Annotated in this window: 47 protein-coding genes, 1 tRNA gene and 1 other RNA gene (1 of these 49 running past the window's edge); 25 read left to right on the forward strand and 24 right to left on the reverse strand. The window is 48.6% G+C overall.

Features of this window, described 5'->3' with window-relative positions:
* Positions 1-84 precede the first annotated feature (84 nt).
* Positions 85-888, forward strand: coding sequence for a hypothetical protein (locus tag NG795_RS02815; RefSeq protein ID WP_367287156.1), 804 nt, complete (start codon positions 85-87; stop codon positions 886-888).
* A gap of 545 nt (positions 889-1,433) precedes the next feature.
* Here the strand turns inward: NG795_RS02815 and NG795_RS02820 are convergent.
* Entirely contained in the window at positions 1,434-1,796 is a 363-nt protein-coding gene (locus NG795_RS02820) for a response regulator transcription factor (RefSeq protein ID WP_367287157.1), read from the reverse strand.
* A gap of 407 nt (positions 1,797-2,203) precedes the next feature.
* On the opposite strand from NG795_RS02820, the gene NG795_RS02825 reads away from it, so the two are divergent.
* From NG795_RS02825 to NG795_RS02840, 4 genes are all read left to right on the forward strand, one after another.
* Complete coding sequence (locus tag NG795_RS02825; protein WP_367287158.1) at positions 2,204-2,344, forward strand: hypothetical protein; 141 nt, start codon at positions 2,204-2,206, stop codon at positions 2,342-2,344.
* Between the two features lie 584 nt (positions 2,345-2,928).
* A complete protein-coding gene (gene pds / locus NG795_RS02830; protein WP_367287159.1) occupies positions 2,929-4,311 on the forward strand; it encodes a 15-cis-phytoene desaturase in 1,383 nt (460 codons plus the stop codon).
* Between the two features lie 100 nt (positions 4,312-4,411).
* Positions 4,412-5,338, forward strand: a complete 927-nt coding sequence (gene crtB, locus NG795_RS02835; protein ID WP_367287160.1) for a 15-cis-phytoene synthase CrtB — start codon at positions 4,412-4,414, stop codon at positions 5,336-5,338.
* Positions 5,339-5,807: 469 nt separating this feature from the next.
* Positions 5,808-6,875 (forward strand): EAL domain-containing protein, encoded by a 1,068-nt coding sequence (locus NG795_RS02840; RefSeq protein ID WP_367287161.1) that lies wholly within the window; start codon positions 5,808-5,810, stop codon positions 6,873-6,875.
* Between the two features lie 255 nt (positions 6,876-7,130).
* Here the strand turns inward: NG795_RS02840 and NG795_RS02845 are convergent, their stop codons facing one another.
* Positions 7,131-7,670: an RNA recognition motif domain-containing protein gene (locus tag NG795_RS02845; RefSeq protein ID WP_367287162.1), complete on the reverse strand. Its 540-nt coding sequence runs from the start codon at positions 7,668-7,670 to the stop codon at positions 7,131-7,133.
* 873 nt (positions 7,671-8,543) lie between these two features.
* Positions 8,544-11,114 (reverse strand): M48 family metalloprotease, encoded by a 2,571-nt coding sequence (locus NG795_RS02850; protein ID WP_367287163.1) that lies wholly within the window; start codon positions 11,112-11,114, stop codon positions 8,544-8,546.
* A 420-nt stretch (positions 11,115-11,534) separates the two neighbouring features.
* Here NG795_RS02850 and NG795_RS02855 point away from each other — a divergent pair, with 420 nt between their 5' ends.
* Together NG795_RS02855 and NG795_RS02860 are read left to right on the forward strand one after the other, a co-directional pair.
* Positions 11,535-11,879 carry a DUF4870 domain-containing protein gene (locus NG795_RS02855; RefSeq protein WP_367287164.1) on the forward strand — a complete coding sequence of 115 codons (345 nt, stop codon included), beginning with the start codon at positions 11,535-11,537 and terminating at the stop codon, positions 11,877-11,879.
* A gap of 39 nt (positions 11,880-11,918) precedes the next feature.
* Complete coding sequence (locus NG795_RS02860; RefSeq protein WP_367287165.1) at positions 11,919-12,254, forward strand: DUF4870 domain-containing protein; 336 nt, start codon at positions 11,919-11,921, stop codon at positions 12,252-12,254.
* Positions 12,255-12,466: 212 nt separating this feature from the next.
* Here the strand turns inward: NG795_RS02860 and NG795_RS02865 are convergent, their stop codons facing one another.
* From NG795_RS02865 to NG795_RS02875, 3 genes are all read right to left on the reverse strand, one after another.
* Positions 12,467-13,408 (reverse strand): bestrophin family protein, encoded by a 942-nt coding sequence (locus tag NG795_RS02865; protein ID WP_367287166.1) that lies wholly within the window; start codon positions 13,406-13,408, stop codon positions 12,467-12,469.
* Positions 13,409-13,474: 66 nt separating this feature from the next.
* On the reverse strand, positions 13,475-15,607 hold the full coding sequence (locus tag NG795_RS02870; RefSeq protein ID WP_367287167.1) for a protein kinase domain-containing protein: 2,133 nt from the start codon (positions 15,605-15,607) through the stop codon (positions 13,475-13,477).
* A 650-nt stretch (positions 15,608-16,257) separates the two neighbouring features.
* Positions 16,258-16,449 carry a hypothetical protein gene (locus NG795_RS02875; RefSeq protein WP_367287168.1) on the reverse strand — a complete coding sequence of 64 codons (192 nt, stop codon included), beginning with the start codon at positions 16,447-16,449 and terminating at the stop codon, positions 16,258-16,260.
* A gap of 1,650 nt (positions 16,450-18,099) precedes the next feature.
* Here NG795_RS02875 and cpcB point away from each other — a divergent pair.
* The 6 genes from cpcB to cpcF all read left to right on the forward strand — a co-directional run bounded on the left by cpcB (position 18,100) and on the right by cpcF (position 22,544).
* Positions 18,100-18,618, forward strand: a complete 519-nt coding sequence (gene cpcB, locus NG795_RS02880) for a C-phycocyanin subunit beta (protein WP_367287169.1) — start codon at positions 18,100-18,102, stop codon at positions 18,616-18,618.
* 128 nt (positions 18,619-18,746) lie between these two features.
* Positions 18,747-19,235: a C-phycocyanin subunit alpha gene (gene cpcA / locus NG795_RS02885; RefSeq protein WP_367287170.1), complete on the forward strand. Its 489-nt coding sequence runs from the start codon at positions 18,747-18,749 to the stop codon at positions 19,233-19,235.
* A 239-nt stretch (positions 19,236-19,474) separates the two neighbouring features.
* Positions 19,475-20,335, forward strand: a complete 861-nt coding sequence (locus tag NG795_RS02890; RefSeq protein ID WP_367287171.1) for a phycobilisome rod-core linker polypeptide — start codon at positions 19,475-19,477, stop codon at positions 20,333-20,335.
* A 186-nt stretch (positions 20,336-20,521) separates the two neighbouring features.
* Entirely contained in the window at positions 20,522-20,776 is a 255-nt protein-coding gene (gene cpcD / locus NG795_RS02895) for a rod-capping linker protein CpcD (RefSeq protein ID WP_367287172.1), read from the forward strand.
* A 42-nt stretch (positions 20,777-20,818) separates the two neighbouring features.
* A complete protein-coding gene (cpcE, locus tag NG795_RS02900) occupies positions 20,819-21,664 on the forward strand; it encodes a C-phycocyanin alpha-cysteine-84 phycocyanobilin lyase subunit CpcE (protein WP_367287173.1) in 846 nt (281 codons plus the stop codon).
* Between the two features lie 226 nt (positions 21,665-21,890).
* Positions 21,891-22,544 carry a C-phycocyanin alpha-cysteine-84 phycocyanobilin lyase subunit CpcF gene (cpcF, locus tag NG795_RS02905; protein WP_367287174.1) on the forward strand — a complete coding sequence of 218 codons (654 nt, stop codon included), beginning with the start codon at positions 21,891-21,893 and terminating at the stop codon, positions 22,542-22,544.
* A gap of 7 nt (positions 22,545-22,551) precedes the next feature.
* On the opposite strand, the gene NG795_RS02910 is transcribed toward cpcF, so the two are convergent.
* Positions 22,552-22,737, reverse strand: coding sequence for a hypothetical protein (locus NG795_RS02910; RefSeq protein WP_367287175.1), 186 nt, complete (start codon positions 22,735-22,737; stop codon positions 22,552-22,554).
* Between the two features lie 110 nt (positions 22,738-22,847).
* Positions 22,848-23,561, reverse strand: coding sequence for a class I SAM-dependent methyltransferase (locus NG795_RS02915; RefSeq protein ID WP_367287176.1), 714 nt, complete (start codon positions 23,559-23,561; stop codon positions 22,848-22,850).
* Between the two features lie 259 nt (positions 23,562-23,820).
* On the opposite strand from NG795_RS02915, the gene NG795_RS02920 reads away from it, so the two are divergent.
* Positions 23,821-23,893 (forward strand) — tRNA-Thr (locus tag NG795_RS02920).
* Between the two features lie 79 nt (positions 23,894-23,972).
* Here NG795_RS02920 and NG795_RS02925 read toward each other — a convergent pair.
* From NG795_RS02925 to NG795_RS02935, 3 genes are all read right to left on the reverse strand, one after another.
* On the reverse strand, positions 23,973-25,400 hold the full coding sequence (locus tag NG795_RS02925) for an NADP-dependent isocitrate dehydrogenase (RefSeq protein WP_367287177.1): 1,428 nt from the start codon (positions 25,398-25,400) through the stop codon (positions 23,973-23,975).
* A 286-nt stretch (positions 25,401-25,686) separates the two neighbouring features.
* Positions 25,687-26,673 (reverse strand): PEP-CTERM sorting domain-containing protein, encoded by a 987-nt coding sequence (locus NG795_RS02930; RefSeq protein WP_367287178.1) that lies wholly within the window; start codon positions 26,671-26,673, stop codon positions 25,687-25,689.
* A 927-nt stretch (positions 26,674-27,600) separates the two neighbouring features.
* Entirely contained in the window at positions 27,601-28,437 is an 837-nt protein-coding gene (locus tag NG795_RS02935; protein ID WP_367287179.1) for a PEP-CTERM sorting domain-containing protein, read from the reverse strand.
* Positions 28,438-29,201: 764 nt separating this feature from the next.
* Here NG795_RS02935 and NG795_RS02940 point away from each other — a divergent pair.
* A complete protein-coding gene (locus tag NG795_RS02940; protein ID WP_367287180.1) occupies positions 29,202-29,825 on the forward strand; it encodes a 4Fe-4S single cluster domain-containing protein in 624 nt (207 codons plus the stop codon).
* A 207-nt stretch (positions 29,826-30,032) separates the two neighbouring features.
* Positions 30,033-31,172, forward strand: coding sequence for a PP2C family protein-serine/threonine phosphatase (locus tag NG795_RS02945; protein WP_367287181.1), 1,140 nt, complete (start codon positions 30,033-30,035; stop codon positions 31,170-31,172).
* A 31-nt stretch (positions 31,173-31,203) separates the two neighbouring features.
* Here the strand turns inward: NG795_RS02945 and NG795_RS02950 are convergent, their stop codons facing one another.
* From NG795_RS02950 to NG795_RS02965, 4 genes are all read right to left on the reverse strand, one after another.
* The gene (locus NG795_RS02950) at positions 31,204-31,566 is read right to left on the reverse strand and encodes an STAS domain-containing protein (RefSeq protein ID WP_436836027.1); all 363 of its coding nucleotides are present in this window, start codon (positions 31,564-31,566) and stop codon (positions 31,204-31,206) included.
* 139 nt (positions 31,567-31,705) lie between these two features.
* Positions 31,706-33,496, reverse strand: coding sequence for an aspartate--tRNA ligase (aspS, locus tag NG795_RS02955; protein ID WP_367287182.1), 1,791 nt, complete (start codon positions 33,494-33,496; stop codon positions 31,706-31,708).
* Positions 33,497-33,765: 269 nt separating this feature from the next.
* Positions 33,766-34,179 (reverse strand): hypothetical protein, encoded by a 414-nt coding sequence (locus tag NG795_RS02960; protein ID WP_367287183.1) that lies wholly within the window; start codon positions 34,177-34,179, stop codon positions 33,766-33,768.
* Between the two features lie 267 nt (positions 34,180-34,446).
* On the reverse strand, positions 34,447-35,283 hold the full coding sequence (locus tag NG795_RS02965) for a M48 family metalloprotease (RefSeq protein ID WP_367287184.1): 837 nt from the start codon (positions 35,281-35,283) through the stop codon (positions 34,447-34,449).
* Between the two features lie 248 nt (positions 35,284-35,531).
* On the opposite strand from NG795_RS02965, the gene NG795_RS02970 reads away from it, so the two are divergent.
* From NG795_RS02970 to NG795_RS03005, 8 genes are all read left to right on the forward strand, one after another.
* Complete coding sequence (locus NG795_RS02970; RefSeq protein WP_367287185.1) at positions 35,532-37,337, forward strand: PAS domain-containing sensor histidine kinase; 1,806 nt, start codon at positions 35,532-35,534, stop codon at positions 37,335-37,337.
* 350 nt (positions 37,338-37,687) lie between these two features.
* Positions 37,688-38,878 carry a magnesium/cobalt transporter CorA gene (gene corA, locus NG795_RS02975; protein ID WP_436836028.1) on the forward strand — a complete coding sequence of 397 codons (1,191 nt, stop codon included), beginning with the start codon at positions 37,688-37,690 and terminating at the stop codon, positions 38,876-38,878.
* Positions 38,879-39,070: 192 nt separating this feature from the next.
* Positions 39,071-39,697 carry a TenA family protein gene (locus tag NG795_RS02980; RefSeq protein WP_367287187.1) on the forward strand — a complete coding sequence of 209 codons (627 nt, stop codon included), beginning with the start codon at positions 39,071-39,073 and terminating at the stop codon, positions 39,695-39,697.
* Positions 39,698-39,803: 106 nt separating this feature from the next.
* Complete coding sequence (locus NG795_RS02985) at positions 39,804-40,106, forward strand: DUF6464 family protein (protein ID WP_367287188.1); 303 nt, start codon at positions 39,804-39,806, stop codon at positions 40,104-40,106.
* A 120-nt stretch (positions 40,107-40,226) separates the two neighbouring features.
* Positions 40,227-40,862, forward strand: a complete 636-nt coding sequence (locus NG795_RS02990; protein ID WP_367287189.1) for a hypothetical protein — start codon at positions 40,227-40,229, stop codon at positions 40,860-40,862.
* Positions 40,863-41,068: 206 nt separating this feature from the next.
* Positions 41,069-41,459, forward strand: an RNA gene (gene rnpB, locus NG795_RS02995) — RNase P RNA component class A.
* A 135-nt stretch (positions 41,460-41,594) separates the two neighbouring features.
* Positions 41,595-42,317 (forward strand): ribonuclease III, encoded by a 723-nt coding sequence (rnc, locus tag NG795_RS03000; RefSeq protein WP_367287190.1) that lies wholly within the window; start codon positions 41,595-41,597, stop codon positions 42,315-42,317.
* 37 nt (positions 42,318-42,354) lie between these two features.
* Positions 42,355-43,398 (forward strand): Gfo/Idh/MocA family protein, encoded by a 1,044-nt coding sequence (locus NG795_RS03005; protein WP_367287191.1) that lies wholly within the window; start codon positions 42,355-42,357, stop codon positions 43,396-43,398.
* Between the two features lie 194 nt (positions 43,399-43,592).
* Here the strand turns inward: NG795_RS03005 and NG795_RS03010 are convergent, their stop codons facing one another.
* The 8 genes from NG795_RS03010 to NG795_RS03045 all read right to left on the reverse strand — a co-directional run bounded on the left by NG795_RS03010 (position 43,593) and on the right by NG795_RS03045 (position 54,808).
* Entirely contained in the window at positions 43,593-45,629 is a 2,037-nt protein-coding gene (locus tag NG795_RS03010; RefSeq protein ID WP_367287192.1) for a sensor histidine kinase, read from the reverse strand.
* A 498-nt stretch (positions 45,630-46,127) separates the two neighbouring features.
* Positions 46,128-47,522: an IctB family putative bicarbonate transporter gene (locus NG795_RS03015; RefSeq protein ID WP_367287193.1), complete on the reverse strand. Its 1,395-nt coding sequence runs from the start codon at positions 47,520-47,522 to the stop codon at positions 46,128-46,130.
* Between the two features lie 358 nt (positions 47,523-47,880).
* Positions 47,881-48,600, reverse strand: a complete 720-nt coding sequence (locus NG795_RS03020) for a GUN4 N-terminal ARM-like repeat domain-containing protein (RefSeq protein WP_367287194.1) — start codon at positions 48,598-48,600, stop codon at positions 47,881-47,883.
* Positions 48,601-48,817: 217 nt separating this feature from the next.
* Positions 48,818-49,306, reverse strand: coding sequence for an adenylyltransferase/cytidyltransferase family protein (locus NG795_RS03025; protein WP_367287195.1), 489 nt, complete (start codon positions 49,304-49,306; stop codon positions 48,818-48,820).
* Positions 49,307-49,363: 57 nt separating this feature from the next.
* The gene (locus NG795_RS03030; protein ID WP_367287196.1) at positions 49,364-50,113 is read right to left on the reverse strand and encodes a response regulator transcription factor; all 750 of its coding nucleotides are present in this window, start codon (positions 50,111-50,113) and stop codon (positions 49,364-49,366) included.
* Positions 50,114-50,889: 776 nt separating this feature from the next.
* On the reverse strand, positions 50,890-52,632 hold the full coding sequence (locus tag NG795_RS03035; protein WP_367287197.1) for a hypothetical protein: 1,743 nt from the start codon (positions 52,630-52,632) through the stop codon (positions 50,890-50,892).
* A gap of 512 nt (positions 52,633-53,144) precedes the next feature.
* On the reverse strand, positions 53,145-53,693 hold the full coding sequence (locus NG795_RS03040; RefSeq protein WP_367287198.1) for a late competence development ComFB family protein: 549 nt from the start codon (positions 53,691-53,693) through the stop codon (positions 53,145-53,147).
* 206 nt (positions 53,694-53,899) lie between these two features.
* Entirely contained in the window at positions 53,900-54,808 is a 909-nt protein-coding gene (locus NG795_RS03045; RefSeq protein ID WP_436836030.1) for a M23 family metallopeptidase, read from the reverse strand.
* Between the two features lie 426 nt (positions 54,809-55,234).
* Between NG795_RS03045 and NG795_RS03050 the strand changes: the two genes are divergently transcribed.
* Complete coding sequence (locus NG795_RS03050) at positions 55,235-57,571, forward strand: cation:proton antiporter domain-containing protein (protein WP_367287200.1); 2,337 nt, start codon at positions 55,235-55,237, stop codon at positions 57,569-57,571.
* A gap of 46 nt (positions 57,572-57,617) precedes the next feature.
* On the opposite strand, the gene NG795_RS03055 is transcribed toward NG795_RS03050, so the two are convergent.
* Positions 57,618-57,671 carry the final stretch of an Hfq-related RNA-binding protein gene (locus tag NG795_RS03055; RefSeq protein ID WP_015147641.1) on the reverse strand. It continues 159 nt past the right edge of the window, so 54 of the gene's 213 nt are visible here — the last part of the coding sequence; its start codon lies off the right edge, out of view — the gene reads right to left on this strand; it ends in the stop codon at positions 57,618-57,620.

Here is a 57,671-nt window from a genome sequence, read left to right on the forward strand (position 1 = left end):
TGACCTCTTTTTCTTATACTACAAATGGCCCAAACCGACAAGGGGTAAGCCTTTTGGCCTTCTTGTCACCCCTTCAGCCCGGGAGTGACTCCGATCGCTGTAGATCAAGACAAAAATGGTGTCATTGATGGCGATCTCAACGGTGATAGTATTCTGGATATTGGCGAAACCTGGGTCTACAAGGCCAGCGGAACTGCGATCAAGGGTGCTTACGAAAACATCGGTACAGTCACAGGTTCCTTCACTGATGACTTAGGCACGACTGCGATCGAAACTGACCTTGATGGGAGTTCCTATCATGGTGTCCCCATTGCCGGAGCACGGACCCCGGGCTTCTGGAAAAATTGGAAGCAAGCGTGGGACGGCAATGCCAGCAACGATCATACTTTCGTAGGCCGAGAAAACTTTGCCGGGGGTGATGTGTTGCTCGCTCCTTATACAAAAGCTACTACCGATCCCGTCACTGGACAAACAACCACCGGTCTTCTCATCGGCGACTATAACCGCAATGGCAAAACCGATAACGGTGAAAACACCCTCTTCTACTCCTTAGAAGAAGCTCATAAACTGGTCGATGCCAGCAAAAAAGATGATCAGGACGTTCGCTTTATCCTCGGTCGCTCGATGGTTGCCTCTTGGCTGAACTTCTTGGCAGTTAACCCCGCTCCGATCGGCGATATGAACGATGCCATTAAGTGGATGCAATCTTACACTGCCGATGAAAGTGGCGATCTCAAGGGAGACGGAAACGTATTTAACGGTGGAGCTATCCATGCCAAATCTGACGCCTGGTCTGGCGATATTGCGGGAGTACGCAATGGCAATGAAATTAACGCGGCTCTCGATTACTATAACAACACCGGCACCTTTGGTACTCAAGGGATTTAATTCAGGTGTAAAGGATGTCTAAATCCTGATTGTTTGTAATCTTTTCTTAGGGGTGCATTTACTGCACCCCTATTTTTGTGGCTATTAGTATATGATATTTATATATAATACGGAATTCGGTATTTAAAGGTCTATAACAACTTATAGTAGGGGCTTCGATGTGCAGGCCCCGTGGGGCCTGCACATCGAAGCCCCTACAAATACAGATTGACGCCGCTGGTTTTTATAGACTTATCAGTACCGTATGGAGTATAAAGAGTACAATCTTCCTGATATTTTTAGGATGAACGGAAAAGACGATCGCGGGAGTTGTGTCAAAAAGTGCGATCGCTCTTTTGAGAGTTGATATATATCACCCGCCCTCCTCGGGAGACTCGGGCTCCGTCACCGGATTTAAGGCCCCTCTCTTCCCGCCCGGGAGAGAACCGTTCCCGGAAGGGACCCTACGGGTGGGTCACGGGACAAAAAAATAGGGTCCTGCCCTCGATTGTTCGAGGGCAGTGGTTTGCTGATGACGACTCCACCCCCGCGACCCCAGGGTAGTCTCAACGCAAGAGTTGTTTAATCGTTTGAATCAGTTCTGCTGGACGAAAAGGTTTCGTGATGTAGGCATCCGCCCCTTGTTTCATCCCCCAATACCGATCAAACTCTTGACTTTTGCTCGTACACATGATCACGGGAATATTCTGGGCTTTTGGATCGTTTTTTAACCATCGACAAAGTTCATAACCGTTCATTCTGGGCATGACAATATCCGTGACTACTAAATCGGGAGGCTTGGCCTGAATTTGTTCTTTGGCTTCTACTCCGTCGGATGCTTCAACCACTTCCAATCCGCTTTTTTTCAGAAACTCTGATACCATTTCGCGGACTGTACCGCTATCATCCACAATTAGAATTATACTCATCGCTCCCTCCGTAATTTTTGGTTTTAAAGGTTTGGCGTATAATTCATCGTTCTTTTAATGCCAAAATGTTGTTGGCAAGGTGACTGAATTATTAAAAGTAAACCCATAAAACTTAACAAGTTGATAATAATGGTTATTCTCTAGGGTCATAAATGGTCATCTCATGAGATTGTCCTGATCGCTACTCCTTGATATTGCTCTGATCTATCCAAACCTGACGGGTCGATTGAGAGGATGCACCACTTCGTGAACGGTTGATCGGACAGGGAATTTGCCCTGGGGAGGGCATCCCTACCGGAGAGAGTGCTGGTACTGGATCAGCCTCAGTTCTGACTGGATTGCTTGTGACAACTGGGCTAGAGGGTGACTAGACCGTTGGGGTGGGAATCGCCAAGGCTAGAACTGGCATGAGCAACCCTCTGCCTATTTGCGATCGCTTCCCTACATTATGGTTCGTCAACACCTATAAGGATCTCTATCATCGCACGGGCCAAGCTCAGTGCGATCGCCAAATTCTGTTGAATACAGAGTCAAGACTACTCTTCTGAGGGGTTCATAGAATCGGGCGTGAAAAATGCCTCGACTGCTTAAACCCGAGTTGTCTGGACCTATTCCCCTTGATTGGGTCAGATTTCCGGCTCATGACATCCGTAAACAGAATCAATCGCCGATTATATCATTGATTTTAGGGCCATCAACCACCGGGCGATCGGAATTTAAGCCGTTCTTAAGCCAGGAATTCTGCAAATGTTGGGAGTCTGGGCGAGATCTAGACTGGGCCTGATATGTGCAGCTCTGACTCTGATCTTCTGACTGTGATCTCGGGAGATGGGTTGGCCCTTTTCAATAACATTTAAACAAGATAGAATTGTCAATCTGTGATTTGATCCGATATAACCCAGGGTGGTGTTCTTGGGGAAAAGAGTGTTGATCCTCAATTAACAAGAAGTTATCTCCTTTGCCCGAGGGGATTAGAGGGTGCGATCGGCGATCGCCCAGGGTCGGGTGGAATTTTATTTTCCAGAAACGAGGGTAAAAAAAGAAAATGTAACAGTTTGCAAAGGTATAATGAGAGGCAACTCAAAAAACTTAACACTATCTTAAAGAATCTCAACGAGGGGATTATTAACAAATGCGCGTGGCGATCGCAGGAGCGGGTTTAGCAGGACTTTCCTGCGCGAAATATCTGAGCGACATGGGTCATACCCCCATAGTCCTGGAACGCCGGGACGTCCTTGGGGGGAAAGTAGCAGCATGGAAAGATGCAGACGGGGACTGGTACGAAACCGGACTGCACATTTTTTTTGGTGCCTATCCCAATATGTTGCAACTCTTTGGAGAATTAGGCATCGAAGACCGGCTGCAATGGAAAGAACATACCATGATCTTCAACCAGCCGGAGGCCCCAGGAACCTACTCCCGGTTTGACTTCCCGGATCTGCCCGCCCCTCTCAATGGGGTGATGGCAATCTTGCGGAATAACGATATGCTAACCTGGCCGGAGAAAATTCAGTTTGGCATCGGCCTGATCCCAGCAATGGTGCAGGGGCAGAAATATGTCGAAGAGATGGATAAATATTCCTTCTCCGAATGGCTGAAGCGAAAAAATATCCCACCTCGGGTCGAAAAAGAAGTCTTCATCGCCATGTCTAAGGCGCTCAACTTCATCAACCCCGATGAAATTTCTGCAACAATCCTGCTGACAGCACTGAATCGGTTTTTGCAAGAGAAAAACGGCTCAAAAATGGCGTTTTTAGATGGATCCCCGACAGAACGGCTCTGTCAACCCATCGTGGACCACATTACCGATCGCGGGGGTGAGGTCCGGTTAAACGCGCCCATTAAAGAGTTTTTGCTCGACGAACAAGGTGCAGTCCGGGGATTTGAGGTCCGAGGTTTGGAGGGAAAACCGGATGAAGTCTTGACCGCAGATATTTACGTCTCGGCGATGCCCGTGGACCCTCTAAAAGTGATGTTACCGCCATCCTGGTGGGAAATGGAATATTTCCAGCAACTCAAGGAGTTAGAAGGGGTGCCGGTGATTAACGTGCATCTGTGGTTTGACTGTAAACTTACGGATATCGATCACTTGCTGTTTTCGCGATCGCCCTTACTGAGCGTCTATGCGGACATGAGCAACACCTGCCGGGAATATGCCAATCCCGATCGCTCCATGTTGGAATTAGTCCTGGCCCCGGCGAAGGACTGGATTTCCAAAACCGATGAAGAAATTGTCACCGCTACCCTGAAAGAACTGGAAAATCTATTTCCCGAGCGCTTTTGTGGTAACAAACCGGCTAAATTATTAAAATATCACGTCGTCAAGACGCCGCGATCGGTGTACAAAGCAACTCCCGGACGCCAAAATTACCGTCCCTCCCAAATCACACCGATTCCCAATTTCTATCTGACGGGCGATTACACCATGCAACGTTATCTTGCCAGTATGGAAGGAGCCGTACTTTCTGGTAAGCTGACAGCGCAGGCCATTGCGAGCCGTCAGTCCCAGAATTAATAATTTTAGAATTTAGATATTAGTAGTGGCCTACAACTCAAAATCCCTGAATTCCCAACCCAGAATTCTGGCATCTAAAGACGCTCCCCGCTTGCAACCAATGCTGCAACTGTCCGAACAACCACGCATGAAAACGCTGGCTTCCTTAGACGACGCTTATGAGCTCTGTCGCCAAATTACAGCGAAATATGCCCGCACCTTTTATCTGGGTACGCTGTTGATGCCAGAAGCGAAACGGCGGGCTATTTGGGCGATCTACGCTTGGTGCCGTCGCACAGATGAATTGGTGGATGGACCTGGGGCAAGGTTTACCACCCCAGAAACCTTAGATCTGTGGGAGGGTTACCTCGAATCGATCTTTGCTGGAGAGGCGATCGAAGATACTGATGTGGCGATGGTCGATACCGTGGAACGCTTTTCCCTGGATATTCAGCCCTTTCGGGATATGATTTCCGGCCAGCGCATGGATCTGTACCGCAGTCGCTATCAAACCTTTGAGGACCTTGAACTGTACTGCTACCGCGTAGCCGGGACCGTGGGCTTAATGTCCTTGCCGGTGATGGGAATTGCGCCCGTGGTCCGGTCCTCTCCTTGGGAGACTGAGGAACCTTCGGATCCATCAGAGGAGGCAGTCGCCCTCGGCATTGCCAATCAACTGACCAATATCCTGCGGGATGTGGGGGAAGATGCGCGTCGAGGTCGGATTTATCTGCCTCTGGATGAACTGGCTTTGTTTGACTACACTGAAGAGGACCTCTTGAACGGGGTCGTCGATGAGCGATGGCAGCAACTGATGCGCTTTCAAATTCAACGCGCCCGCAAGTTCTATGTCAAGGCAGAAAAGGGCATTCTCGCCCTGAATCCCGATGCTCGTTGGCCCGTCTGGTCCGCGACGATGCTTTACAGTCAAATTCTCGATGCGATCGAGCGCAACGAATACGATGTATTTCGTCAGCGGGCGGTCGTCCCCCGTTATCGCAAGATGATCTCTTTGCCTTTAGCATGGCTGAGGGCGCAAGTTCTGTAAGGAAACCTGGTTTAGATAGAGATTTTCGGCGATCGCATTCCGAAGCGATCGCAACCCCGCCATCAATTGACCGCAAAAATGGAAGTTTCGCCTCAGTCGGCAAACTTCCATTTTTTGTGGCGACATTTTGGAAAGAACATTTGACTATCCTTTCGGATCAGCCTCATTCGTTCCCACAATCGAGGCATAGCCCGGTTTCCTTCATTTACCTCTGGAGGGAGATGACAAAAGCCGGAAAATCGGTTGATATCAAGAGAATAGGGACTGAACATCTTTTTATCCGATCTCCACTCAATTCTTGATCCTTCGTTCAGCGCGAACCGATTGATTTCCCTCGCCTGAACCCCTGTTTAAGGATTAGCCTAAACGGAACCCTAAAGTCAGGTTACGAGATTTTCCAGCGGATAGGCATTATCATAGATTCCAAGAAATATAAATTTCTTAACAAATATTAAAGATTTAAAAAACTATGTGCTCTATGACTCTCTTAAGCGAAAGGCCCAAACTGCTGATTCAGCCCAATGACCCGGACACTCGAACCTGTCTAACTAACCTTGGATTTCAGCCGGTTCCGGCAGTCCCTCTGCTGCTTTATCGCACCGTCACCAAGAGCCAACTGAAGGAAATATTCTGGCAATTGAGCAACCAGCTTGCAGAGATGGCTCAAAGCGCCTCTCGGTTCTGTGTCACCCAAATATCCTTAGACTCAACCCATCTCCTTTTGGAATTTCTGAAAGCACAGCCGTTGATTTCAGTGACCAGTTCCATCAAATATGCGTGGTTTTTGAGACTGCTGCTCCAACAAGGGCTATTTTTTAAATATCAACCCATTTTTTGTCTGAAATCGGGTCAGATTACCGCTTATGAATGTCTGGCTCGCGCCCTGGGGGATTCTGGACAGTGCTACAGTGGGGGAATGTTAATTGAAGCGGCGATCGCCACGGATTTATCGAAAGAATTTGATGAACTGGCGCGGACAACTTGCATCGAATCCATTGCCGAGGTTAAGAGCGATCGCCAGTTTTTTGTGAACCTGTTACCCAATGCCATTATTCAAAATCCGGAATCCCTATCCCAGAATTTACAACAAATTATCGACTTAGGATTACGTCCGGAACAAATCATTTTTGAGTTAACCGAAGTAGAAGTTTTGGCACAAACTGAAAAACTCCCCCAGCTAATTGAACGGATGCGCGCCTGGGGATTTGGAATTGCTGTGGATGATCTGTGTGGTTGTGTCTCTGTGGATCACTATGCAATGGAACTCAAACCCGATATTGTTAAATTAGACCGCCGTTTGGTCCAAGGCTGTAGCCAGTTTACCCTCAAACAGACTTTAATCAAGAGTTTGCTTTCTTCGGCTCATTCCGAGGGAATTCTGGTTTTAGCAGAAGGCTTAGAAACTCTTCAGGATATCCAATTTTGCCAGGAGTTGGGGGTAGATTTTGGCCAAGGATTTGGTTTAGCTCGTCCGGAGGCGCACCTCCAGCAACAGCCCTTTGCGCGATGGGATTTAATGATGTCTAAAGCCTCTTAGGGAAGCAGCGATCGCTTCTTTTTTTATGGATGACCCGGATTATACAGGATAAAAACCCGTTTGCTGTTGTTGTGACAAAATTTCCTAGGGTAATTGGATTGAGAGAATTCCCGGGCATGACTTCTACAAATTGAAAAAAGAACCGCGATCGCCTCTTCTGCGATCGCGGAAATATTTGAAGAAAAACAATCCATTGGATTTTTTCCCCCTCTAACCCGTCACCGGAATGCCGATTTAGTGGGAAATTCCATTGAGTTAGGAGTTGCTGGCTTGAGCCGCCAACATTTGTTTGAGCTTTTCTAATTCCCCAGCCCAACGGGGATCCGGTTGTACCGAATCCGAATCTTGGCTGCCACTGCTGCTGCTGCTGCTGCTGCTGCCCGTTGAGCGTTTCGACTTGTTACCGCGAGCACCGCCTCCACCGCCTCCGGTGGTGGGTTTAGCCACCTTAGCTGCGACGGGTGTGGGAGTTGGAGTGGGGGTTGCAGTTGCCTCCCCAGTTTCCGAAGTGGGTGCGCCTTCTTGTTCCTCGTCACCTTTCCCTTTCTTGCGAGGCAATGCCTTTTCAATCTTCAAAGGGGTATCTTGGAACATATAACCGTTGAATTTTTCGATAAATTCGTCGGCTTGCTCGTCATTCTTTACTGTGACGAATCCGAACCCCCGACACTTGCCCGTCTTGCGATCGGTAATGACTTTAGTGGTCACAGAATCACCGGCTTCAGCAAAGACGTCTTGCAGTTCTTTGCGATCGACTTCTTTTGGCAGATTACCTATATAAAGACGAATCGACATTTGAGATACCTCCTATCTTTTGGAAAATCAATTAAATACAAAACCTTCTTTTTTGACTCGCTCCGTTTGTTGGGGGCTTCGTCGTTAACCACTTAAAGCGAGAGCTTTCCTGTCCTCTCATTACCCTTTGATCGCACAAGGGTAAAAGTAACGGCTTGGCTTTTATCAATTGGTTCACTGTTGCTCACCCAACCCCAGGCATACCCTATCGAAAAAAATACGCGCCAATACATTGCCTCGAACGCTTGTAACAATTTGGTGAAATTTTAGGGAGGGCATTGGATCTTTCAGGATTCCTTTCTTCTGCTTTTGATAAAAATCTGCTTTAGGAAACATATCCTCTATCCGGGGCTTCCAAACCACCGATGAGCATACTACCGTTCTCCTTAATACCACCTATGTAAACTTCAAACGGCTCAAGTGTAAAGTTGATGCGTTTCTCAATATGGGCGCTCTCTTACTCACTCTAACAGAAATGGGTGATTATCTCCCATCCCATTACTTTTTTTTGGCCTTAATCGAGCCAATCTTAAAAATATCACAGCTTATGCAGGTGAGCTAGTAGTTGGCTCAAATTTTTTTGATTTCCCGACTATAAATTTTACCATTAGCGGATCACTGTCAAATATTTTCCCCATGAACCGCCCATTTTATTGCCTGTTTTAACTTTTTCTCAATCCCCAGGGAAAACCCGCCCTTCTGTTGGACCGGGTCCTGTTTCCCGGGATGGGAAGGCGTCAACCCTGACCTGCACCAGAGCCTTGATCCACGGTGAAACGAGTATTTTTTCCAGATGAGTGCCAGGATGGACGGGTTTCATTAAGAATTGTAACAAATTCCGGACCGATTCTGAGACCGGGCTTTAACTTGGTCCTAGCTCCCCCCCTGAGACATCCAGTAAACGCCTAAAAGTAAGGCCACTCCGGCCAAAATCGTAGACCAGATTGGATGAGCACTGGCGTGAGTTTTGCCGTTTGCGGTGGTAAATCGGTCCAGATCAATCCAGGGAGTCGCACCCCGACGGAACCAGCCGACTGCCGAAATTGCCTGTCCCACGAAATCGCTAGGACGCTTTATTAATAGCCAGAGATACCCAAAAACCCCTAGAGTCGAGGCGCAGTGCAGCTTCACCAATCCAGTGGGGGAGTGCAAAATTAAATCCTGCGCTAGCCAATTGCTAATTCCACGCCGTCCGAGGAGTTGTCCCTCCAAACCAATGGGTAAACTATCCACAGGAATGGCATCGGGATCCGTGAGGAGATCGGGCAATGTGGGATTCGTGCGGATATTTTTAGAGGTAATGTCTGGGAAAAAGGCATTGATCCGCAGAACAATACCCAGACTTACTCCTATTAATAAAGAACCCTGGAGAATCGAGCGATCGCCCCAAACCCAATCCAAGGCCACAAAACCCAAGTTCACCGCCACTGCGCCAAATGCCCACAGCATCAACCCGGCGAGTAACCCTAGGGGAAGACCAAAATAGGGTGCACCTTGTAATAACAGGCGTTTGAGCATCAAACGGGGAGGTTTTGCCGGGGCCACTGCGCCATCCCTGGCAAAATCCAACTCCGCATCCAGCTTCCAAAACCGCGCATATAAATCCAACAGGGTGAGGCGATCGCCTAAAGGCGGATGAGATTGGGGAACCGTCAACCATTTTTTGTAGGCATTGTGGCGGTCCCACTGTAGGAGATTTTCCCAAGAATGATATGCAGAACAACTTCCCAAAGTCATCCCTTGCACATAGCCGACTGGCGAGAGTAAATCGAATCCTTCCAGGACAAAACTGGTGTGACCCTGTTTCTCCACATCCTGGGCAATCCCAATTGCCATTTTTAGTAAAGCGCGAGTTAGACCATTGGGATTACCCGTTAAAGAGGCAGAGGCGCGATCGCTGTAATAAAACCGCAAGCGCGACAGCCATAAAACCGGCCAACGCAGCACCCAGTAAAACCCATAGGCGATCGCGGAAATTACCCCTGCGGTCCCTAACATTACCTTGCCAAACCACTCCTGAGAGTCCAACCACTTATCCCCATCCCGGGACACCTGCCAATAGACCACATAAGGAAGTTGACAGAGTAACACCGTCAACGACATCAGGGGAAAATCCCAATTTTCTAAATGTCCTAACTCACCGGCATAAATTGCGGCAATTTCATCATCCTCTAATTGCTCTAACAACCCTTGACTGACCACAATTCTGGCAAACCGAGGAGCAAAACCATAGGTCATGGCGATCGGTGCAGGGGTGGGAATGACCCCCAGGGAGAGGGGTGGTTGCTTGCGCTCCAAACTAAACCGGGATAGCAATTTACGGGCCTCTGGACTGTAGTTACCCAGTTTCGGCGGCGGGAGTTTTTCCATGCCATAAGCGAAGCGCAGCAGTAAATCCAGCAACCAGGGCGAGGCAACGAGCAACAGGACGAGGATGCCTACCAAGGTCCAAGTTTGGTCCCGATAAAAACTTTGGATCGGCCACAACAGGGGGAGTCGATGGAAGAGGTCATTCGTGGCTGCCATTCCCCAATTCATGACAATCCACAGCACCCAAAACAGGGCGATCGCACTGCCAAGTTGGGCAAACCATAGATAGGTCGGTTTGACGGGTTTAAGTTTTCTCCAGTTTTGCGCCCGTCCCGCCTGACGCCATTGCCGAGGTTGTGGAGTCGGGGAGGGTTGTCCCTCCTGCAATGCCTTTGCCGAAGGGGAATCAGCCTTGTTTGTGGATGGAGTTAAATAATCTATCCCATCGCTATCGGCTTCTAAGGGGAGGACTTCTGGAGAATCCCCCCGGGGAAGCGGGGGTCTGGGGGGCATCGGTGGTGCCGGTGGCGATGAGGCTGGAGTTAAGGGACTGACTCCTGTCCGAGGGGTGGCCCCGCTCGGGGGTCTGGGTGGCATCGGTGGCGGCAGGGGTGGTGGATTGCCCAGGGACCGGGGCGCAGGTTTAGTTTGGGACGGTTCTAGGGGGACAAATCCCGTGGAATTTCCTGGGGACAGGGGGGAAATGATCTCTGGGGAGTTTGGACGAGTGAGGGGAGCGGATTGAGCCGGTTCTGAAGATGATGGCTCTAAGGGCACAAATCCGGTGGGATCTCCTCCGAGGGGGGCGGGTGGACTGCCGGGGCGATTGACCGTTTTCGGGGTTTGGGGTTGGGACCCGGGTGAGGAGGGCGAAGATTGATTCAACTGAGCCAGGGTCCGCACTGCCCAGTCTTTGACCTTGGGACTGTCTGATGCGGTCAAGGTTTGACATAAGGCAACGGCTTTAGAGTGAGTGCGGTTCCCTTTGTAGGCCATTACCAACCCCATCGTAGCCCGCTCAACGGTGGGTTGATGGAGTTCTTGCGCGCACACCCGTTCTAAAATGGCGATCGCCATTTTATAGTTCTTTTTTTTGAGTGCTGCCAACCCTGTTTGGAGATCCGAGTGTTCCATAGCCATCGATTCGCAATTGGTAGATGAACCCAGAGGTTCAACGAGAACTAGACAGTCAGAATCGAGAAGGTGGGGGATTGTTCAGTCTCGATTCTTAAATGCTCTATAGCCAGTCTAAATCATTCGCACCCCGGATCTGTGGGGGATAGCCTAGGGTCCCAGGGTCCGAGAGTTTTTGGCACCCGGGAGTTTTCCCGAGGTCGATCTCAGTCAGATGCGATACCTTGCTCGGTTTGTCAACTGTCTTGAGGGGTGTGGACATCATCAATAGAATAGGGGGAAGATTCCCCCCCTCGGATCAATGGGGCTGTTGCAAAATTAAGATAGATTAAGAAGCAAACTCATCCGGGATAGGTGGCGATCGCATATTATCCCTAGGGATTTTTCACAGAAGTTTAATCATAATAAGGAGTTGAAGTCATGTACGATGCAGACAAACGGAAGCTTTTATCCCTGCTGTCTCATGGGGCAATTTTTTTGAGCACAACCTTGGTGTCTATTGGTATCCCTCTGGCGATTTTATTTGTATCCGATGACCCGGTGGTGAAAGATAATGCCAAAGAATCTATCAATTTTCATCTGAATGTCTGGGCTTGGGGTTCGGTGATTTTGGCCCTAAGTTTTCTGACCTTTGGCTTGTTGGGATTTATTCTGGCTCCAGCCGGGTTTATTCTCCATTGGGGATTGACGGGGGTTGCGTTGTTGAAGGTGTTCGGAAATCCAGACCGACCCTTCCAGTATCCTTTTATTTTCCGCGTGTTATAACTTGAGAAGCAGGCGATCGGCAACAGTGGAGGAATTTTTATGTACGATTCAGATAAACGGAAGTTATTATCGGTTTTGTCTCATGGTGCCATTTTTTTGAGTGCTACACTTCTTTCCGTCGGATTGCCGATCGCCATTTTGTTTCTGTCTGAGGATCCGGTGGTTAAAGGCAATGCCCGAGAATCTATCAATTTTCATCTGAATATTTATCTCTATAGCCTCATCTTTGGCCTCTTGAGTTTTGTGCTGATTGGGTTTCCCCTCCTGTTTATTTTATTAGCAGCCAGTTTTATTCTGCCGATTGTGGCGATCGTGAAGGTTCTCTCAGACCCAACTTTGATTTACCGCTATCCCTTCATTTTCCGGCTTGTTTAGTGGGCATTTGAGGGCAATATAATCTCCCATCATTAAGCCTTCACCCCATCGGTCGGGGTAATCGTGAATTGCCCCGACCGATGGGGTGAAGGCTTAATCGTGCAAAGGTGAGGAGATTATGTCTGTCTTTTCTAAAATCAATTGAACAAGAAATAACTTAAGAAATAACTGATATCTTAGGAAAAAAAGAAAACCATTTTTTTAATAAAAGCTTAATAGTCTTCTTTGACTTGATAACGGTCGGGGAATAGGGGCAAATTTTCCGAATTTTGAGGGGTTACAGATAAAGAGATTAAATCTTCTATATTGACCCGCATGGTGGCGCAAATGGTATCGAGGGGCAAATCATTAGAATCATATCCAAAGGGATTTTCGATTTCAATGCCGATTTTTTCTATGCCTAATAAAGTAAAACTAATTAAAGCAGCAAAGGGTCCGGTCCATAAATCTAAGTGACTGACAATTTGAAAGGGCAGCGCCAGACAATAGATGAGTAGAAGCTGTTTCAAATGGATAGCATAAGCTACAGGCATCGGGGTTTTTAAAATCCGTTCCGTTGAACCCAAGGTATCCACCATTGTATCTAAAAGATTTAGCATGGTGGTGAGTTGATAAATATTGAGTTTATTAAGACGATATTGTTTTTGTAGGTAATCTCCAAGCCAAAAGGCAATTTCCAGAGGAGGGTGATTCATCCGGGTGAGCTTGTCATACTGTTCTGGAGAGACTAACCCTTTTAATTCGTCATTGATGCGTTCATTCCTTAAGTGTAATTTGGTAGCAACCGCAAAGGCAACTAACAACCGCAAATGATTAGCTTTTTCGGTGGCATCTGCGGGATGATTTTCGCAAATTTCCACCAAAATGTGCCGAGAAAAGTTGCGAACAGAGTTAACAAGGTTTCCCCAGGCTTTTCGGCCTTCCCAAAAGCGATCATAAGCGGTATTGGTTCTAAAGACTAACAATAAACCAAGGACAATGGTGGGAACCACTCCCTCTAAGACGGGCCAAGAGACGGGATAACCCAAGCGATATAAAATAGAGACAATTAAGCCAAATAAACCACTACATAGAACCGGAGGTAAAATGGTGGGAATGACCGAGCCTTTGAGTTGAAAAATCAGATGCAAGCCTTTTTTATTTTCTAGTTTCATAGGGTTGGGCGATCGCAAAAAAATGAGGAAGACTCTGGTTTGGGATGCCCTGACAGGAGTTGCCTTTTAAGGTTGACTCACCGATGGCATACGCCAAATTTTAATCGTTTCATCTGGAGAACCACTCAAGAGGGTTTTACCATCGGGGGTTATCGCAATTCCACTGACATAACTAGAATGACCCGTAAGCTGATGTCGCCGGGTTCCGGTGGCTAAATTCCAAATTTCAATGGAGCCACCACTACTTGCCAAAAGGTTGCCATCGGGACCGATCGCCACGGATCTCACCCAACTGGAATCTCCCCTGAGTTGATCACGTCTTTCTCCGGTTCTGAGATCCCAAACTGCAATGGTATTGTCCCGACTGCCACTGACGAGGGTGTTACCATCGGGACTAATAGCCAGCGAAAGAACGGGATGAGCATGACCTCGCAGGGTTAACAATCTCGCGCCGGTGGCTAAATCCCAAATTTTTACCGTATTGTCATTGGCAGCACTAATAATTCGGCGGCCATCGGGAGTAAAGACGATCGCATTCACCGCAGATCCTGTCTGAATCGTGCGAAGGCGAGTTCCGCTTCTGATATCCCAAATCTTAATCGTATTATCATCGGATCCACTGGCTAACCGCTGACCATCGGGAGTAAAAGCCAGGGTATTCACGGGACCCCAATGCGCCCCGGGTCCAGCAATGGTGAGCATTCGGGACCCATTATTCATGTTCCATAATCGAATAGTCTTGTCAGCGGAACCACTGGCGAGGGTTTGACCATTGGGACTCACGGCGAGGGTCCTGACCCAGTCCTTATGAGCAGCAATGGTGTGCAGCAAGTCGCCACTGTTGAGATTCCAGATGCGGATCGTGCCAAAACTTCCGCTGGCAAGGGTTCCCCCTTGGGATTGACTGGCCGCGCCGGGAACCTGACTCATGGCGATGGACTGAACTTGACCCACTTCCCGGATACTTCTTCTTAAAAATAGACTGCTCGGGATATTTACCAGGAGTCCGACGGGATTGGCGGGAAATAATCCATATCGCCAATAGCCATAGACTTGAGAGGTCGCCAGGAGGACGAATAAGATGGCGATCGCCGAAATCCAGGGTTTTTTGCCCGGTTTTTTGACATATTGGCTTTTACCGCTATCTTTCGCCGGGTAAACGGGTTTATATTGCGATCGCAGCTTTCTCGATTCTGTAGAGGTTGATTTCGAGTTTAAATGGGAAGCTGTATTATAATTTCCCCGAGTCCTAGAAGTTCCAATTGCAGTGTTGGCCTCCCCAACTTCACCGTTGGGCGGCGTTAAGTCCACCTCTGCCAGACATTGCAAAATAGCCTGAGCACTTTGAGGCCGCTTTCCCGGAAAAGGGGCCATTAAGTAATCAATCACATCCCCAAAAGACTTGGAAATCTGCGGTGCACTATTGCGCCAGACCAGTTTTCCCGTCCGAGGATTTTCCGAGAAGGCAGTAGGCGGTTTCGCGGTTAGTAAAAAGACTAGGGTCCGCCCTAAAGCATAAAAATCCGATTGCGGTACCGCCTTCCCATTGGCTTGTTCCGGTGGCGTATAGCCCGGAGATACAATCCCGGTAATGTTTTGACCCTGCCCCACTTTCGCAAAGTAGGTATTCGTGACTTCCCGGGCGGCCCCAAAGTCAATCAACACCACTTGTCCATTCAAGCGAATCATGATGTTGAGGGGCTTGATATCTCGATGGAAAAAGTTTTGTTGGTGGACGCGATCGAGAATCTCCACCATTTGTTTTAACCAATCAATGGCTTGGCTTTGGGTGACGGGCCGATTTCCCCGCTTTTTCATCCAATCCCGCAGGTTCAACCCACTGATTTTTTCCATAATTAAGCAGTGGATCGGTTCCTCCTCCCCCGGAGGCGTGATAAAAAAGTAAGCATCGGGCTCTACTTTAGGAATCCCCGGATGGTTGATCCGTTTGAGTACATCAGCTTCTTGTTGAAAAAGCTCTACCGCCTTTTCGTGGTTTTGAAGCAATACTTTCAGGACCTTGATGGTGCCTTGGTCATCCACTTCAAAAGTTTTACCAAAACCTCCCCCGCCAAGGGGTTTGATGATCCGATACCGTCCTTGCAGGAGTATATCGCAGCCACAGTGAACGCATTTGACCTGGTTCGCATTGGCTGGGTCATTAGGATGGGGACATTTGGGATTCAGGCAATAACTCACAGAAGCTACATTACCCTATATTCTGACTGCAGGTCTCAACAACACTATAACTTGCAGTTATCATTCCTAACTGTAGGGTCTTGCCAACTTATTGGCAATTTCCTCGGTTACTTGACCCTCTAGCTGCAGTAGTAGCGGAACCCATCGAGGTGGCCTGATTTTTGCCTTGCTATTCTTTGCCGATGGGTTAACCCAGTTGGCTTGTGGGAAAGGTCATCCGTCGAAGCCACTTCTTACACCTCCATTAAAGATTAGCAATGATCCGGTATCAAAATGATTCGGTTTCAATTTTTAAGCCGGTTGCCGGTTGTGCCACCCCTCTTTTGAACCGTCTGCCGCTTTATCCCTAGGGGTTGACTCCTTTTTCTCCTCAGCCGACTCCTGGCCCCTATGTTCACATTCCCCTGGACGGGTTACTCTGTGCTTTTGAACCGATTCCTGGCGTTGAGGCTGGCGACTGACTGGATCTGACCCCAAATTCCCTTGGGTTCTCCCCCAGGATAAAACCCCCGTGGCGATCGCATTCCCTCCAGGCTAATAAATTGTAGTTAAATTCTGCCCTGATGTTCAGTTGGCACAGACTCGTCCCCATTAGCGGTTCCCAGTTGAATCTTTCCTCAAGACTTCTTCAGATTTAGGTCGAGTCGTCTTCAAGTGCGATCGCCCCGTTCAAATCGATGCTGATATCGCAGCAAAGCATCTTTCACTTCCGCTTCGCTCAGAATTAAAGACTGGGCAATATCTGGAAAGCTTTTCCCCACTATCCACATTTTTCCCACTACATCTTCTATCGTATTCTCCGTAATTTCCCGTAATTTTGCCAGCTCTTTTTCTCGCTTCATTATTTGATTACCTTCTTCTGGAGTTTTAGTTAAAATCAATTCATGCTATTTTGGAGTTCCATTTGGTGGATGATTATCAATTTATAAAACCCCCTTTAGTTAGTTGCTAGGAAAAGCCCTCTAAAATTAATTACCTAAAATCCGCAAAGTGCCAATTGCCCAATCTTAACATCATCCCCGAACCCTTGAAAAGCTTTTGCCTATCTAGTGTAATTCCAACAAAAATGAATTAAAACTTGAGAAAAAATCAAAATTTATTCAAATTTAATTGTAAAAAATTTCATGAATTAGAACTGATATTAAGTCGTCAAGCTCTTTTCTGGGTTCAATCTTGTCCATTAATCATTAAATAGTCCCAGGGAAACAATTCACCCTAAATCAATTTGGCAAGTGGACAAGAGGGATAATTTAGAGTCAAGTCAATAAACAACTCTTTTGTGTATGTATTCCCAAGGAGATTCTCAGATCGGGAAAATTTTCCGGCTTATATTAGAAATAATTTTATCTTTTGAAAATTAATATTGGATTGAGGTTTGAATTAAAGCCTCCCTGTTTGGAAAACAGTAGCCCCCAGAAAAAATGCTCAAGGTAACTTAACCCCCGCCTACTTTACTCAACGTAAAACTTTCTCTAAGAGGGAAGGAATTTCAACCGGCGATCGCAGACGGGTGACGGGTGACTTTCAAAACCTTGTTAACCGAGATTAAGACCGATTATCGGGTTTCAATTCATGACTTCCCTTGAAGGGGATTTGTTCTCGGTTCACCCTAAACCCATACACCCATCAATGGTGACCCCGAGCCCTAATTGATGGCCCTTAATCCTCGTCGGATCAACCCCATTAATCACCCTCGGGAGGAAAATGGTTTGCATAATTTGTCAGATTGAACGTTAAATGTAGAGGCATCAGGAGCTAATCACCTCTACATTTAGCGTTTTCCGTCCCCAAATGCGGAAGTCCTGACCAAGTTTCACAAGAGGGTGCCGATGCTTGAGAAAGGCGATCGCCCTAGGCCCTACCTCTGGGGGCGCTCCTCTACCTAAAGAAAGGCACAAATATCCCATCCCCCTTGGCACTGGTAAAGTTTCATTCCGCGCATCTATCAATTGGTATAGATGTTCCTTAGAATCTGAAGGGGGTGATTTTTACCACCCGGGGGCAATTGCTGCTTCCTATGCCATAAACCCCTGCTGGCAAAGGTTTTAGAAGTTATGCTAACTTCGGATAGCCCCGGAATTTCCAAGTATTTGAGAGACTCAGACGGCTTAAATCGTTGAGTATATTTGCTCAATTTGGACAAAAATAAAAAAACTTAACATTTCGTAATGATTTTGGTGACAAAGGCAGTGTATAAAGGTAACCTGAAGGGGTTGAGAAACGAAAAAAGTTAACCTGAATATTGATTAAAGACGGTTTTCAAGTTTCTCATACTTCTGCTAATATTTTCTAAGATTTCTCGAAAGCGGGTGACGAAGCCCCAGTAGGGGCCAGCCACAAACTTCGAGTCCAGCTTTAACAGAAACAAACGAAATTGTTGTAGTGTTGTAGCTGGGGTTAGTTCGGAACCTAACAAGCTTTTTAGCTTGAACGGGGTCAACTAAACTGGATTGAAGCCCAAAGCAAGCCAATAAATAAAGGAGATTGAGTACATGCTAGACGCATTTGCAAAAGTTGTTTCGCAAGCAGACGCACGTGGCGAATTCCTGAGCACCGCCCAATTAGATGCTCTGACCAACATGGTCAAAGAAGGTAACAAACGCTTGGATACCGTTAACCGGATCACCAGCAACGCTTCTCAAATCGTTTCTGAAGCCGCTCGTTCTCTGTTTTCTGAGCAACCCCAGCTGATCCAACCCGGTGGAAATGCTTACACCAACCGCCGTATGGCAGCTTGCTTACGCGACATGGAAATCATCCTGCGCTACGTCACCTACGCAGTCATCGCCGGTGATGCCAGCGTGTTAGACGATCGCTGCTTGAATGGTCTTCGTGAAACTTACCAAGCCCTGGGTGTTCCCGGTGGTTCCGTTGCCACTGGCGTTCAAAAAATGAAAGATGCCGCTATCCGCATTGCCAACGATCCCGCAGGTATCACTCCTGGTGATTGCAGCGCTTTGATGTCTGAAATCGCTGGCTACTTCGATCGCGCAGCTTCTGCGGTTTCCTAGTCTGATATATTCCGACTAAAAACCCAAACTACTTTATTTTTTTAAGGATCTAGCCATTGCGCCGAGTCCTTAAAACCTAAAAACCAAAGAACGAAAAATTAGTACAACCCTAGGGAGATACTGCAACGATGAAAACCCCAATTACTGAAGCAATTTCTTCTGCTGACGCTCAAGGCCGTTTCCTGGGCAACTCCGAACTGCAAGCTGTTGATGGTCGCTTCAAACGCGCTCAAGCCAGCATGGAAGCAGCTCGTGCTTTAACCAGCAACGCCCAACGCTTGACCGAAGGCGCTGCACAAGCTGTCTACAACAAGTTCCCCTACACCCAAACCATGCAGGGCCCGAACTATGCTTCCACCGAAACTGGTAAGCAAAAGTGCTCTCGTGATATCAGCTACTACCTCCGCATGGTCACCTACTGCTTAGTTGCAGGTGGCACCGGCCCGATGGATGAGTATCTGATTGCTGGTTTGGATGAAATCAACAGCACCTTTGATTTGTCCCCCAGCTGGTACGTTGAAGCCCTCAAGTACATCAAGAGCAATCATGGCCTCAGCGGACAAGCTGCTGTTGAAGCTAACACCTACATCGACTACGCAATCAATGCCCTGAGCTAATTGATGCAGTTTTCTCGCATCTGTCTGATTGCTTAGAACGGTAAAAGGTGAGATGTCCGGGGAGGTAGGCGGGTGCTGGCAGCAGGCTAGTCTCTGTTTACCTGTCCGGGCATCTTTGTATTTATTGAAGGGGAAAAACCCCTTAATTACCGATCGCAGCACCAAGATTTTGGATGGTCTAAAGATAAAGCACATCTAAAATCACAACAGTAAAAACTTTTTTTTGGGAGATAGTTTAGATGGCAATTACAACAGCAGCATCCCGTTTGGGAACGACCCCCTATGAAGATACAGGCCGGGTAGAACTGCGTCAAAATAGCAGTGAAGAAGATATCGAAGCAGTGATTCGCAGCGTTTACCGCCAGGTACTCGGTAACGATTATGTGATGAAATCCCAGCGCCTGAACAGTGCCGAATCGCTGCTGAAAAATGGCAAAATGACCGTGCGGGATTTCGTCCGCGCTGTTGCTAAATCAGAACTGTACAAAGAAAAGTTTCTTTACCCCAATTTCCAAACCCGCGTCATCGAACTCAATTATAAACATCTGTTGGGACGCGCTCCTTATGATGAAACTGAGGTGATTTATCACCTGGATCTGTATGAAACCCAAGGGTTTGATGCAGAAATCGATTCTTACATCGATTCTCCGGAATATGAAACCAACTTTGGGGACAATATCGTACCCTACTATCGGGGATTTGCGACCCAAAATGGTCAAAAAACCGTTGGGTTTAACCGGATGTTCCGCCTTTATCGCGGTTACGCCAACAGCGATCGCGCCCAACTCGAAGGTAGCAAATCTCGGTTGATTCGCGAACTGGGCAAAAATCAAACCAATACGATTGTTGCTCCCTCGGGTAGTTCTGATGGCTGGTCCTACCGTCCTTCTCTCGATTCCGCTCCCGCAACCTGCCTCGGTGGTGCGTTTGTTGGATTTGGAAAAGATGGCGAAGTGTTTCGCATCGAAGTCACCGGACTGCGCCAAACCGGCGTCCGTCGTAGTTGCCAAACCTACATCGTTCCTTTCGAGAGCTTATCCACGAAAATTCAGCAAATCGTGAAGCAAGGCGGAAAAATCGCCAGCATCACGACTGCCTAATTTAGGATAAACTCTCAGACGACAGCCCACAGGCGACAAATTGCTATGAGCGCTACCGGATTAATCCTTGAGAAATATTTCCCAGGGCACGGGTGAAATATTCCAGATTAAATCTTGGATCAGCTTCAAGGCGATCGCCTGTGGGTTAACCCAGTTAATATACACCAAAGGAGCTAGTTAAATCAAATGTTAGGACAAGTTGCCGGGTTCAATCAATCCAATACCAGCGCAGGCAATCGTTTCTTTCGGTATGAAGTGACCGGATTGCGTCAAAACGAAGAAAGCGATCAGAGCAACTACTCGATCCGCAAGAGTGGCAGTGTATTTATCACGGTTCCCTACAACCGCATGAACGAAGAAATGCAGCGGATTACCCGTCTGGGTGGAAAAATTGTCAGCATTCACCCCCTGAACGTTCACATGGAAGGAGAGGGTGAATAGGTTAGAAATTCTTACCTGTTAGCCCAACCCGGTTTGTAACTAATGTGGGACAATCTTGACTCAGGCTCACCGTCCCCTCCAGCAGGGGACGGTGAGACTTTAACTGTAGAAGTGGCGATCGCCAATTTGCGCCACGAAGACTTGAGCTTGCGCTACTACGCCGCTTGGTGGATTGGCCGATTTGGAGTGCGCGAACCAGCGGCGATCGATGCTTTGCTGGATTTGCTATCCGAGGATCGGGATAAAACCGAGGCGGGTGGTTTCCCCCTGCGACGCAATGCTGCCCGCGCCTTGGGAAAAGTCGGGGACGATCGCGCCGTTCCTGCCCTAATTGACTGCTTAGATTGCTCTGATTATTATGTCCGGGAAGCGGCAGCAGAGAGTTTGGAACGACTTGGCGATCGCAGCGCCATTCCTGCCCTGATGCAATTACTCGCCGGGGGCCTCACCGCAGCGGTCCAGGTGCCGGGAAAACCCCACCTCACCCAACCCTACGATACGATTTTAGAAGCCTTGGGAACCCTGCAAGCCACAGAAGCGATTCCCCTGATTCAACCCTTTCTCGATCATTCGTTTCCTCGGGTGCAATATTCTGCCGCCCGGGCGATGTATCAACTGACTGGGGAAGGGCGGTATGCAGAACGCTTAATCCAAGCCTTGCAGGGAAAAGATTTGCAACTGCGGCGATCGGCCTTATTAGATTTGGGGGCGATCGCCTATTTACCCGCCGCCAAAGCCATTTCTCAAACCTTGGCGGAAAATAGCATCAAATTGATTGCCCTCAAAGGACTCATTGAGCATCATCTGACCCTGCCCGAACCTGATGCTGCCCCAGATTTATCCCCAGAGTTGATTGAGGTGATGAATCTGATGGATAGTCTGTTGTAGGCGATGGCCCCAGAGGGACCCCACCCTAACCCTCCCCAAGACACAGGGGAGGGGACCGGACAGCAATTGTAGGCCCTTCGACTCTTCGACGCCCTTCGACAAGCTCAGGACAGGCTTCGACAAACTCAGCGCTCAGAGCTCAGGAGGCAATGCCCACCCTACTCCTTTAACTTTTGTACCGATTAAAATTAACCCTTTTTAATAAAACAGCAATCCCACAGTGCTCATGACTGAAAATGCCGAAATCACCCCACTGATTAAAGCCGTTGAAGAGGCAGACTCCGCAGAACGTTTAACAATAGCCTTATGGAAATTAGCCCAAGCGCGATCGCCCGAAGCCATTCCCACCTTAATCGAAGCCCTCGGTTTCAATAACCCCGGTGCCGCCGTTGCCGGAGTAGAGGGACTGATTGCTCTCGGGGAACTTGCCGTGGTCCCCCTCTTGAAACAACTGGATGGGTTCAATTATGGCGCGAGAGCCTGGGCCCTACGCGCTTTAGCCAAAATTGGTGACCCCCGGGGATTAGAGTTACTCTTAGATACTGCCGCCCATGACTTTGCTCTGAGCGTGCGTCGTGCCGCCGCAAGCGGCTTAGGAAATATCCTCTGGGACAACATGGAGCCCGAGGACCGAGCGACGGCCCAAGAGAAAGTGTATCAAACCCTGCTGGAAGTGCTGCAAGATCCAGAATGGGTAGTGCGCTATGCCGGAGTTGTGGGAATGCAAGGACTGGCCACCGCAGCGGGGTCCCATGCGCCGAGTTGGTTGGAGCCATTATTGACCCAGTTACGCGATCGAGCCAAATCCGATGAAGAGTTAGTGGTCCGTGCTCGGGCTCAACTGGCTTATCAGCAATTACAAATCTCCACCCCTGCTTAAAACCCCCTTACTTTCCCGAAGAACCCGGATTCTCAGAAGGGTCCCTCAAAAATGCCTGAAATAGACTCCACAGGGTCCAGAGCAAGCCTGTCCCTAGCACAACTAGCATCAAAGCCGATAATGCACCAAAGGGAGAAAGGACGGCAATGAGTAACAGGCCAAATAATAATAGAGTAATGATGGGCTGATTCATGGGATGGGGTTCCTCCGATTCTGACTCTACCCTCTGAGTCTATCGAGTCCGATCCCCAGGTGACCTCTTTCCCCGTACTGAGATTTTATCTGCCGTCGGGTTTTTCTCCATTATGCGGGGGTTACCCTCTTGCGGCATAAATAGGTTCCCATCACCCCATCCTCATTACTTTGATGCTGGATACTAAAACCATTGCGGGATAACAATCCCTCAAAAATCCAGTCATAAGTGGAATATTCATCCTGGAAATGTCCTTCGGCATCTTCTCGCAGAAAATCGCCCCCGGCTGCGGCCTGTTTTTCAATAAAAGCGGCGATATTATCAAGGGAATGATGCTCATGGATAATCACATCATGAATATAAAACTGCCCCCCCGGTTTGAGCATCCGATTCATCCGCCCTAAAGCAATTCCTTTCCAAAAGTCAGGCAGATGATGGAATGCAAAAGTTGTTGTAATCGCATCTACTGATTCATCGGGATGGTCGTAGGACAGAAATCCCCCATGACAAAAGGTAATATTTGAGACCCCCGCTTTAGCCGCTTTGGTTTTCGCATATTCCAACATGGTCGGGGAAATATCCACCGCATAAACCTGAACCCCCCGAATAGCCGCTTGAATCGCAAAAGTGCCGGTCCCTGCCCCAAAATCGATGACTACATCGTTCGTCTTTAGAGCAAGTAAATCAAGGACGGCATTGCTTTCTTTCTCAATATCTCGGAAGTCCGCATGACTGGAGTCATACACCTCCACTTCCGTGGGAATACCATAGTCTTTGCCGACCTGTTGGAACTCATTGTATTGCCAGGATAAGGGAAATTTCATGGTGATTATGATATTTACAGAATGTCCCGGAGCAGTTAAATCCACGAACAGGGACTAGAACAGAGACTGCTGTCCCCGAGGGTTACAGCTTAAGCGGCTGTTGAATAGAGCCGTGGGTTAGGCCTCTTAACTGTTCGCATCATGTCCCCGAGTCTGTGGAGAGATATGGGGATTATAACCGAACTGTTTTATCCCTTTTAAAAAATTCCCGTAGAGGGGTTGCAAAACTGCTCGGAACTTTGGTAAAGTAAAAACTCATGCTGGTGTAGCTCAGTTGGTAGAGCAACGCACTTGTAATGCGTGGGTCGCGGGTTCGACTCCTGTCACCAGCTTTCACTCAAAAATTTCTGGTTTTATCCGAAGAGATTCCCCCCTGAAAATCAGGGGGGATTTTTAGCGGGGGTCCGAGGTCTAATCGTCGAAATGTTTAATAATCGCCTCGGCAAACTCGGAACACTTGAGGGGTTTTTCCACCGGGGGTTCCATTAAGCGGGCTAAGTCGTAGGTGACCTCGCGGTTAGAAATAGCGCCCCCAATGCCTTTTTTAATCAAGTCAGCGGCTTCTTGCCATCCCATATATTCCAACATCATGACGCCAGAGAGGATGACGGAACCGGGATTGATGCGATCGAGCCCGGCGTGTTTGGGTGCGGTGCCGTGGGTGGCCTCAAAAATAGCACATTGGTCGCCAATATTGGCCCCGGGTCCCATGCCTAATCCACCCACGATCGCCGCTGCCGCATCGGAGAGATAGTCGCCGTTTAAATTCATCGTCGCCAGAATGGAATACTCATCCGGTCGAGTTTGGATTTGCTGGAAGATACTGTCGGCAATTCGGTCATTGACCATAATTTTCTCTTTCCACTTGCGATCGCCGTGAGTCTCCCAAATGCTATCAAGCACCTGCTTCACTTCCTCGCAAACCACCGCCCGTTTTTCTTCCGTCAGCGCATCATAACCCGGGTCAATCTGACGAGCATTCTCTTCAATACTCAGGTCCGGATTTTTCTCCTTATTGCTCAAAATCCAGGATTCCCGTTCCGTGACGCACTCATTGCGAAACTCCGTAGTTGCCAGTTCATAACCCCAGTCCCGGAAGGCCCCTTCGGTGTACTTCATAATATTGCCCTTATGGACCAAAGTCACCATCTGCTTGGCTTTGGGCAAGCGTAAGGCGTGTTTAATCGCACGGCGAACCAGACGCTGGGAGTTGGTTTTGCTAATGGGTTTAATGCCGATGCCGGAATCCATGCGAATTTGTTTTTTCCCATGTTCTGGGGTTTGGGGAATCAATTGAGTATTGAGAATATCAATTAATTTCTCGCACATTTCCGTACCCGCACGCCACTCAATTCCCAGATAAATATCTTCGGTATTTTCCCGATAGACAATCACATCCAGTTGTTCGGGGTGTTTGTGAGGGGAGGGGGTTCCGGGATAATATTTGCAGGGTCGGACGCAGGCATAGAGGTCGTGAATTTGGCGCAGGGCCACATTCAGGGAACGGATGCCGCCACCGATCGGGGTGGTTAAGGGGCCTTTGATGGCGATGCCATATTCTGCGATCGCCTTGTTGGTATCCTCGGGCAAATATTGATAAGTGCCGTACTTTTCGCAGGCTTCATCACCGGCGTAGATTTTGAACCAGCTAATTTTACGTTTGCCCCCGTAAGCCGCTTCTACCGCAGCATCGATCGCTTTTTGAGAAGCGGGCCAAATATCAACTCCCGTCCCATCGCCGCGAATGAAGGGGATAATCGGGTTATCGGGAACAATGGGTTCACCATTTTCAAAAGTGACGCGATCGCCAGTCGTCGGGGGAGTCAGTTTCTCGTACATAATCCATTTACGGTTAACTTAGTTTAAAGCTGAACCTTCAGCCTTTGAGTAGCGTATCAGAAGCCCTGGGATAAGCCGGTAATCAGTTTATCTTTTTCCTCCTCTATTCCCCCGGTTTGCTCGTGCAGACTTCCAGAGAATTCACGACTTGATGACTTATGGGAGCATTTGCCAAAAAAAATTCGGTCAGGCCCCATTTAAGACGACTGACCGAACTGATGAATTAGCTCTCCATTAATCGGACAAGGGTTCCTGAAACTTGTTCTTGTCGCGATCGCCTCGGAGATTAACCATTTTTGTTCAGTTTCCGACGACATACAGTCAGGAAACCACTGCCAACCACCAGCAAACCCCCAACTGTCATGGGTTCAGGCACAGAAACGGGATCCGAGAAGTTGTTGTCATTCGTGGGAGGATTCATTACAACCGGAGGAGTTGCCTCAACTAGGGGAGTTGCCTCAACCGGAGGAGTGGCCTCAACTGGGGGAGTTGCCTCAACTGGGGGAGTTGCCTCAACCGGAGGAGTTGCCTCAACCGGAGGAGTTGCCTCAACCGGGGGAGTTGCCTCAACCGGAGGAGTTGACTCAACTGGAGGAGTTGCCTCAACTGGGGGAGTTGCCTCAACCGGGGGAGTTGCCTCAACCGGCGGAGTTGTCACTGGCGGATTCGTTACAACTATCGTCGAGGGAGCCGTACCAAGGGTCTTGCTGCTCAAATCTCGATTGCCGGTCGGAGTGCCCACACTCGTCAGGCGAGTACCGAAGCTGCTGGAGGTAAAGGAACTCAGACTCAAACCCGTTCCTGAGATAGTAAAGGTGGCCGTTTGGTAGTCATCCTTAGCAATTCCTGATGTGCCAATTTCTACGCCCGCGTTAAAACCAATGTGACTACCCTGCACCTCGGCATTCTTACTGAAGTTACTGAAGTCTCCGGTACTGGTTTGTTTGGTGATGATGGCATTATCTCCAGAAATCGTGGCGCTCACACCCGAGGGAAGATTAAAGTAAACACCCCGTAAGTCTCCAATAAATCCAGTCGGACCCTTGATAACGTTGACTGTAGCTTGGATGGGTCCACCCACAACAGTTTGGGACAGGGTAATCTGAACGGTGGGATAGTTTTGAGTGTTGGTATTTGTCGCGTCCTTGAGGTCAATCGTTAACGTATTTGCCTGTGCTGGTGCGGCAAGGAACGCGGCAGAGGCTAAGACGAAACCGGCAGAAGTTAGAATAGTTTGGGTCAGAAAGGACGTAAAAGTTAAATTAGTAATCATTGTTTGAGACCTAGTAGTTCAGGGTGAAGTAGGAGTGCCTTGGCACGAGAGAACTTGGGTGATTAGAGGTCTCTTGTGCGGATATCTCTGATTATTACTTGACCCTTCGCTATCGTCGAAGTAAAAGGGTGATACTTTATCAAAAAAAGACAATAAGTGAGCAATTTTTAAAGATTGCGCTTATTTCATAACTCCAAGCCACTGTAGGTTATAGATAAACCTGTAGCCTTGGACTAGAGAATTATAGGGGATCGGGTTGTGATCCGCATCACGAAGCATCCTTACTCTAAATGCCGGTTGTCCAGAAACAGCCTTTCTAGTCCAGTTTTTGAGGGGTTTCACTTGCCGATTTAGTCACAATTCCAAGGGGGCTTTTTAACTGGGGCGTGGGTATCACCCACCCCGGTTGCCTGATGAGTTGGTTTATCTTTTTCTGCCCCCATTCCGGATGTTTTTTTCCCCAGAATTAAAAACTTGATAATTGAGATAGAACAACCCTAAATCATTGATGCCCTCACCCTAAACCCTCTCCCCCTTTGGGCCGCCAACGGTCGGGGGTGAGGGCATTCCACAACTGAGATAGGAAACTGCTATATAGCAGTTTCCTATCTCATGAGGTAGCTCTTGTCTCTGGGAGCATCTTGCTACCTTCTGTATGCCAGAAGGATTTAGACGCACTATAGAATTCGGTCTTGATACTCTGCACCCCACAACCAGTCGGGGTAGGAGGTGATAAACAGGGCCCCTCCTGCCCTTATTTGTCAGAGGAAATAATGGGTAGAGAACCAAATTGGGGATGAGGTGGCAACTCCCCAAAAAAATTCGGTCATACCCGTTGAACTGGGGTATGACCGAATTAATGGATAGGCTCTCAATCAATCGGACAAGGGGTCCTGAAACGTAGTCTTGTCGCGATCGCCTCAGAGATTAACCCTTTTGGCTCATTTTGCGACGACGTGCAGCAATCAAACCACCGGCACCGAGAATCAAACCACCCATCGTCAAGGGTTCTGGAACTGGAACGGAATCGGAACCACCTGTGGTATCGCCACCTGTGGTATCGCCACCCGTGGTATCGCCACCTGTGGTATCGCCACCCGTGGTATCGCCACCTGTAGTACCGCCACCGGGGTTAGTAACCACGATCGGCGTCATCGTGGTTTCCAGTTTAAGACTGCCTTCGCGGCTTGTTGCCCCTACTAAACCAACACTCTTGAGGCGCACGCCAAACCCTTCATTGGTAAAAGAATCCAGGGACAGTCCGGAACCGGAGAGCGTAAAGGTCGTGGTTTGGAAGTCGTCCGGAGTTCCTCCATTGCTGGCACCACCGGAGTAGCCAATCTTAATCCCCACATCAAAGGAAGGCGCTGGACCGTCCCCCTTCATATTGACACCATCATCGAGATCGCTCACTTTTCCACTTTCTTGTAGTACGGTGGTGGCTGGTCCACCAGCTACACTTGAGACCTTCAGCGTTCCCACTCCTTCGGGAAGATTCAAGAAGATCCCGCTAATATCAGCGGTAGTGGCTTTACCGCCATCGCTGCCCGGGGCAATATCGACTTTGACAGTAATCGAACCCGGATTCGTTGTATCGTCGAGGGTTACGTTCAGACCTGGATTTGCACCACTCGGAGCAATGTTGAAGGTTCGAGTCTCAGCTTTGGCTTGTCCGGGAGCAAAGGCAAGGGAGGCAGCAGCCAGACCGAGAGAAATCAGAGTAGTTTTGCTGAGACGGTTGGTAAAAGTTAAATTAGTAATCATGGTTTGACACCTTACAGTTCAGAGTTAAGTAGGAGCGAGTGGTCAAGAGATAACGGTTTGTTTATTTAATCTCTCTTGTACTGATACTTCTGATTATTACCTGTTTCTTCTACTTCGTCTAGGGGGTAAGGCAATTCTTTATCTAAATAAAATACTAGGCCAGGTGTTTTTAAAGATTGTAATAACTACCTTTAATATCCGCTATTTTGCGGATGTTTAAAACTTGTAAATATGCTGTTGATGGCTGACTTCCGAGAAAATACGGAGAATAATGAGGGGAGAGTACAGTTTTTTATTCCGATTAGCCCGAACCAACTTTACATTTTGTTTCAAACAGGCGATTTTTGCTAAAGAAGAGAGAATTTTGTTCTATAACCATACTACTGTTTTATAGCCCAATTGACCAGGGGGTTAAATCCCAATCTCTAGCCGTAACCTCCAGATCGGTTCGTCGTCCTGGAATATCAGCCCCGTTCTTTAACTCGCCCAAGGGCCTTCCCCAAGGATTTGAAAAGATTTACCTCAAAACTGGAAGCATTCGACCCGACTCTATGAGGAAACTGTTCTGTGTGACTTAAGTTGAAACCGGGTCAGAAATGCGGGTACATAGGAGGTCGGATGCTTTGTAGCGATCGCTTTCCTCAAAAAATCACGTTTAAAGATTCGTGATTCTCCAGAAGATAGCTGATAATCGATATAAGAATCTTTCAACCTTACCCTTAACCCGGTGAGTTAAAACCCTCTATTTGAGGAGAGGTCAACCTATGATTAATTTAATCAACAGCGCACCACCCACCCTCCCAGACATCCCCGATGGCTACCTGAATATCATGGGGTATGTGGATGAATCAGAAGTGAATGGACCGGGAACCCGCGCCGTAGTCTGGGTCCAAGGCTGTCTGAGGGAGTGTTCCGGTTGTTTTAATCCTGAATCCTGGCCGTTTGAAGTCAATCAATTAATCGCTATTGATGAACTCGCGGATAAAATTTTGAGCAATCCCCGGAATCATGGGGTGACTTTTTCTGGCGGTGAACCGTTTTGGCAGGCCCCTGCCCTAGGCGAACTCGGGAAAAAAATCAAGGCAGCAGGATTAAATCTAATGTCCTTTACCGGGTTTACCTTGGCGCAATTGCAGTCGCCCTCTGCGCCGGTGGGTGCAGATGCCTTATTAGACCAACTGGACATTCTGATTGATGGTCCTTATGTCGAATCCTTAGCGATTCATTCCCCAGAATCCCCAGTTTCTTCCCGCAATCAACGGATTCATATCTTCAATGAAGCCTTTAAGGATAAAATTACCTGGGCCAGCGACCAGATGGAAATCCACATTCTCAAAGATGGAACCAGGATTATTACGGGTTTTCGGGGGCAATTGGGGCTAGAGTAGAACCCTGTTGCATTCCGTGAAAGAGACTCCCTAACTTCCTCAAAAGCATCACAGTTCCGTTGAAAGGTTACCCAACATCAGGAAACGGTGACAAGACGCGGCATCGTTGCCTTGAAGGATTCCCTGACATCAGGAAACAATGAGGGTTGGGGGTCTTTTTCGTGAGTGCTATTCTGTGTAAAGCTAATTGTCTCAATTTCCTAGTCCATGACCCACATTCTTGTGATTGATGACGATCCGACTATTCGCGTCGTGTTAACGAGATCCTTGCAAAAACAGGGGTATCACGTTGCCGTTGCCAGTAATGGTCAAGAAGGAATGGAACAGGCTTATCGATTAGGGCCTGCATTAATCATTTGTGACTGGATGATGCCGGTGATGGATGGGTTGGAAGTTTGCCGTCAGATCAAAGCGCATCCAGAATTATCCAACACCTATTTTATTCTGTTAACCTCTCGGGGCGCAACGGAAGATCGGGTCGTGGGACTGGATACGGGTGCCGATGAATTTCTCTCTAAACCGATCGAGATTAACGAATTAAATGCCCGCGTTAGAGCGGGATTGAGGATTTATCAGCTTACCCAAGATTTGCGAAACTCCAAGCGAGCATTAGAAGCGGAACTGGCGGAAGCAGCGGATTACGTCCGATCGCTCTTACCTGACCCCCTGAATACACCTGTGGCGATCGCCAACCGTTTTATCCCCTCTCGTCAACTCGGTGGCGATTGCTTTGACTATTATTGGCTCGATTCAGAACATTTAGTCATTTACCTACTGGATGTTGCCGGTCATGGTTTAGCGGCGACCCTCCCCTCGGTTTCGGTCTTAAATTTGTTACGGTCCCACTCCCAGGTTGGGTTTGATTTTACTCAACCTGCTTCGGTTTTAACCGAATTAAATAAATACTTTCAAATGGACTTACAACAAGATAAATATTTTACAATTTGGTATGGCGTCTATAACCGCACCGAAGATACCCTATTGTACTCCAGTGCAGGCCATCCTCCGGCCTTATTGTTATCTGGAACTCCAGGAATGCCGCCTACCCTACAAGCGCTCAAAACCCAAGGCTTACCCATCGGAATGTTTCCCGAAGCCCAATATATCCAAAATGTCTGTCAGATTGAGACTCCTAGTACCTTATACGTTTTTAGTGATGGCGTTTATGAAATTAATCAGCCTGATGGCACTCTTTGGGGTCTGGATGCCTTTAGCAATCTACTCACTTATTATTGGCAAAAAAATGGCCGGGATATTGATGGGTTATTAGCTCGCATCCGGAGTTTAAATCTCAACCCGACCTTTGATGACGACTTCTCCTTGCTCCAGGTAGAGTTTCTGGAATAACACCCGACCTCCACTCCGAAGAGTTCCTGAGTTAGATATCGGAGCTTACTTCAGGGTTTTTCACTTCATTTTCAAAAGCTTCTTCATTAGGATAAACTTTAAATACCCGGTCCATGCTGGTTAGTTCAAATAACATTCTGACCTGATCATTAATGGAACAGATGACCATTTTTGCCCCCGCAGTTCGCACCATTTTCAGGGCGGAGACTAAAGCCCCTAGACCGGAACTATCAATAAACGTGACATCCTGGAGATTGACGAGGACAATATTGGCTTGGTTGTCCAGGCGATCGCGCACTTCACGGCGAAAGACATTGGCCTGGGTCCCATCTAAAATGCCCTGGGGACGGACGACTTCAAACTTGATATCAGAACTCATCGGTTTGTTACTCATAAAAAATGATAGTGGGCTTTCGAGCTGTTTTTTCTCTGATGAGAAAATAATAACAATTCAGTGCAGTCTTAAGAATAGCAAGTCATGGATAATTCACCCAAATACTGGCTTACCCATGACCTGAATCTTCAAAAAATCCTTAAGCCTGTTTAGGCTTAACCGTAGAAGCAACGTGCAATTCCTTCAACTGAATGGCATCAATGGTAGCGGGAGCTCCCGTTAACAAACATCGAGCTTGCTGGGTTTTCGGGAAGGCAATCACATCTCGAATGGACTCTTCCGAGGCTAACAACATCACCAAGCGGTCTAAACCATAAGCAATACCGCCGTGGGGTGGAGTGCCATACTCAAACGCCTCCATTAAAAAGCCAAACTTGTTATTCGCTTCTTCCTGGGATAAGCCGATCGCCTCAAACACCCGTTCTTGAACCTCACGCTGATAAATCCGCAGACTACCGCCGCCGATTTCCAACCCGTTATAAACCAAGTCATAAGCTTGAGCCCGAGCATTTTTGAGGTCGTCGATATCTTCGGGGTTAGGCGCGGTAAAGGGGTGATGAGTTGCTTCTAAACGCTTTTCATCAGCATTCCACTCAAACATCGGAAAATCGGTAATCCAGAGTAGATTGAGCTTGGTTTCATCAATCATCCCCAACAGACGAGCGACGGATTGGCGGAGGCGATCGAGGGTTTTATTCACTGTTGCTGTATCTCCGGCCCCGAATAACAGTAAATCTCCCGATTGTGCACCCGTCCGTGAGAGTAACTCTTGCTTCTGTTCTGGGCTTAAATTATCTTTAATTGCCCCAATCGTATCGATTTCTCCGTTATCTTTAACCCGGATGTAAGCCAACCCTTTAGCACCCGCTTCGGCGGCTTCCTTGAATAAATCTCCACCGGGTTTGATGCGGACATTGGAAATGGCACTATTGCCACCGGGAATGGGTAACACTTTGACAATTCCACCGGCAGAAATTGCTCCAGAAAATACCTTAAATCCGGAATCTTTCACCAAATCCGACACATCGACCAATTCCATGCCATAGCGAGTATCCGGGCGATCGGTGCCGTACCGAGACATCGATTCGGCGTAGGTTAACCGGGGGAAAGGACGGGGGATATCAATGCCCTTAACCGTTTTAAAGATATGGCAAACTAAAGATTCATTCAGTTGGAGAATTTCTTCTTGGGACATGAAACTCATTTCCATGTCCAACTGAGTAAATTCCGGCTGGCGATCGGCGCGCAAATCTTCATCGCGGAAGCATCGGGCCATTTGATAATAGCGATCTAAACCCGAAACCATTAACAACTGTTTGAATAATTGCGGCGACTGCGGCAAAGCATACCATTCACCGGCATTTACCCGGGAAGGGACGAGATAATCTCGCGCACCTTCTGGGGTAGAACGGGTCAGCATCGGGGTTTCAATTTCGATAAAGCCATATTCATCTTCCAGGAAGCGGCGCATGGCTTTAACCACTTGATGACGCAGTTGTAGATTTCGCGACATCCGTTCCCGACGGAGATCTAGATAGCGATATTTCAGGCGTAACTCTTCGCGCACAGTTTCCGTCTGTCCACTGGAAACGGGGAACGGCATCAGTTTATGGACGGCATTGAGTAATTCAATGCGATCGACGTAGACTTCTATCTCTCCCGTGGGTAAGTTGGGATTGAGGGAATCGCTAGGACGTGAGCTGACCCGTCCGGTGATGCGGAGGACATATTCACCTCGGATGGTTTCCGCCTCTTTGTAGGAGGTGGGGGTGCGCTGGGGGTCAGAAACGATTTGGACGACGCCACTCCTATCTCGCAAATCCAAGAAAATGACTCCACCATGATCTCGTCGGCGGTCTACCCATCCACACAGAGTAACAGTTTCTCCAATATGTTCGCTTCGGAGTTGGCCGCAATAGTAGGTTCGCATGGTGGTCGCTTTACAGTTTCAGACGTAATGAGTGGACAAGTGAATGGCTAGAATGCCCCAGTTCTAGGGGTTCGATGCTCTATCGCAATCGGGGATGGAATGGGTGGGATTGCTGAGTTGGGGTCTTTGAAACAAATAACAGAGGCAAACTTTTAAAATCTAGCACGAACGGGTCATCGTGATGGCAGATTCTCTCCGGATAGACTTAAAAAAATAGAGGGCGACCGATGAGTCGCCCTCGATGAACAGGTGTTTAGGCTGAAGGTTGCCTAGGAATTGGGGGGAGTGCCGGAGGGATTGAAGAGGGAGTCCCATGCATCCTTAGCAGATTGGGCAAGGCGATCGCCCAGTTCACTCATTTCACTGAGGATCTTGTCCCAATTTTGCTTGGCATCCATTTCCATCAGTTTGATGGTGTAGGCAATCCGTTCGGGATCCATAAGGCGATCGCTTTCAATCGTCTCCCGCGCTTGTTGCACCGCACTCAGATAGGCTTCGGCAGTAAATTTGCTGGCCCCTTGAATTTCCGCTTGTGCTCGGCGTTTGATGGCTTCAAACAGGGCCATCGTTTCCTCCTGCACCTGGGCGGTGGCATCAGGCATTTCTTTTTCCACCAGCGCTTTCGTCTCGGGACTTACTTCCACGAGGGCGCGTTCTTTAGGCACTTGAGCTTCATCAGTCATGATTCTGTATCCTAACTAGATTTGATAACTTGTTGTTGCCTCTAGCCTAACGGCTAAAGTTGAACTCTGGAATGGAGAGGATGGGGTTCAAGTTTGTAGTAACGACTTGAGTCGTTTCCGGATGCCGAAAGCGATCGCTTTCGGCATCCCCCTTTGAATGCCTGGGTTCCAGTCCTGTAGCAGGCGCTTGGGTCTCCAATTGTGCGTGTCATGGCTCAAGCCATGACACGAAAGCAACGACTGAAGTCGTTACTACAAACATTTGCCCTATTTCCCCTCTAACTGCAACAGGCGCTCGATGCGAGCTTCGGTGGTGGGATGGGTGGAAAATAGCTTAGAGGTAAACTTCTTTCCGGAGAATCCATTCATGATTAACAGGGGTTCAAAGGCGGGATTCCCGTTGAGGGGAAGTTGTCGAGCATTTTGGTCAAGTCGTTGTAAGGCTTTGGCTAAAGCGCGGGGGTTGCCGGTGAGTTGGGCGGCACCAGCATCGGCAGCAAATTCACGGGTGCGAGAAATGCCGAGTTGAATCACCGTGGCGGCGACGGGTGCGACAATGAGCATTAACAATCCCGCGAAGGGATTGGAGCCATTGTCATCCCGACCGATCGGGAGGAACCAAAAGGCCATTTGCGCTAGGAACGAGATGCCTCCGGCGATCGTGGCGGCAACCGCTTGGGTGAGGGCATCGCGGTTTTGGATATGGCTGAGTTCGTGAGCGATGACGGCTTCGAGTTCATCTGCCGGGAGTAGGCTAATAATACCTTGAGTGACGGCGACGGCGGCATGATCCGGGTCTCTGCCGGTGGCGAAGGCATTGGCGGATTGAGAGGGAACGATATAGAGCGCAGGCATGGGTAAACCGGCCCGATCGCTCAGGGTTTGGACCATCATCGCCAGTTCCGGTGCTTGCGCGGGAGTGACGGGTTTAGCCCGATATGCGGTTAAGGCAATGCGATCGGAATAGTACCAGGACCCAAAGTTGGTGAGGGCCGCTAATATGACTCCGAAGAAGGCTCCAGTGGTCCCACCGATGGCGTAACTCACGGTAATCAGGAGTCCACTGAGCAAACCTAACAGGGCAACCGTTTTAAAATGATTCATCGTTATGCCTCCAGAAAGGGCAACAAGGGAGCGCCGCCATCTCATCACAAACTAGGGGCGCTATAGTCATTATTATCCCGGCCCTAGGCAATCCACAGGTAGAAAACGCCCCTGGGGGGGTACGGATTCGCTCACCTTGCCGGGGCGCTGTTGGGTTGTTTTGTTAAGGCAAACAATAGTTCGGGAGCAAACATGGGGATAATAAGGTTGAACAATCGTCAGGGAATGGGGAGGGGCTTGAAGCGGTGGTGTCTGCCAGCAAAACCAGAAATCGTGCTTTATTAAAGGCAATTCCCGATGCCATCTTTTGGATCCATAAAGATGGCACTTGTCTTGATTATCAACCGCCGAAGAATTTTACCCTGTGGGCGGGTTGTAGAAATTCAGGGCAGAAGTTGCAGCCGGAAGGGATAGATAATCTGAGCGATCGCAGCTATATCGGTAAGAAGTGGTGGGAAATTTGGCCTTTAGAAGTGGTTCAGCAATGTCGAGAGTTTCTAGAACGGGCGATCGCCACTCTAAGCGAGCAACTCTTTGAAGTAGAATTAAGCGGAAAGGATTGTCTATGTTCTCTTCAATTTCCCCCTTTAAATTCGATAAACTTTCCTCCCTATTTTCCCGCAATTCATGAAGTTCAAATTGTCCCCAGCAGTGACGAAGAAATATTAGTCATAGTGCGAGATCTGACTCAAATTAAACAGACTGAAGCACAACTGCGCCATGAACTGGAACGGAAAGCCTTACAGTTACACCAGGCTGTCCTCGCCTTAGAGGCGGAAAAAGCTCATCGCCAACAAATTGAAGAAATCTTGGCTTTTACCCAGTTTTCTCTGAATCGGGCTGGAGATTCAGTGTTTTGGGTCAACTCCAATGCCCAGTTCTTTTATGTCAATGAAGCCGCTTGTCTGTCTTTAGGTTATTCCCGAGAAGAGTTGATTTTAATGACCATTCATGATATTAATTTGGACTTACCCCAAAATGTCTGGTCTGATTATTGGGATGAAATCAAACAGCATGGTTCGTTTACGATTGAATGCTATCACCAAACGAAAGATGGGCGAAGATTTCCCGTAGAAAGTACAGTCAATTATTTGGAATTTAATGGAAAAGAATATAACTGTATTTTGGCCCGGGATATTACCGATCGCAAGAAAGTCGAAGCGCAATTACTAGAAACAAAAACAGCAGCAGAAGCGGCTAATCGCGCCAAAAGCACCTTTTTGGCGAATATGAGCCACGAACTGAGAACCCCACTCAATGCCATTATTGGGTATAGTGAACTCCTCCAAGAAGATGCCCGAGATATCGGCATTAACGATGCAGAATTTCTGGATGACCTACGCTCCATTAATACGGCAGGGAAACATTTGCTGGCTCTAATTGGGGATATTTTGGATTACTCCAAGATTGAATCGGGGAAAATGCAACTGTTTTTAGAATCATTTGACTTAGACCAGGCCATTACCCAAATTTGCCACACCGCTCAACCCCTAATCGAGAAAAATTCTAACCAATTGGTGGTGCAGTTTAGTGGGGAAATGGGTCCGATGTATGCTGACCTGACTAAGATGCGACAAATTCTCTTCAATTTACTCAGTAATGCGGCTAAATTCACTCGGAAGGGAAAGATTGAGATGGCCGTAACGAAACAACTCCGGAGTGCGATTCCTCTTCCTCTCAACCCAGAGCAAGAATCAAGTCTAAATGATTTATTTGTCGGGTTTAAAATCTGCGATACAGGCATTGGCATGAGTCAAGACCAGTTAGATAATTTGTTTCAAGCCTTTATGCAGGCAGATGCGTCTACGACCCGAGAATATGGGGGGACGGGGTTGGGTTTGGCAATTAGTCGATTGTTTTCTCAGATGATGGGAGGAGATATTTTAGTGGAGAGTAAGTTGGGGGTGGGTTCAACTTTTACGGTTTATCTCCCGATGGAAGTCAAGTTGCCTCAACCGGATGAAAATGATTGGCAGGAACCCTCTGTTTCCCCAGGGGCGATCGCTCGAAAATCATTGAGGGGGGATGAAGTCTTAGAGCAATCCAAACCTTAAAATATCCCTCTATTACCAGTCTAAATGAATTGTCCAATTCCAGAAAGGAGTGGGAGCATCTTGCTCCCGATGAGAGCAAGGGAGCAAGATGCTCCCACTTCTTATAGCCCCTTACACCTTGACAGGGCCATCCCTTTAGGGGTAACGACAACCGTTCGTAGTGACTCCTTGATTGAGTCATCTTAATAGCACCCCTAAAGGTTTGACTACAAACGATTGAACGCCCTTTATAGCCAAGGTGCGAACCCAGGGCACTAACGCACTAGACTTGAAGATGATTCCCGAGATCGCCTCCAACCTTCTCCAGAATTGCCTAAAATCGCAGTGGTAGCTGCGATCAGGATAAAAAGATGACAGATAAGGGATGGACAATGACTAATTTCCTCTCTCAACCGGAAGAGGAGAACGATAAAAACGAAGAATCATACGTCGATTACTGCTATGACGAACCCGGTAGTATCCCCGGAACTCTGATTATTGAGGACGATGCAGCAACCCCGACGATTGTGGCGATCGACTATTGCGAAAAAAAGGCGATTCGGCTACTCATGGCGACCCCGGAAGAATGTATCCCCTACTTAGACAGTGAGTCCGTTTCCTGGTTAGATGTTCAGGGGTTGGGGAGTGAAGATATTTTAAAGCGACTGGGTAAAGTCTTTCACTTGCATCCCCTGCTGTTAGAAGATATCGTCAATGTCCCCCAACGACCCAAAGTGGAAGACTACGAGGGTCATTTAGTGATTATTGCGCGGATGGTGATGCTCAAAGAACATCGCCATGATCCAGCGGAGGAAAGCTTTATCAGCGAACAAGTTAGTTTTGTGTTGGGTAAAGATTACCTGTTGACGGTGCAGGAGGAGCCAGAACATGACAGTTTTGGTCCTGTGCGCGATCGCATTCGCAGCAATAAAGGCACGATTCGCAAACAAAAGGCTGATTATCTCGCCTATGCTCTCCTCGATGCCATTATCGATGGATTTTTCCCGGTTCTGGAAGCGTATGGGGAACGCATCGAGGATTTGGAGGATGAGGTGGTGGCAAACCCTACACCCCACACCCTACAAAAAATTTATAAAATCAAACGGGAGTTACTCACCTTACGTCGGGCAATCTGGCCCCAGCGAAATGCCATCAATGCCCTGATTCGAGACGGCAGTCCCTTGATTTCTGATGAAGTTCGGATTTATTTACGCGACTGTTACGATCATACGATTCAGGTTTTAGATATTGTGGAAACCTATCGGGAACTCGCTGGTGGGCTGATGGAGGTTTACCTCTCTTCCATCAGTAACCGCATGAATGAAGTGATGAAACTGTTAACGGTGATTTCATCTATTTTTATTCCCCTGACCTTTATTGCCGGGGTTTATGGGATGAACTTCAATCCCGAAGCCTCACCGTTGAATATGCCAGAACTGAACTGGTATTGGGGCTATCCGGCAGTTTGGGTGGTGATGATTGCGATCGCCGTCTTCATGATTTTTCTCTTTTGGCGTCGCGGTTGGTTTAACAACTTTTCCACCCCCGAGCGTCCCAGATGAAAGCTAAAAAATGAAAGCTAAAGACTTCAGTCGTTCTCTTAAGTTTGTAGTAACGACTTCAGTCGTTCTCTTAAGCTCATAATAACAACTTCAGTCGTTCTCTTAAGCTCATAATAACGACAGCAAGTCGTTATTCTTTTGTCCAACGTCCTAAACCTCAATCTAGTTAAAATCTATCAAACTCTCCAAAATATGACCCTATCTCAGGAATTGTGGAAAGCGAATCAAGACTTAGCTCAAGAGTGTCTACAACATCCTTTTGTGCAAGGCATTGGCAAGGGTAGCTTACCGCGATATCAATTTGCTCATTATGTGGGACAGGATGCCTTTTTCCTGGAATCCTTCGCGCGCGCTTATAGCATTGCTGCCGCCAAAACTCCCGACTGGCAAGCTTTTGAAGTCTTCCATGCCCTAGCTAGTGGCGTTTTAGAAGAACTGCGCTTACATCAAGGCTATGCCAAAACTTGGGGAATTGATTTTTTAGCGGTGAAACCGACTCCGGCAACTCGTCGTTACACGGACTTTTTACTAGCAACCGCTTGGAGTCATGATGTCGGGTTAACGGCGGTGGCAATGGCTCCTTGTATGCGTCTTTACGCTTTTTTAGGGCAGAAATTGGGAAAAGATGGGATTCCCAATCACGACTATGCCGACTGGATTCGCACCTATACGGGAGAAGAATTTGAACAATTGTCGGGACAGTTAGAACATCTGCTCGATCGCTATGCTGCTTCAACTCCCCTAACCCATTCCACCTATCGTTATGCCATGTTATGCGAACGGGATTTCTTTCAATCTGCTGTGGAACTCACCGCCTAACTACTCCCTTAGAACCTGAGTCAGGTTTCCCGGTTGATGTGGGTTGAGGACAGTTTACCTGAGTTCAACCTGCCGATTTTAAGGAGTTCAGTTTTAGTCATCCGCCATGTTAGAGACACTTATCATTTTTTTGGTTGGGATAACACCTCCGTTACTCTCGCTGTTCGCGATGCGGAAAGCAGAAGATCGGGCGCGAATTCGCTTGCAAGCGGCCCGAGAGATTCCCATTATGAGAATACCCTCTCCCCCCGCGATTCCTGCCGATCGCCATTATGTCGAAGGGGTCGGGGAGGTGACTGGGGATATCACTTGTCTTTACAATGCGCGCTCGGCTTATCTGCGGTGCGCCCTCAATCCCGAAGGACCTTGTGAAACCTGTCATCAGTATGAACCCCGGGAGTCTTTTTAACGATTTTTTATATGCGATCGGCAATCTCTAAGCTATGCTAGGGGCGTCGCCCCATTCCCTTTGCTCTAACCCCTAATGACTGGACTGGATTGGATTGTAATCGCAGTTTATCTAATCTGCGTGAGTGCGGTTTTATTACGCGCTTTTTCTTCTTTATTGGCGGAAAAAGCTATCATTAAATCCGATGAAATTTTTCTGAAGAATCAACTCGAAAGCCTAAATTTAGAAAACAGAGTTAGATTCAAATTCTTTCTGGCTCCCCAATATGATTTAGACCAGTTTCGGTTCCTTGAGGTGAGTGTCCAAAATCAATCCTCAACTCAAACCCTTTACATTGATTGGGATTATAGCGCTCTGATTGATGCTCAGGGTCGCGAACAACGCCTGGTTCGACTCCCACCGGGAATGACCTTTGATTTGTTACCGGCTCAAGTGTTTAGCGTGATTGCGCCCGGAAAAACCCTCCAAGAACACTTTACGGCAGAATCTGCCTTAAAACGAGAGGGGGAAATCGGACCCTTAAAACCCGATCGCGTCATGGTGAACCTCGCCTCCCTTAAACCGAACCCGAGAAAACAAGTTTCCCCCAAGGCAGAACTTCCCTCTCTAACGTTCACCATTCAGTTTGCTCTGCGTTTTGGCATGGGAGAACATAATCTAGGAAATCTCCCGCTTTATCTGGTCAATTGTCAGTTTATAGCCTCGGTTTTGCCCTGGGTTGTTAATATCCCCTGGAATCAGCGCCGGGATTTTTAAGGGAGCATTTTCCCTTGGATTTGAGGTGAAATTCCGTGGGGGAGAAATCGAATTTTGAGGGCATGAAATTCGGTGAAGGTAAGCGACGCCCCCCTAATTGCACGGTCAATCCTGCTGGGTGAGTAAAACAACTCTTAGCCAAATCAATCCGACCGCTCAACGGAGTCAGATTTTGGCAGTTCATCGATTATAATCAGAACGGGTAGAGAGTTGGCGCAGGCAGTTGCGGATTGTCACGAATCTGAGGAAAGTCCGGACTCCCGAAAGACCAGACTTGCTGGGTAACGCCCAGTGCGGGTGACCGTGAGGATAGTGCCACAGAAAGATACCGCCGATGGAGGGATTGTCCGTTTGGGCGATCGCTCACAGGTAAGGGTGCAAAGGTGTGGTAAGAGCGCACCAGCAGGGTCGAGAGGCCCTGGCTCGGTAAACCCCGGTTGGGAGCAAGGTCACAGGGACAAGGGTTGGTCTTTTACCCGTTCCGCTTAGAAAGAACCGCTAGAGGCTTTTGGTAACAAAGGTCCCAGATAGATAACTGCCCCATTCATGACAATTGTGATGAATGGAACAGAACCCGGCTTATGTCTGACTCTCTCCCTTTCCATTTTTTAGGCGAATTGTCAATTCCTAATTCCATTCTTGATTAGGTAAAATTTTAAGGTTAAAATTAAACGGGTTAAATTCTAAATTTTCATCAATTTCAAGGTTAATTTTTAATTTTTAAAGTCTTTTATGAAGCTTCTTTATCCCCAGCGACAACGCGAGTTACAGAAACTGCTGCAAAAATTAGGACTTCCTGACGGAATTTCCATCCGTTGGGACTTGTTAGAGTTGGCCTTGACTCATCCGAGTGTTTCCGGAGAAGCGAACTATGAACAGTTAGAGTTTACCGGGGATGCGGTGGTTCGGTTAGCGGCAGCGGAATTACTGATGGAACTGTATCCCCAGGAAAAGGTGGGGGAGTTGGCAACCATTCGGTCAGTTTTGGTGAGCGATCGCACCTTAGCTCAGATCGCCGAAGGGTACGGACTGGAGCGCTACCTGCTCGTTTCTGCCAGTGCTGCTGGAGATATTACCGGCAAGGAATCTCGGTTAGCTGATGCCTTTGAAGCGATTTTAGCCGCATTGTATTTAAGTACCCATAATTTGGATTTAATTCGTCCTTGGTTAGACCCGGAATTCAAACAGCGATCGGAAGAGATTCGCAAAGATCCAGCCCGTCACAATTATAAAGATGCCCTGCAAGAATTGACCCAAGTTCGCTATAAAATTTTACCTGAATATCGCGTCTTTGAAACCCATCGCGAACATTACCATCCCGATCGCTTTACCGCTGAGGTGTGGCTACTAGGAGAACTCAAAGGCAAGGGCACCGGACGCAGTAAAAAAGCAGCGGAACAAGCAGCAGCCAAGGTGGCATTTTTGACTCTGCGAGAGTTGGATGTAGCTGAGTAATCCCTATTTATCCCTATCAAATTATCACTATCAAACCATGTCAAATCCAGTTGGGATTGCAATTCTTGGGGCGGGTCGTTGGGGCGTCCATTTGATCCGAAATTTTTTAAACCATCCCGAGGCGCGAGTGCTGGCGGTGGTGGACCCTCATGTAGAGCGATTGAACTCGGCGCGATCGCAATTTAATTTAGATGAGACTGTGATTTTGGCAACGGATTGGCAGGATATCAAACAGTTACCCGGACTCGAAGCAGTAGCCGTCGCTACTCCGGCTGCCACTCATTATGCCTTAATCTCTGATGCCCTAGAGCAGAACTATCACATCTTAGCGGAAAAACCCCTAACTCTTGACCCAGCAGAGTCTCGGGAATTATATGAACGGGCAAAACAACGCCAGCTTCAGATGCTGGTGGATCATACCTATTTGTTTCATCCCGCAGTGATTGCCGGAACTGAAGTGGTGCAAGGGGGACGACTCGGGGAATTGCGCTACGGATATGCGACACGCTCTCATTTGGGTCCAGTCCGCCCCGATGTGGATGCCCTGTGGGATTTGGCAATTCATGATATTGCTATTTTTAATAGTTGGTTGGGAGAATATCCGATTCAAGTCCAAGGGACTGGGCGAGTGTGGTTGCAACCGACTCCGGTGGAGGGAGGGGACTCGAAGCTGTTTCCCCAGGGGTTAGCGGATTTCGTGATGGCAACCCTGACTTATCCGAGTGGATTTCAGGCGTTTATTCATTTGTGCTGGTTGAATCCCGATAAACAGAGACGCTTGGCAGTGGTGGGGAGTCAAGGAACCTTGATTTTTGATGAAATGTCTGGGGATGCGCCGTTGGTGATTCAACAGGGTTGTTTAGAACAAGAGGGTAAGCTTTGGATTCCCAGGAATCAAAACCGGGAAGTGGTCAGGTTAGAAAAGGCTGAACCTCTAGGGCGGGTTTGCGATCGCTTTTTGGAGTTGGTGCGCGGTAATGGACAAGGGGTGGAATCTGGGGCGATCGCCACGGAATTAATCACGATTCTCACGGGTTTAAGTCACTCGATCCAACAAGGGGGAGTAGCTGTTCAGATTTAGGACTAATTCTCCTTTATTCAACTTGTTACTACGAACCGGGGAAACAGAACGACTGAAGTTGTTACTACGAATTAAAGAAAATAACGACTGAAGTCGTTACTACGAACGAGGGAAATAACGGCTGAAGTTGGGACGTTGAACGGGGAGAAAATAATGAGAAATAGCGACAGGGTTGTAGGGAGAGATAGAACAATTTAGCGATTTTGTTCTTTGGGGGTTTTTGACTCCAAGGCTACGGGAATGGAGGGACTGGAATTGAGGATGGGCAAAACCACCTCAACCGTTGTTCCCTGACCAATACCTTTACTGTCTAAGCGAATCATCCCACCCATCAGTTCAATTAAATTGCGGGAGATGGCCAAGCCTAAACCTGTACCTCCTTTGGGGCGAGTTCTTGAGCCATCGACCATGACAAAGGGTTGAAAGAGTTTCTGCTGTTGATCTCTTGCAATGCCAATCCCCGTATCTTGGACAGAAATCACCAAATGAGGCTGGATGGAACCATTGCGGCTATCGGAGTTATTAAAGGACTGACCCTCGCTTAACCCTTCGATGCGAGTAGAGATAGTGATCCGTCCGGTGTCCGTAAACTTAATCGCATTCCCGAGCAAATTGAGAAGTGCTTGTTTGAGTTTAGCGGGATCGGCTTCGAGGGTAATGGATTGAGAATCTTCCTGGAATTCTAACTGCAAACCCTTCTGCTGAATTGCAGATTGCTGCAAGTCGATCGCCTCCTTAATCAATCGTTTGGCATCAACTCGCTCCATAACCACCGAGAGCGTACCGGCTTCAATTTTAGAAATATCGAGAATATCATTAATAATATTCAGTAAATGAATAGCCGCATCATCAGCCCGTTGAAGAAACTCAATTTCTTCATCCCGGTTATCACAGCAATCATCTCGAACTAAGCGAATGCAGCCGAGAATTGCATTGAGAGGGGTTCTCAACTCATGAGAAATAGTCGCCAAAAACTCATTTTTCAGTTGGTTAGCCGTTTTAGCTTCTTTCCAGGCGGTTTCTAACTCCTCTGCCCAAGCTTTCAAGCGTTCTACCATACTGTCGAGGGCTTCCGCCAATCGGTTAAACTCGCGAATGCTCAAGTTATGCGGAACTCGTTCCGTAGTCGCACGGCACTGAATGTTCATCGCATAGTCTTGTAATTTCTCAATGGGTAGGGCCAAATCGCGGGTTAAGTAGAGGGTGGCCAGGAAGTTGGCCGCTAATAAACCTAGGATGAGGGTGACTAGAACCTGTTGAATATCTTTTAATCCCGCCAGAGCATTGTCCAGGGGGGTAACCGCGAGGATTACCCACTTGCGTTCTTCTCCCGTGGAGAGGGGACTGGGAATGGCGGTATATCCCGAGAGTAATTCTATTCCCTCTTGATCGAAATTAAAGAGATGGAGAAAGTCCTGACGGTTTTGGAGGGCATTTCTAACAATACTTTGGAGACGTGTGGCCTCTACTTCATCCTGAATGTTGCGTCCAACGCGACTGAGGTCGTTTCCATGTTCAAGAATGGTGCCATCTTGGTCAATGACGACCGTGTAGCCCGTGAGGGAACCGGGTTCAATGCGGCGATCGCTCGCCCGTTGCCCTAAAGTAGAGCGAATGGTTAAGGCATAGTCTGGCATCCCGGAATTGTTTACTGCCAATGGATTGCTCTGATCCAAATACACTGGGGCGCTCAGAACCAATTTGAGTTGGTCGAAATAGCTGGGGTCATTTTGGGAAACGGGTGGGGCCGACCCACCGGATGGGGTTGGCGAGAGAACCGTTTTGATATGAACGCCGGAACCCGTCCCCGGAGCAAAACTGCCTTGCTGTTGCCATATTTGCAAAATTTCAGAACTCAGGGGTTGATTCCCACAGGTACTGGCGATGATTGCTGTGGTTTGCACATCGGTCAGTTGAACGCATTGGACCTTGGTGGGTAATCGTTGGGCGAGTTGCTCGATATAAGTTTGGGAAGCTTCCACCGAACCTGAGTGCAGCATGACCGATTCGCTGGCGGTGAGGAGGTTTGCCTGGAGGGATTCGAGGGAGGCATGAATGCTATCTCCTTTGCGAACGGCGCTTTCAGTCAAGTTTTGGCGAGCGGTTTCGAGCAGACTAGAGCGTGCCTTGCGATAGGTCACATACTCCCCTAACAGCAAAACAGGGACGCTTAGGAGTAAAATCCGCGACAGCAGGATACGGCGAAAGGAGGATTGACCTGACTTAACCATAGGAAGTTTTTAGCGTTTAGGATGCAAGCCCCGGTGGTAACAACGGTGGAAACGCCCAGGGGGGTGGACATTTGTCCCTTGGATGTTACAGCTACGAGGCAGAACGGGTGTTACCAAAATTGCGAGGCTGCTACAAACCGATGTTGTCATTAACCCAATTCTTTGAAAGTTATTGTCACCCGACTGATTGAATCCGACAACGGATGTCTCATACCTCATACCTCATCATTATTTGTCGGGATTGGCAATGGCATGGAGGAGGGAACAAGTCCAGAATCGCGAACCTTATGGCTCTACAACCCTGGGATCAACCTCCTGTTTTGACGATGCGATCGCCGACTCTGTGTCTTAGTTTTCCCCAAAATTTGCCCAAACTATTGGCGCTCCGGATTGAATCGGCGAGATTTTTTGCCACCTTGACAACGATAGAGTGCCCGAGGTCGGAATTGAGTTCGATCGCTCATGATAATTTCCTGGACCTCCCCTTGATCTATTTTATCAATGGTCTTCAATCGAGCTTGACTTGGGATAGGGAACGGTGTAATAGCTGGCAACCAAGGCCACCGCCAGCCACCAGAGCATATTGACTTGGGGTCTATACCAGACTGTATCAAAGGCTCCGTGGGCCATCATCCCTAGGATAATTGCGATCGCCGCCATTAGCCAATACCCTTGACGGCTGCCTTTGTCTCGCAACCCCTGGATCTGGACGACCCCTTGGCGCAAAAGGAGGAGAATCAGTCCTAAAAAGGTAGCCAATCCAATAAATCCCGTTTCTACCGCGATTTCTAACGGCACGGAATAGGCGCTCAATGCAGTATATCTGGGTCGCATATAGAGGGGATAGATTTGGTTAAAGGCATTGTTGCCCGGTCCAATCCCAATCACCGGGCGATCGCGAATCATTTCAAACACCGCATCCCAGACATTCATGCGGAAGTTATTGCTACTATCTTGCCGTCCCACTAACATACTGGCGGCCCGATCGCGCACGGGTTCCACAAATAGCAGGGCCAGGAGGATTACCCCGACTGTTGTCCCTACGACAACGGGCATCGCCCATTTTCTTGAAGCTTCCGGTAGTTTCACACTCCACCAATAGACCAACAGCAGAATCAGAGTAAATCCGCCCACCACTAAGCCAATCCATCCGCCTCGACTATAGGTGAGGACCAGACATAAGGTGTTGACTAGGGTCATGGTCACGGCGAGGGCTTTAGGGACCCACCCGCGCCAAGCAAAAATTGCCGCAATCCCCAGGAATACCGCAGGCAAGAGATAGGCAGCCAGGAGGTTCGGATTGCCCAGGTAACTATAAACCCGGGTTACTTTCGCCATTGGAGAGTTGGGATCGGTCCAAGTTGCTAGGGCATCGGCCCCAAATCGCCATTGTCGGATGCCGTAGATACTGACAAAGGTGGCAGCGTGCAGGTATAGGGCAATCACAAAGGAGCGCAACTTGGGCGATCGCAAGACCCGCGTCATCAGGGCAAACAGGAGTAAAAACAGGGTGAGTTTGGTCCAGCCGACAAAGGCGGCCTTTTTCACCGGAGACATGGCGGTAGCGACCGTGTTGATGCCCCAATACAGCAGAATCAGCAAGTGAATGGGGGTAAACCCACTGTTGTCATCATCAGCTAAGGTGACCAAGACCCAGTAGGCCCCGCAAGCGACCAATAAGACGCCGATCAGGGCAGTGGACACAAAAGGCCCCAGGAGAAAGAGTAATCCCACTAACAAGGCGGCGATCGGGTCAGCCCACTGAATTAAAAAACTGCCTGAACGCAGAGGGGCGAGAATGCCGATCGCCTGGTGCAAGTAACTGGCGCTACTCCATTGATACAGGGATAAATTCGCTCCCAAACTGAAGATCGGTGGAAACAGATTTCTCATAAAACTCAACACCCAATGGAACCCAACAATGAAAGTTTTCCTGTGATTCAAGCTGCCCCTACTATCGCCCCGGTTTTTCCTCGCCACGGCTTTAGTTTATGGTAGGCGATCGCCTGGAGGGACCCCTAAAATGCTCCGTCTGTATTTCTGTATTATTGATCCACAACCCGCTCAAGGAGCAACCTAACTCTATGGTTATCCAATCGCTCCCATCGTTTTCCCGGTTTCTCCACTGAAAAATTCCCCGGACTGCTAGAGAATTCTGCCGTCCAACCCGGCGATCTTCGGGGCTATCAGTCAGGATGATTCTGACCGATGTAGCGCCTTGCTCCTCCTAATATGTTTCCCTCTCAACCGACTAACTCCAGGCTGGATGAGTGAGCAACTTTTCGATGACCCGAACCCCACGCAATTGATTAGATAGGGGTAAATGACCTCGGGGAGCCGTTAAATTCCAGGTGAATTCCCCTGGATATCTCGTCCAGGTATTGCCACTCTTCCAGCCAATTTTCGGCCAGAGTTTCTCCCAATTTTTCCCAACTCCCAGCCAAATTTCCCGCTGCACGGATAGGCCAAATTTTCCCTCGGAATAAACCTGCCAAAGCCGATCTAGAGTTTGAAGGTCCTCAATGGGAAATTTATCAATCTCCGTGAAATACAGCCATTTTCTTTCCATTGCTTGAGGTCCGGCCAGTTCGCAGAGTTTTTGCATACTCACGCGGTCTGCTGCTTGATAATCCTGTTTTGCCAGCAGTTCTTGCACTTCGGAATAATCAATGCCGCGCAATGATTGCAGGGAAACCACCCCATTCGGATAGGCAGTTCCTAAAAAATCCGCCATTTCTGGAGAATCACTTTTCAGCAATAATTGATAGATTTTTCCATTGATGAAATTGACCGGACCCTTCTGACGCTCTTGCAAAAATTGCTTTAATATAATTAAGCCCGCTTCCCCAGTTGCGGCAATTTGTTCTATCAGTTGAATCTGATTTTTCTCAGAGGCGGTTTTTAATTGGGATTCAAGGTCAGCTAGATTGGTGGAAGTTTCCGATAGGGATGACGTTGTTGGTTCACTCATACATAATTGTTGGATATCGAATTAACAAACAGGTATTTTACTGGATCTAAAAGTAGGAGGCTTCAATGGTTTTAACCAGTAACTTCCTGGGCCATTAATTCTTTAATCCGAATAAAAAAACATAGAAGTCAAGAGAAACTGATCCGGTTAACTCGAACAGTGCAGGAGATTCCTGCCCCCTTTAAGGACAAGGAACTTCCCCAGGGTGCTGTTCAGGTTAGGGCTTGAGAATAGAAAGAATTATACCAGTAGTGGAGGTCGGAACTTCAATTTTACAAAGTTCAATGTGGCCCCCATAGCCTTGTACCGTTGGGGCTTCCGGTAGACTCTCTACAGTCCAGTCTCCACCTTTAACGTAAATATCAGGTTGGAGGGCCTCCAGGAGAGGAATGGCGGTGGGTTCGTTAAAAATAATTACCCCATCTACGGGTTTTAAGGCGCAAAGCACTTCCGCCCGTTGGATTTCCGGGATAATCGGTCGGGGGGGCATCCCCGGTTGGGGGGGTTTGATGGTTTGGACCGAGCGATCGCTATTTAGACCGACTACCAGAGTCCGCCCCAAGGATTTGGCGGTTTGGAGGTAACGAACATGACCCACATGAAGCAGATCGAAACAGCCATTGGTAAAGACCAAGGGCCGCCACTGTTCAGGGTGAGCGGCGATCGCCTCCACCAGGGTAGAAATCGTGTAAAGACCAGGAATCATGGGTTGTTCTCAAACAGCAAACGGCAAAAATTTGATACCCTCGGGTTCCCATAAAACCTAATTCGGTTCAGGTTCACTCCCCGGTCGATATCCATGTTCAAAGGCAAATCGTACCAGTTGGGACCGATTTTCTAACCCTAATTTACTCAAAATTCGACTCAAATGAGTCTGTACAGTTCGGGGACTAATCACCAAACGCGCCGCAATTTGTTTATTCGGATGGCCTTGAATCACTTCCCAAAAGACTCGCGCTTCCGCAGGGGTCAGGGGAAGCGGTTCCGGTTGCATCGGGTTCAGGTCCTCGGACTCACCCCGATGGCGGTGCCACCCCTGTGCGGGATCGTGAATCGGTTGCACTGACTCTTTCTGAGTGCTAGTAGGGGGCGAAGTTTGCGGGGTAAACTGCTGCATCAACCGGATCATCTCGGCGTGAATCCGTCGCGATCGCTCTAATTGCGCCTCGATTTTCGCCACCAACTCTAACGGTTCAAACGGTTTAATCAAATAATCATCCGCCCCGATCGCGTGACCTTCGATGCGATCGTCCAGTTCTCCCTTACTCGATAGGAAGATAAACGGAACTAACTTCCCCGCAGGATTGGTGCGAAGACGCCGACAAAATTCAAATCCGTCCATCAAAGGCATCATCACGTCTGATACCACCAAATCCGGCGGATCCCGCTTGAACAGGTTTAACGCTTCCACTCCTGAATCTGCTTCCTCAACTACAAATCCCTGCTTTTCCAAATGACGTTTCAGCATCATTCGCAGGGTTTTATCATCATCAACCACTAAAATTCGTTTCATCTGTGTGAGCCGCTACACCTAAGTTGCTGCTGGGTATCATCAGATCCGTTGCCACAGGCGGACCCTCGGCACAAAGTGGTCATTACCCTTAACCCTATAGACCTGCTCCTTTGCCTTGGGACTCAAGAGAGATTAAGTTCCCTTCCCTACTGATTTAGAGATACCCTCGAACTGATAACTAGGAGCATAAAGTATTTGCTACAGGTCATCCTTAATTTTAGAATATTCTTGCCGCAATTTTCCTCAAATCTGGCAGTGGGGATCACAACAATCCGCGATCGCATCCTCAACAATCAGGGATTTTAACCCAGGATGTCTCTAAATGCAACTTCTGTGATCGGGCCCATGTCCATTTTAACTGATTCTATGCCTACTCTGCTCTGATTGGAACTAAGAGTTTTTTTCCTATCCTACATTGGGTTGAAGCGTGAGCCAGATTGGGCAATAATCCGGGATTCCATTGTAACAGTAAATTGCCGGAATATAAACGACCTTGACTCCTTTAACGCGGTCATCCGATTCGCCCCAAGGAGTCAAGGTCATCCATCAACGCAATCTCCCTGACTTTAAAAGCATGAAGAGCGCCGGTACAGCAAAGCCCAAAACCTCAGTTTCTCCTCCGAGGACCGGGCTAGTCAACCGACCCTTTCAACCGGGTAAACCTGAAAATATCAACCCGAAAATTCTGGATTTTAAATAGACTTTTCCACCGGAGAGGCTGGGAACCAAGATAGAAGTGAGTCGCCTATCAAAGCCCTAGCCGTCGTTAGGATGAATTACAAAATTACCGTAGGCGGATTCGGAACTAATCCCGAAATTTTTCCACCAATCATTGCTGATTGGTAATCAAACATCGTCCCGCCATATTGCATTAATACCCGCATCAGTTCCATTTCTGCACGGCGGGGTAACATGGTTTTCCAGGCTTTCAATGCTTCCAAAATCGTAGAAGCATTAAAGGATACTCCACTGCGATGGGCGGCAACTTCCTGATTTTCTCCTCGCCAATTTTGCGGGACATAACCCAGAGGAATTAACATAGATTTTTCCACTTGTTCGAGTAATAATTCCAGGCGTTTAAACCGTTGAACCTCGAAATGGGTTGGGTGATTTTCCACCCACTGTTTAACCGTGCGATCGCTGATTACTTCGGTTTTGAGGCGTTGGATGGCGGCAAACAGGGATTGACTGGAATCTTTGACACAGGAGGTAGCGGGAGTCACCACCGAGGCCCCGTTTCCCGGTCCGGTGCGATAGCGGGTTTCCATGAAGGCGAGTTCCTGGAGGATAGTTTGCAGCGGGTCAAACTGGCGATCGCCTAATTGGTAGGGGACGGTGAGTTCGGGAATGCGAATCACTACATCAGACACCGGCAAGCTGTACATCCACCCCCGCTTGAAACTCCCCATATACGAGTGCCAACGATGAGCACCGGCGATCACACCTTCGCGGTTATGTCCATATACTTGGCGATATACTAAATCAAAGCGTAAATCCCCAGTAAATTCATCGGCTATCACTTGGGCAAACCCAAAGGCAAAATGCCCCGGAACCAGGCCCAGGATAGCCCGATCGCCCCGTTCTCCCCCACGCCAACCGAAGGTATGCACTACTAAGCCCACATCCCCTTTATACCACAATTCTCGGGTGCGTTTTTGCATCAGGCCCGATGATCGCTGGTTGCCATAGAGGATACCCCCATTGTTATCTACCAGGGTGCGTTCCATGCGATGCAAGGGAATCTGTTCCCACTTAGATTCTACAAAGTGCTGACGAGCTTCCTCCCGTCCACTTAACATCCGCGTCGGCGCAAGGGAGAGGGCTGCGGCGGGTTTGATCGCCCCGACTATAAACAATCCCTCTGGATTGTGAGCGCCATAAATATACCATCCATCGGCATTGAGGGGAGAGGTTTCGATGTCTATAATCGAACTTTGTTCCACCTGATGTCCTGGATGTTGAAATCCGGCATCCGGCAGGGCGATCGTTTCTTCTCCCCCGTCAAAATTACGGGTTTGGGGATTATAGTGTCTGACGCGGTAGCGGTTGTCTCCTACGGATGCCACAAACTGCACCAAGGCTTTTTGAACCCCGACAATTTGGATGGGTTCATCGCCGATACTCACAACCCAGGTATTTCCCACTTGTTCCACAGTCTGAACATCCAGTTCGACCTGGATATCATCATCGGGTCTAGCACCCGCTAGGGATTCTAAGGGACTCACATTAGACCATCCCTCTAATCGAGTGGGGTGGATGTTAAAATTCTCCATACTTTGACGAGTGGTTTCGTCAAAGTGAATATCTGTAACGGCGCGATTAATCCAGGTTTGATGAATAGAGTTTGAATGCCATTTGAGCCAGACAGTTTGACCTTTGAGATGACGGTAAGGTTGTGGGGTATTTTCTAGGGTGAGATAAACGCCTCCGTCACTATGGCGTTGTGCCAGGGAGGGTAAGATTAGTTGTCCAGTCCATTGGGCGATCGGTCGATATAGCTGACCCTTGATTGAGTTCATAGTTGTCCCGTATAATTAAAGATGCCTGAAAGAATATTCTTTTATGATTTACAAGAGGCGATCGCGGCTTCTGGAGAAAGTGGGCGATCACGGAAAATCAGAGGTGGCAAAACAAGCTTATTTATATTTATTGTAAAATGATGCCGGATGAAAGGTGGGGTGGGGAGCGCATAGGGAGTTTTATGGGGATTTTGATCCGCGATCGCCAGGAACTCATCCTCGAAGACTCGGCCCGACTTTGGGGAGCCCCTATCTGGAGCGGCGCGATAACTTCTATCTGGAATTGCGGGCAATGATGCCAGTGGAGGAATCTCGCACTTTTGCAAATGAGTTAGACTTATCCGTGAGTGGATTGGGAGAGGGGTTAAAAAGAAAGACGCCCCTGAACGGAGCGCCTTAATTTCAGGACTAAAACAGTTCCCCTCTTGGGGTAAATCTTGGCAACCCAAACCGTTAAAAAAGCCAACGGGAATCGGAATAGAGAGCACCGAGGGCGGTGGGATTCGATTCCTTTAACTAGGGGTATTGGGTTGGGATTCAAAGATAGTCGCGTAGGACTGAAGGATGCTGCTAACTTGAGTGAGCATTTCTTTGCCTGAACTTTTACCCAGGGCAACTCTACCGGGGAATTCTGGGCGGTCCAGATACCGGGCGATCGCCTCCTCGACTTGTTTGGAGATGAGCTCTTGCAGTTCCTCCTTGGCTCGAACCCGCTGATAGTTCGCGCCTTCCTCCGTGGTGGCATAAAGGGGAGGAAGTCGGTTGAGTGCATAGGCGGCAATATCGCCGACATCCAGGGTCCGATCGCTGGTTGCCTCAATTTCGGCAACCCGGGCGATCGCCTCAGAGAGCACCAACTCTTCCATGACATTAATAAACTGTTTCCGTGGTAAAACCACCACTTCTCCAGTTAAGAGCGACCCCATCAGGCGATCGAGAGCCATGTACTCTTCAATAGACAGTTCTGAGGCGGTGTTACAAATTCTACCGACCTCAGCTTCCATTGCTGGCGTTAGATACCCATCTTGTAGTGCCTGTTCTACGATTTTTTCTATACTCATACTGCCTCGTTCTGCTCCACGGCACTTTTTTCAGTTTGATCCAAGAGTTTCAAGGGGCGATCGCCTCATGGAAAACTCTGCGATCGCAAGGACAACCCTGCACAGATCTTGCCCTACAATCCGCCCTAATCTAGTTCTAAATCCAGAAAACTCCAGGATATCCCTAGGATAAGGGCGGCTTTACTGTACTCCATGCCTAATGAGAATTATTCTACTCCCTCATATCGCCAGGGAACCGGATCGATGGATTGTCCATGAACGTATAATCCCCAGTGTAGGTGAGGTCCGGTCGAAGCGCCGGTGGTCCCGACTGCACCGATGACTTGACCGGGCCGTACCATATCGCCTTCCTTGACATCAATCCGACTTAGATGCAAATAAAGGGAGGTTAGGCCCTGACCATGATCGATCCCCACGACGTTGCCATGAATTTCAAATCCTTCTGATTCCCGTCCCACCAAGGCGATTCGACCGGCAGCAGGAGCCATAACAGGAGAACCCGACGCTCCGGCATAGTCTACACCGCGATGGTAATAATCCTCGGCAAAGACTCCATTGTAATACCGACGGACCCCGTAAATCGTGGTAATCGGTCCGTCATTGGGGCGCAGAAACGGACCATTCCAGAATTTCTCAGGGGTGACGAGTTTTTTAAATTCATCGACGCGATCAAATTCCATATCGGTCCCTTCCAGGTCATCCTTACCCGGGGGTAGCCAAATCGATTGAGTCGGAAACTCGCGATCGCTGACCCATACGGCAATATTGCGAGTTTGAGCATCCCCTTCCACCTGAATCTCCCATCGTCCCGCTTGACTTAAAGGTGTCGTGGGGATCATCGCCCGATAGCGATTGCCCCCAATGGGAAAAGCAGGAACGGGACCATTTGGAGACATGACCGTTGGTGTGGCTGAATCTGAGGCGTCAGTTGAAATCACCACGGAGAGGGTATCCCCCAGTTGCGGATTCTCAGGTTTCACCTGGACTTGTAACGCTTGCACCGAGTTAGCAAGGGCCAAGAGTACCGAAACCGTCAATCCGATCACCGGAGCAGTTTTGGTTTTGACCTGTTGTTTCAGCCAAGGATTGGCCCCTGTGAAAAGCCAACCCAGCATCCCCGGGGCGATCGGATTAGAGCTATGCAGGTGAGTCATAATTCTTCTGTTCGTCTGTTTTAATCGTGCTAGAGAGACTTACGGGCGATCGCGGTAAGTTCCACATTTTATCATGCTGTTTTTGGGGGATGGGGGATGGGGGAGATGGGGAGGATGGGGGAGATGGGGAGGATGGGGGAGATGGGTGAGATGGGGGAGATGGGGAGGATGGGGGAGATGGGGAGGATGGGGGAGATGGGGAGAAGTTTGTTGTAACGACTGAAGTCGTTCCTCCCCTCATCCTTCATCCTTCATCCCTCATCCCTCATCCCTCATCCTTCATCCCTCATCCCTCATCCTTCATCCTTCATCCTTCATCCTTCCCCAAAAGTCGTTATGCTGAATTGTTATAACCCGTAACATTTCTCTCATTTTTGACAGACACCCGTGCAAGAAGACTTTAGACTCATCCTTGACTTAGTAACGATGCTGGCGGCGGCTGCTAGTGGTGGTTTATTTGCGTCCCTCCTCGGTCAACCGGCTATTCTGGGCTATTTACTGGGAGGAATTATCGTGGGTCCTGCCGGTTTGGGATGGATCAAAGAACTGATTCAAGTGGAAACCCTCGCTCAATTTGGCGTCGCCTTACTCTTATTCGCCCTGGGAGTTGAGTTTTCCTTTGCAGAACTTAAAAAAGTCAAAGGGATTAGTCTCGGCGGTGGCACTCTGCAAATTGTACTCACCATCGCCGTAACAACCTTTGTTTCTCTGGTGATGGGTTGGTGTACCTCTTGGTCCCAGGGCGTCTTCTTAGGGGCCATTCTCTCCCTCTCCTCCACTGCGGTGGTCCTAAAATGTTTGATGGAACGCAACGAACTCCCCACCTTACATGGTCAGGTGATGCTGGGGATATTGGTGGTGCAAGATTTGGCCTTGGGGTTCATGTTAGCGGTGTTACCGGCCCTGAACGAACCCCCCGAGGCGATCGGGATGGCGGTGATTTCTGCGGTGGTGCGAATTGCCCTGTTTGCTGTAGCAGCGATCGCAGTTGGATTATTCCTCGTTCCCCAGTTGCTGAGGTTTCTGGCTAAAACTGAGAGTCAAGAACTATTTTTACTCGGGGTGATTGCCTTATGTTTGGGAATTGCCTTAGTCACCTACTATCTCGGGTTTTCCATTGAAATGGGGGCCTTCGTCGCCGGGTTGATGATTTCTGAGGTGGAATATGCGGACCAAACCCTCACCTATGTCGAACCCCTGCGAGATATTTTGGCAGCCCTGTTTTTTGTGTCCGTGGGAATGCTGATTGACCCGGTGTTTCTCTGGCAGAATCTGGAACTGATTCTCGGGTTAGTCTGTTTAGTGTTTGTGGGGAAATTTTTAATCATCACCCCGATTGTGACTAGCTTTGGCTATCCCCTGAGAACGGCGTTAATTGTGGGTTTGGGACTGGCGCAAATTGGGGAATTTTCCTTTGTGTTGACGGCCCAGGGACTGGCGACGGGGTTGGTTTCCCGTCCTGTGTATCTGTTGATTTTAGGCACAACGGCGGTAACTCTGGTGGTAACGCCCTTTGTACTGCGATTGGTGCCGAAATTGCTGGATTGGGCGGAAAATCAGGAGGGGTTGGCGCGATTTTTTGAGGAGACCAGTGGCCCCCAGGCCGTTTCCGAGGAAATTCCTTTGCCCGATCGCGTGGTGGTTTGTGGATATGGACGGGTGGGTAAAAAAGTCGTCCAACTGCTGCAAGCGCATAACTATCCCTTGGTGGTGATTGATAGTTCCGAACGGGCGATCGGGCAACTGCGGGCGGCAGGAATTCCCTATATTTATGGCAATGCGGCATCGTTGCACGTTTTAGAAGCAGCGGGAGTGGATCAGGCGAAGGCGGTGGCGGTGGCCCTGCCGGACCCGATGAGTACCCGGTTGTGTCTGAAGCGATCGCTGGAATTATCCCCAGAATTGGATGTGGTAGTCCAGGCGAACCAAGAAAAGGAGATTGAACTCCTCTATCAATTGGGGGCCTCGGAAGTGGTGCAATCAGAATTTGAGGTAAGTTTAGAACTGGCGACTCATTTGTTACTCGGGGTGGGATTACCCTTGCCGGGGATTCGGCGAGAAATTGAACAAATTCGCAGTCATCACTATTTAGAATTGCGTCCCGCGCGATCGCCCTCGGAAGTCTCCCGGGAGTTACAGGTGGCCGCATTGGATATGAACAGCAAATGGTATCCCCTCCCGGAACTGTCTCCTCTGGTAGGGATGACCTTAGAACAAACGGATATGCGCCGACTCAGTGGGGTGAGTTTAATGGCAATTCGTCGCGCCAATGGGGAAGAAATCGACTATCCCACGGCGGATACAACCTTGGTGACAGGGGATAAACTCCTGGTGGTGGGACAAGGGGAAGAACTGACCACTTTTGAGCAGTTAGCCCGAGGAGAGGTGGCGATTCCCCAAGAAAATCGCTCTTGTCAATGGCTGATGGTCACAGAAGGGAGTCCCATCACGGATAAAACCTTGGCTCAATTAGACTTACGGGCAGAGTATGAAGTGCAGGTGCAAGCGATTCGCCGGGAAGGGCAGTTTATTCGGTTTCCTCATGGAGGGACTCAGGTGCAAGCAGGCGATCGCCTCCTGCTGTGCGGCAGTCTCCTCTCCCTGAAACGGATTCAAATGTGGTTGGCCCCTCATCCGGGTCAATCTCTTCCGATCACGGTTACCCTGAGCAAAGCTCACCAAAGTGAACCGCTCAAGGAGGGGTTACCCAGCGATCGGGGGTAAGGGGGGCGGTCCGGTATGGGCTAAATCAGGCCAGACCGGACTAGGGTCAAGATTTGGGTTTCAGATAAACAATGGAATGACGCCAGACGATGGTTTGCTT

Source organism: Laspinema palackyanum D2c (assembly GCF_025370875.1).
GTDB classification, from domain to species: domain Bacteria; phylum Cyanobacteriota; class Cyanobacteriia; order Cyanobacteriales; family Laspinemataceae; genus Laspinema; species Laspinema palackyanum.

Bases quoted from the DNA above. Each gene is read 5' to 3' on its own strand.
- crtB (WP_367287160.1), top strand. From the start codon at position 4,412: ATGCTGCAACTGTCCGAACAACCACGCATGAAAACGCTGGCTTCCTTA.
- NG795_RS02875 (WP_367287168.1), bottom strand. From the start codon at position 16,449: ATGAAGCGAGAAAAAGAGCTGGCAAAATTACGGGAAATTACGGAGAAT.
- NG795_RS03040 (WP_367287198.1), bottom strand. From the start codon at position 53,693: ATGAGTATAGAAAAAATCGTAGAACAGGCACTACAAGATGGGTATCTA.
- cpcD (WP_367287172.1), top strand. From the start codon at position 20,522: ATGTTAGGACAAGTTGCCGGGTTCAATCAATCCAATACCAGCGCAGGC.
- NG795_RS02935 (WP_367287179.1), bottom strand. From the start codon at position 28,437: ATGATTACTAATTTAACTTTTACCAACCGTCTCAGCAAAACTACTCTG.
- NG795_RS03030 (WP_367287196.1), bottom strand. From the start codon at position 50,113: ATGAAACGAATTTTAGTGGTTGATGATGATAAAACCCTGCGAATGATG.
- NG795_RS02865 (WP_367287166.1), bottom strand. From the start codon at position 13,408: ATGAAACTAGAAAATAAAAAAGGCTTGCATCTGATTTTTCAACTCAAA.
- NG795_RS02980 (WP_367287187.1), top strand. From the start codon at position 39,071: ATGACCCTATCTCAGGAATTGTGGAAAGCGAATCAAGACTTAGCTCAA.
- NG795_RS03045 (WP_436836030.1), bottom strand. From the start codon at position 54,808: ATGCTGGGTTGGCTTTTCACAGGGGCCAATCCTTGGCTGAAACAACAG.
- cpcA (WP_367287170.1), top strand. From the start codon at position 18,747: ATGAAAACCCCAATTACTGAAGCAATTTCTTCTGCTGACGCTCAAGGC.
- cpcB (WP_367287169.1), top strand. From the start codon at position 18,100: ATGCTAGACGCATTTGCAAAAGTTGTTTCGCAAGCAGACGCACGTGGC.
- NG795_RS02910 (WP_367287175.1), bottom strand. From the start codon at position 22,737: ATGAATCAGCCCATCATTACTCTATTATTATTTGGCCTGTTACTCATT.
- NG795_RS02840 (WP_367287161.1), top strand. From the start codon at position 5,808: ATGTGCTCTATGACTCTCTTAAGCGAAAGGCCCAAACTGCTGATTCAG.
- NG795_RS02960 (WP_367287183.1), bottom strand. From the start codon at position 34,179: ATGACTGATGAAGCTCAAGTGCCTAAAGAACGCGCCCTCGTGGAAGTA.
- NG795_RS03035 (WP_367287197.1), bottom strand. From the start codon at position 52,632: ATGAACTCAATCAAGGGTCAGCTATATCGACCGATCGCCCAATGGACT.
- NG795_RS02925 (WP_367287177.1), bottom strand. From the start codon at position 25,400: ATGTACGAGAAACTGACTCCCCCGACGACTGGCGATCGCGTCACTTTT.
- NG795_RS02890 (WP_367287171.1), top strand. From the start codon at position 19,475: ATGGCAATTACAACAGCAGCATCCCGTTTGGGAACGACCCCCTATGAA.
- aspS (WP_367287182.1), bottom strand. From the start codon at position 33,496: ATGCGAACCTACTATTGCGGCCAACTCCGAAGCGAACATATTGGAGAA.
- NG795_RS03025 (WP_367287195.1), bottom strand. From the start codon at position 49,306: ATGATTCCTGGTCTTTACACGATTTCTACCCTGGTGGAGGCGATCGCC.
- pds (WP_367287159.1), top strand. From the start codon at position 2,929: ATGCGCGTGGCGATCGCAGGAGCGGGTTTAGCAGGACTTTCCTGCGCG.
- cpcE (WP_367287173.1), top strand. From the start codon at position 20,819: ATGTGGGACAATCTTGACTCAGGCTCACCGTCCCCTCCAGCAGGGGAC.
- NG795_RS03005 (WP_367287191.1), top strand. From the start codon at position 42,355: ATGTCAAATCCAGTTGGGATTGCAATTCTTGGGGCGGGTCGTTGGGGC.
- NG795_RS02945 (WP_367287181.1), top strand. From the start codon at position 30,033: ATGACCCACATTCTTGTGATTGATGACGATCCGACTATTCGCGTCGTG.
- NG795_RS02850 (WP_367287163.1), bottom strand. From the start codon at position 11,114: ATGGAACACTCGGATCTCCAAACAGGGTTGGCAGCACTCAAAAAAAAG.
- cpcF (WP_367287174.1), top strand. From the start codon at position 21,891: ATGACTGAAAATGCCGAAATCACCCCACTGATTAAAGCCGTTGAAGAG.
- rnc (WP_367287190.1), top strand. From the start codon at position 41,595: ATGAAGCTTCTTTATCCCCAGCGACAACGCGAGTTACAGAAACTGCTG.
- NG795_RS02855 (WP_367287164.1), top strand. From the start codon at position 11,535: ATGTACGATGCAGACAAACGGAAGCTTTTATCCCTGCTGTCTCATGGG.
- NG795_RS02820 (WP_367287157.1), bottom strand. From the start codon at position 1,796: ATGAGTATAATTCTAATTGTGGATGATAGCGGTACAGTCCGCGAAATG.
- NG795_RS02825 (WP_367287158.1), top strand. From the start codon at position 2,204: ATGAGCAACCCTCTGCCTATTTGCGATCGCTTCCCTACATTATGGTTC.
- corA (WP_436836028.1), top strand. From the start codon at position 37,688: ATGACAGATAAGGGATGGACAATGACTAATTTCCTCTCTCAACCGGAA.
- NG795_RS02845 (WP_367287162.1), bottom strand. From the start codon at position 7,670: ATGTCGATTCGTCTTTATATAGGTAATCTGCCAAAAGAAGTCGATCGC.
- NG795_RS03015 (WP_367287193.1), bottom strand. From the start codon at position 47,522: ATGAGAAATCTGTTTCCACCGATCTTCAGTTTGGGAGCGAATTTATCC.
- NG795_RS03020 (WP_367287194.1), bottom strand. From the start codon at position 48,600: ATGAGTGAACCAACAACGTCATCCCTATCGGAAACTTCCACCAATCTA.
- NG795_RS02930 (WP_367287178.1), bottom strand. From the start codon at position 26,673: ATGATTACTAATTTAACTTTTACGTCCTTTCTGACCCAAACTATTCTA.
- NG795_RS02915 (WP_367287176.1), bottom strand. From the start codon at position 23,561: ATGAAATTTCCCTTATCCTGGCAATACAATGAGTTCCAACAGGTCGGC.
- NG795_RS02985 (WP_367287188.1), top strand. From the start codon at position 39,804: ATGTTAGAGACACTTATCATTTTTTTGGTTGGGATAACACCTCCGTTA.
- NG795_RS02965 (WP_367287184.1), bottom strand. From the start codon at position 35,283: ATGAATCATTTTAAAACGGTTGCCCTGTTAGGTTTGCTCAGTGGACTC.
- NG795_RS03010 (WP_367287192.1), bottom strand. From the start codon at position 45,629: ATGGTTAAGTCAGGTCAATCCTCCTTTCGCCGTATCCTGCTGTCGCGG.
- NG795_RS02940 (WP_367287180.1), top strand. From the start codon at position 29,202: ATGATTAATTTAATCAACAGCGCACCACCCACCCTCCCAGACATCCCC.
- NG795_RS02860 (WP_367287165.1), top strand. From the start codon at position 11,919: ATGTACGATTCAGATAAACGGAAGTTATTATCGGTTTTGTCTCATGGT.
- NG795_RS02950 (WP_436836027.1), bottom strand. From the start codon at position 31,566: ATGAGTAACAAACCGATGAGTTCTGATATCAAGTTTGAAGTCGTCCGT.